General features: G+C 58.1%; 57 protein-coding genes and 1 tRNA gene (2 of these 58 only partly in view). 18 read left to right on the forward strand and 40 right to left on the reverse strand.

Annotation, left to right across the window (positions count from 1 at the left end):
* The 20 genes from BLL36_RS02405 to trmJ all read right to left on the reverse strand — a co-directional run.
* Window positions 1–845: the 5' portion of a pyridoxal phosphate-dependent aminotransferase gene (locus tag BLL36_RS02405; protein WP_076949868.1), read on the reverse strand. 304 nt of this gene lie to the left of the window's left edge; 845 of the gene's 1,149 nt are visible here — the first part of the coding sequence; it begins with the start codon at window positions 843–845; its stop codon lies beyond the left edge, outside the window.
* A 115-nt stretch (window positions 846–960) separates the two neighbouring features.
* Complete coding sequence (gene der / locus BLL36_RS02410; RefSeq protein WP_076949869.1) at window positions 961–2,430, reverse strand: ribosome biogenesis GTPase Der; 1,470 nt, start codon at window positions 2,428–2,430, stop codon at window positions 961–963.
* A 205-nt stretch (window positions 2,431–2,635) separates the two neighbouring features.
* Entirely contained in the window at window positions 2,636–3,787 is a 1,152-nt protein-coding gene (bamB, locus tag BLL36_RS02420) for an outer membrane protein assembly factor BamB (RefSeq protein WP_076949871.1), read from the reverse strand.
* Complete coding sequence (locus BLL36_RS02425) at window positions 3,780–4,421, reverse strand: YfgM family protein (protein ID WP_076949872.1); 642 nt, start codon at window positions 4,419–4,421, stop codon at window positions 3,780–3,782. The genes bamB and BLL36_RS02425 overlap by 8 nt, the downstream gene beginning before the upstream one ends.
* Window positions 4,422–4,462: 41 nt before the next feature.
* Window positions 4,463–5,752, reverse strand: coding sequence for a histidine--tRNA ligase (gene hisS, locus BLL36_RS02430; RefSeq protein ID WP_076949873.1), 1,290 nt, complete (start codon window positions 5,750–5,752; stop codon window positions 4,463–4,465).
* A gap of 21 nt (window positions 5,753–5,773) precedes the next feature.
* Window positions 5,774–6,883 (reverse strand): flavodoxin-dependent (E)-4-hydroxy-3-methylbut-2-enyl-diphosphate synthase, encoded by a 1,110-nt coding sequence (gene ispG, locus BLL36_RS02435; protein WP_076949874.1) that lies wholly within the window; start codon window positions 6,881–6,883, stop codon window positions 5,774–5,776.
* A 2-nt stretch (window positions 6,884–6,885) separates the two neighbouring features.
* Window positions 6,886–7,875 (reverse strand): RodZ domain-containing protein, encoded by a 990-nt coding sequence (locus BLL36_RS02440; protein ID WP_076949875.1) that lies wholly within the window; start codon window positions 7,873–7,875, stop codon window positions 6,886–6,888.
* Window positions 7,875–8,633, reverse strand: a complete 759-nt coding sequence (gene pilW, locus BLL36_RS02445; RefSeq protein ID WP_076949876.1) for a type IV pilus biogenesis/stability protein PilW — start codon at window positions 8,631–8,633, stop codon at window positions 7,875–7,877. Before pilW ends, BLL36_RS02440 begins: the two co-directional genes overlap by 1 nt.
* Window positions 8,634–8,645: 12 nt before the next feature.
* A complete protein-coding gene (rlmN, locus tag BLL36_RS02450; protein WP_057723960.1) occupies window positions 8,646–9,794 on the reverse strand; it encodes a 23S rRNA (adenine(2503)-C(2))-methyltransferase RlmN in 1,149 nt (382 codons plus the stop codon).
* A 29-nt stretch (window positions 9,795–9,823) separates the two neighbouring features.
* Window positions 9,824–10,249, reverse strand: a complete 426-nt coding sequence (gene ndk / locus BLL36_RS02455; RefSeq protein ID WP_003175956.1) for a nucleoside-diphosphate kinase — start codon at window positions 10,247–10,249, stop codon at window positions 9,824–9,826.
* A 90-nt stretch (window positions 10,250–10,339) separates the two neighbouring features.
* Window positions 10,340–10,540: a Fe-S cluster assembly protein IscX gene (iscX, locus tag BLL36_RS02460; RefSeq protein WP_003238461.1), complete on the reverse strand. Its 201-nt coding sequence runs from the start codon at window positions 10,538–10,540 to the stop codon at window positions 10,340–10,342.
* A 14-nt stretch (window positions 10,541–10,554) separates the two neighbouring features.
* The gene (gene fdx / locus BLL36_RS02465; RefSeq protein ID WP_057723961.1) at window positions 10,555–10,896 is read right to left on the reverse strand and encodes an ISC system 2Fe-2S type ferredoxin; all 342 of its coding nucleotides are present in this window, start codon (window positions 10,894–10,896) and stop codon (window positions 10,555–10,557) included.
* Between the two features lie 3 nt (window positions 10,897–10,899).
* Window positions 10,900–12,762 carry a Fe-S protein assembly chaperone HscA gene (gene hscA / locus BLL36_RS02470; RefSeq protein ID WP_076949877.1) on the reverse strand — a complete coding sequence of 621 codons (1,863 nt, stop codon included), beginning with the start codon at window positions 12,760–12,762 and terminating at the stop codon, window positions 10,900–10,902.
* 53 nt (window positions 12,763–12,815) lie between these two features.
* Window positions 12,816–13,337 (reverse strand): co-chaperone HscB, encoded by a 522-nt coding sequence (gene hscB / locus BLL36_RS02475; protein ID WP_076949878.1) that lies wholly within the window; start codon window positions 13,335–13,337, stop codon window positions 12,816–12,818.
* 8 nt (window positions 13,338–13,345) lie between these two features.
* Window positions 13,346–13,669 (reverse strand): iron-sulfur cluster assembly protein IscA, encoded by a 324-nt coding sequence (gene iscA / locus BLL36_RS02480; RefSeq protein ID WP_003209680.1) that lies wholly within the window; start codon window positions 13,667–13,669, stop codon window positions 13,346–13,348.
* A 28-nt stretch (window positions 13,670–13,697) separates the two neighbouring features.
* Window positions 13,698–14,084, reverse strand: coding sequence for a Fe-S cluster assembly scaffold IscU (gene iscU, locus BLL36_RS02485; protein WP_003175965.1), 387 nt, complete (start codon window positions 14,082–14,084; stop codon window positions 13,698–13,700).
* A 99-nt stretch (window positions 14,085–14,183) separates the two neighbouring features.
* A complete protein-coding gene (locus BLL36_RS02490; protein ID WP_065951249.1) occupies window positions 14,184–15,398 on the reverse strand; it encodes an IscS subfamily cysteine desulfurase in 1,215 nt (404 codons plus the stop codon).
* 50 nt (window positions 15,399–15,448) lie between these two features.
* Window positions 15,449–15,940: a Fe-S cluster assembly transcriptional regulator IscR gene (gene iscR / locus BLL36_RS02495; RefSeq protein WP_003194020.1), complete on the reverse strand. Its 492-nt coding sequence runs from the start codon at window positions 15,938–15,940 to the stop codon at window positions 15,449–15,451.
* Between the two features lie 298 nt (window positions 15,941–16,238).
* Window positions 16,239–17,021, reverse strand: coding sequence for a serine O-acetyltransferase (gene cysE / locus BLL36_RS02500; protein ID WP_076949879.1), 783 nt, complete (start codon window positions 17,019–17,021; stop codon window positions 16,239–16,241).
* 2 nt (window positions 17,022–17,023) lie between these two features.
* Window positions 17,024–17,794, reverse strand: coding sequence for a tRNA (cytosine(32)/uridine(32)-2'-O)-methyltransferase TrmJ (gene trmJ, locus BLL36_RS02505; protein WP_076949880.1), 771 nt, complete (start codon window positions 17,792–17,794; stop codon window positions 17,024–17,026).
* 145 nt (window positions 17,795–17,939) lie between these two features.
* Between trmJ and suhB the strand changes: the two genes are divergently transcribed.
* The gene (gene suhB, locus BLL36_RS02510; RefSeq protein ID WP_003175971.1) at window positions 17,940–18,755 is read left to right on the forward strand and encodes a type III secretion system regulator SuhB; all 816 of its coding nucleotides are present in this window, start codon (window positions 17,940–17,942) and stop codon (window positions 18,753–18,755) included.
* Window positions 18,756–18,978: 223 nt separating this feature from the next.
* On the opposite strand, the gene BLL36_RS02515 is transcribed toward suhB, so the two are convergent.
* The 6 genes from BLL36_RS02515 to queA all read right to left on the reverse strand — a co-directional run bounded on the left by BLL36_RS02515 (window position 18,979) and on the right by queA (window position 25,052).
* The gene (locus BLL36_RS02515; protein ID WP_005791197.1) at window positions 18,979–19,521 is read right to left on the reverse strand and encodes a glycine zipper 2TM domain-containing protein; all 543 of its coding nucleotides are present in this window, start codon (window positions 19,519–19,521) and stop codon (window positions 18,979–18,981) included.
* 123 nt (window positions 19,522–19,644) lie between these two features.
* Window positions 19,645–20,559, reverse strand: a complete 915-nt coding sequence (gene secF / locus BLL36_RS02520; protein ID WP_076949881.1) for a protein translocase subunit SecF — start codon at window positions 20,557–20,559, stop codon at window positions 19,645–19,647.
* Window positions 20,560–20,568: 9 nt separating this feature from the next.
* A complete protein-coding gene (secD, locus tag BLL36_RS02525; RefSeq protein WP_076949882.1) occupies window positions 20,569–22,437 on the reverse strand; it encodes a protein translocase subunit SecD in 1,869 nt (622 codons plus the stop codon).
* 62 nt (window positions 22,438–22,499) lie between these two features.
* A complete protein-coding gene (gene yajC / locus BLL36_RS02530; protein WP_003175975.1) occupies window positions 22,500–22,838 on the reverse strand; it encodes a preprotein translocase subunit YajC in 339 nt (112 codons plus the stop codon).
* A gap of 43 nt (window positions 22,839–22,881) precedes the next feature.
* A complete protein-coding gene (tgt, locus tag BLL36_RS02535; protein WP_162279259.1) occupies window positions 22,882–23,997 on the reverse strand; it encodes a tRNA guanosine(34) transglycosylase Tgt in 1,116 nt (371 codons plus the stop codon).
* Between the two features lie 5 nt (window positions 23,998–24,002).
* Window positions 24,003–25,052 carry a tRNA preQ1(34) S-adenosylmethionine ribosyltransferase-isomerase QueA gene (gene queA / locus BLL36_RS02540; protein WP_076949884.1) on the reverse strand — a complete coding sequence of 350 codons (1,050 nt, stop codon included), beginning with the start codon at window positions 25,050–25,052 and terminating at the stop codon, window positions 24,003–24,005.
* 108 nt (window positions 25,053–25,160) lie between these two features.
* On the opposite strand from queA, the gene BLL36_RS02545 reads away from it, so the two are divergent.
* Window positions 25,161–25,245, forward strand: a tRNA-Leu gene (locus BLL36_RS02545).
* Between the two features lie 165 nt (window positions 25,246–25,410).
* On the opposite strand, the gene BLL36_RS02550 is transcribed toward BLL36_RS02545, so the two are convergent.
* Complete coding sequence (locus BLL36_RS02550) at window positions 25,411–25,719, reverse strand: DUF3077 domain-containing protein (RefSeq protein WP_076949885.1); 309 nt, start codon at window positions 25,717–25,719, stop codon at window positions 25,411–25,413.
* A gap of 595 nt (window positions 25,720–26,314) precedes the next feature.
* Between BLL36_RS02550 and BLL36_RS30275 the strand changes: the two genes are divergently transcribed.
* The 3 genes from BLL36_RS30275 (at window position 26,315) to BLL36_RS30945 (ending at window position 28,889) form a co-directional block, all read left to right on the forward strand.
* On the forward strand, window positions 26,315–27,070 hold the full coding sequence (locus BLL36_RS30275) for a hypothetical protein (RefSeq protein ID WP_130925949.1): 756 nt from the start codon (window positions 26,315–26,317) through the stop codon (window positions 27,068–27,070).
* A gap of 265 nt (window positions 27,071–27,335) precedes the next feature.
* On the forward strand, window positions 27,336–28,121 hold the full coding sequence (locus BLL36_RS30280; protein ID WP_130925950.1) for a hypothetical protein: 786 nt from the start codon (window positions 27,336–27,338) through the stop codon (window positions 28,119–28,121).
* 231 nt (window positions 28,122–28,352) lie between these two features.
* Window positions 28,353–28,889, forward strand: a complete 537-nt coding sequence (locus BLL36_RS30945; protein WP_076949887.1) for a hypothetical protein — start codon at window positions 28,353–28,355, stop codon at window positions 28,887–28,889.
* A 307-nt stretch (window positions 28,890–29,196) separates the two neighbouring features.
* On the opposite strand, the gene BLL36_RS02565 is transcribed toward BLL36_RS30945, so the two are convergent.
* Complete coding sequence (locus tag BLL36_RS02565; RefSeq protein WP_076949888.1) at window positions 29,197–29,673, reverse strand: hypothetical protein; 477 nt, start codon at window positions 29,671–29,673, stop codon at window positions 29,197–29,199.
* A 386-nt stretch (window positions 29,674–30,059) separates the two neighbouring features.
* Here BLL36_RS02565 and BLL36_RS02570 point away from each other — a divergent pair, with 386 nt between their 5' ends.
* Window positions 30,060–31,406, forward strand: coding sequence for a hypothetical protein (locus BLL36_RS02570; protein ID WP_076949889.1), 1,347 nt, complete (start codon window positions 30,060–30,062; stop codon window positions 31,404–31,406).
* 645 nt (window positions 31,407–32,051) lie between these two features.
* Entirely contained in the window at window positions 32,052–34,409 is a 2,358-nt protein-coding gene (locus tag BLL36_RS02575; protein ID WP_076949890.1) for an FdhF/YdeP family oxidoreductase, read from the forward strand.
* A 100-nt stretch (window positions 34,410–34,509) separates the two neighbouring features.
* Here BLL36_RS02575 and BLL36_RS02580 read toward each other — a convergent pair whose 3' ends face one another.
* Entirely contained in the window at window positions 34,510–35,313 is an 804-nt protein-coding gene (locus BLL36_RS02580; RefSeq protein ID WP_076949891.1) for an NAD(P)H-dependent oxidoreductase, read from the reverse strand.
* A complete protein-coding gene (locus BLL36_RS02585) occupies window positions 35,310–36,236 on the reverse strand; it encodes a DMT family transporter (RefSeq protein ID WP_197678488.1) in 927 nt (308 codons plus the stop codon). The genes BLL36_RS02580 and BLL36_RS02585 overlap by 4 nt, the downstream gene beginning before the upstream one ends.
* A gap of 36 nt (window positions 36,237–36,272) precedes the next feature.
* Between BLL36_RS02585 and BLL36_RS02590 the strand changes: the two genes are divergently transcribed.
* From BLL36_RS02590 to BLL36_RS02600, 3 genes are all read left to right on the forward strand, one after another.
* Window positions 36,273–37,307 (forward strand): LysR substrate-binding domain-containing protein, encoded by a 1,035-nt coding sequence (locus tag BLL36_RS02590; RefSeq protein WP_231998926.1) that lies wholly within the window; start codon window positions 36,273–36,275, stop codon window positions 37,305–37,307.
* 90 nt (window positions 37,308–37,397) lie between these two features.
* Window positions 37,398–37,721, forward strand: coding sequence for a hypothetical protein (locus BLL36_RS02595; RefSeq protein ID WP_076949893.1), 324 nt, complete (start codon window positions 37,398–37,400; stop codon window positions 37,719–37,721).
* Window positions 37,722–37,819: 98 nt separating this feature from the next.
* Window positions 37,820–38,194, forward strand: a complete 375-nt coding sequence (locus tag BLL36_RS02600) for a cupin domain-containing protein (RefSeq protein ID WP_076949894.1) — start codon at window positions 37,820–37,822, stop codon at window positions 38,192–38,194.
* A 113-nt stretch (window positions 38,195–38,307) separates the two neighbouring features.
* Here BLL36_RS02600 and BLL36_RS02605 read toward each other — a convergent pair whose 3' ends face one another.
* Genes BLL36_RS02605 through BLL36_RS02620 form a run of 4 tightly spaced genes read right to left on the reverse strand, consistent with a single transcriptional unit; the run spans window position 38,308 to window position 44,979 of the window.
* Window positions 38,308–39,510, reverse strand: coding sequence for a Wadjet anti-phage system protein JetD domain-containing protein (locus BLL36_RS02605; RefSeq protein ID WP_231998927.1), 1,203 nt, complete (start codon window positions 39,508–39,510; stop codon window positions 38,308–38,310).
* Complete coding sequence (locus BLL36_RS02610) at window positions 39,507–42,866, reverse strand: ATP-binding protein (RefSeq protein WP_076949896.1); 3,360 nt, start codon at window positions 42,864–42,866, stop codon at window positions 39,507–39,509. The genes BLL36_RS02605 and BLL36_RS02610 overlap by 4 nt, the downstream gene beginning before the upstream one ends.
* The gene (locus BLL36_RS02615; protein ID WP_076949897.1) at window positions 42,863–43,528 is read right to left on the reverse strand and encodes a DUF4194 domain-containing protein; all 666 of its coding nucleotides are present in this window, start codon (window positions 43,526–43,528) and stop codon (window positions 42,863–42,865) included. The genes BLL36_RS02610 and BLL36_RS02615 overlap by 4 nt, the downstream gene beginning before the upstream one ends.
* Entirely contained in the window at window positions 43,525–44,979 is a 1,455-nt protein-coding gene (locus BLL36_RS02620) for a DUF3375 domain-containing protein (protein WP_076949898.1), read from the reverse strand. Before BLL36_RS02620 ends, BLL36_RS02615 begins: the two co-directional genes overlap by 4 nt.
* Window positions 44,980–45,233: 254 nt before the next feature.
* On the opposite strand from BLL36_RS02620, the gene BLL36_RS02625 reads away from it, so the two are divergent.
* Window positions 45,234–45,563, forward strand: a complete 330-nt coding sequence (locus BLL36_RS02625; protein ID WP_076949899.1) for a hypothetical protein — start codon at window positions 45,234–45,236, stop codon at window positions 45,561–45,563.
* Between the two features lie 7 nt (window positions 45,564–45,570).
* On the opposite strand, the gene BLL36_RS02630 is transcribed toward BLL36_RS02625, so the two are convergent.
* Window positions 45,571–46,206, reverse strand: coding sequence for a LysE family translocator (locus BLL36_RS02630; RefSeq protein ID WP_076949900.1), 636 nt, complete (start codon window positions 46,204–46,206; stop codon window positions 45,571–45,573).
* A gap of 157 nt (window positions 46,207–46,363) precedes the next feature.
* Between BLL36_RS02630 and BLL36_RS02635 the strand changes: the two genes are divergently transcribed.
* Window positions 46,364–46,735 (forward strand): PH domain-containing protein, encoded by a 372-nt coding sequence (locus BLL36_RS02635; protein ID WP_076949901.1) that lies wholly within the window; start codon window positions 46,364–46,366, stop codon window positions 46,733–46,735.
* Window positions 46,736–46,972: 237 nt separating this feature from the next.
* Here the strand turns inward: BLL36_RS02635 and BLL36_RS02640 are convergent, their stop codons facing one another.
* On the reverse strand, window positions 46,973–47,443 hold the full coding sequence (locus BLL36_RS02640; RefSeq protein WP_076949902.1) for a helix-turn-helix domain-containing protein: 471 nt from the start codon (window positions 47,441–47,443) through the stop codon (window positions 46,973–46,975).
* A 186-nt stretch (window positions 47,444–47,629) separates the two neighbouring features.
* On the opposite strand from BLL36_RS02640, the gene BLL36_RS02645 reads away from it, so the two are divergent.
* Window positions 47,630–48,793 carry an S-type pyocin domain-containing protein gene (locus tag BLL36_RS02645; RefSeq protein ID WP_076949903.1) on the forward strand — a complete coding sequence of 388 codons (1,164 nt, stop codon included), beginning with the start codon at window positions 47,630–47,632 and terminating at the stop codon, window positions 48,791–48,793.
* Window positions 48,794–48,808: 15 nt separating this feature from the next.
* A complete protein-coding gene (locus BLL36_RS02650) occupies window positions 48,809–49,096 on the forward strand; it encodes a colicin E3-like toxin immunity protein (protein ID WP_076949904.1) in 288 nt (95 codons plus the stop codon).
* 67 nt (window positions 49,097–49,163) lie between these two features.
* Here the strand turns inward: BLL36_RS02650 and BLL36_RS02655 are convergent, their stop codons facing one another.
* Window positions 49,164–49,727 carry a hypothetical protein gene (locus tag BLL36_RS02655; RefSeq protein ID WP_076949905.1) on the reverse strand — a complete coding sequence of 188 codons (564 nt, stop codon included), beginning with the start codon at window positions 49,725–49,727 and terminating at the stop codon, window positions 49,164–49,166.
* A gap of 56 nt (window positions 49,728–49,783) precedes the next feature.
* Window positions 49,784–50,158, reverse strand: a complete 375-nt coding sequence (locus BLL36_RS02660) for a c-type cytochrome (protein ID WP_076949906.1) — start codon at window positions 50,156–50,158, stop codon at window positions 49,784–49,786.
* A 227-nt stretch (window positions 50,159–50,385) separates the two neighbouring features.
* Between BLL36_RS02660 and BLL36_RS02665 the strand changes: the two genes are divergently transcribed.
* The 3 genes from BLL36_RS02665 (at window position 50,386) to BLL36_RS02675 (ending at window position 53,808) form a co-directional block, all read left to right on the forward strand.
* The gene (locus BLL36_RS02665) at window positions 50,386–50,766 is read left to right on the forward strand and encodes a response regulator (protein WP_076949907.1); all 381 of its coding nucleotides are present in this window, start codon (window positions 50,386–50,388) and stop codon (window positions 50,764–50,766) included.
* 187 nt (window positions 50,767–50,953) lie between these two features.
* Entirely contained in the window at window positions 50,954–51,568 is a 615-nt protein-coding gene (locus tag BLL36_RS02670; RefSeq protein WP_076949908.1) for a biliverdin-producing heme oxygenase, read from the forward strand.
* Window positions 51,565–53,808 carry an ATP-binding protein gene (locus BLL36_RS02675; protein ID WP_076949909.1) on the forward strand — a complete coding sequence of 748 codons (2,244 nt, stop codon included), beginning with the start codon at window positions 51,565–51,567 and terminating at the stop codon, window positions 53,806–53,808. The genes BLL36_RS02670 and BLL36_RS02675 overlap by 4 nt, the downstream gene beginning before the upstream one ends.
* Window positions 53,809–53,826: 18 nt before the next feature.
* Here the strand turns inward: BLL36_RS02675 and BLL36_RS02680 are convergent, their stop codons facing one another.
* Both BLL36_RS02680 and BLL36_RS02685 read right to left on the reverse strand, forming a co-directional pair.
* Window positions 53,827–55,146, reverse strand: a complete 1,320-nt coding sequence (locus BLL36_RS02680) for a sensor histidine kinase (protein ID WP_076949910.1) — start codon at window positions 55,144–55,146, stop codon at window positions 53,827–53,829.
* Window positions 55,143–55,853: a response regulator gene (locus tag BLL36_RS02685; protein WP_076949911.1), complete on the reverse strand. Its 711-nt coding sequence runs from the start codon at window positions 55,851–55,853 to the stop codon at window positions 55,143–55,145. Before BLL36_RS02685 ends, BLL36_RS02680 begins: the two co-directional genes overlap by 4 nt.
* Before the next feature lie 163 nt (window positions 55,854–56,016).
* On the opposite strand from BLL36_RS02685, the gene BLL36_RS02690 reads away from it, so the two are divergent.
* Window positions 56,017–56,425, forward strand: partial view of an MlaA family lipoprotein gene (locus tag BLL36_RS02690; RefSeq protein WP_076949912.1) — the 5' portion only. It continues 380 nt past the right edge of the window; 409 of the gene's 789 nt are visible here — the first part of the coding sequence; the start codon lies at window positions 56,017–56,019; its stop codon lies beyond the right edge, outside the window.

Raw genomic sequence — 56,425 nt, forward strand, 5'->3', positions numbered from 1 at the left:
ACATGCTGCGGGTGCTCGGCCATGAAGTCGGCCAGCGCGTACTGCAACGGCGTCACGCCACAGAAACTGACGTATTGATGCACTTTGCGCAGCTCGGCCGTGAGGGCCGGCGGCGCAACTACATAGCCAGTCTTCCAACCGGTGACGTGATAAGTCTTGCCGAACGAACTGACCACGAACGCACGCGGGTACAGCTCCTCATGGGCCAGTACGCTGACGTGGGACACGTCGTCAAACACCAGGTGTTCATACACTTCATCGCTTAGCAGATAAATATCGCGCCCGCGAATCAGCTCGGCCAGTTGGTCCAATTCCTCACGGCTGACCAGCGCGCCGCTGGGATTGTGCGGGCTATTGAGCACAATCATGCGCGTGCGCGGCGACAGCGCGGCCTTGATGCGCTCGAAATCCAGGCTGAAATCCTGCAAGTCCAGTTGCACATGCACGCAGCGCCCACCAGCCAGCTCTACCGAGGGCGCGTAGCTGTCGTAGCAAGGGTCGAAAATGATCACTTCGTCACCGTTGCGGACCACAGCCTGGATCGCGCAGAAAATGCCCTGGGTAGCGCCGGGCGTGATGGTGACTTCAAGGTCGGCATCGACGCTGACACCGTAGCTGCGGGCAATTTTCGCCGCCACCTGCTGGCGCAGCGCGGGCAAACCGCTCATCGGTGCGTATTGGTTATGGCCGCTGGCAACGTGTCGACCCACGGCGTCGAGCAAATCTTGAGGGCCATTGAAGTCGGGGAAACCCTGGGACAGGTTGATTGCGCCGGTTTCGGCCGCCAACTGCGACATGCTGGTGAAAATGGTCGTGCCGACGTTCGGCAGCTTGCTGGTGATCATGAAAGGCCCCTGCAGATGAGGCCCAAGTTTTAAGCTGCCTGCTGCATCGGGTCAAGGCGCAAACCATCGCGCACAAAAAAGGGCTCGCAATGAGCCCTTTTTTGGCAAGTCGATATCAGCGCTTGTCGCGGCGCTTTTTGTCGGCTTTCTTGTGATGCGTCATCATCCGGCGCTTTTTGTTGACCTGGCGGTCGGTAAGGCTGTTCTTGTTGCCTTCGTACGGGTTCTCGCCGCCCTTGAACTCGATGCGGATCGGCGTGCCGACCAGCTTCAAGACACGGCGGTAGGTGTTTTCCAGGTAGCGCACATAGGACTTGGGCACCTTCTCGATCTGGTTACCATGGATCACGATAATCGGCGGGTTGGCACCACCCAGGTGGGCGTAACGCAATTTGATCCGGCGGTTGTTGACCATCGGCGGCGCGTGCTCGCCCACCGCGTCTTCCAGGATCTGGGTGAGGCGGTTGGTCGGCCAGCGCGTGACCGCGGACTTGAACGAGTTCTGTACCGAGGCGTAAAGGTTGCCCACGCCGGTGCCGTGCAGCGCCGAGATGAAGTGGATATCGGCGAACTCGACGAAGAACAGGCGACGCTGCAGCTCGATCTTGACGAAATCGCGCTCGCTGGGCGTCATGCCGTCCCACTTGTTGATCGCGATTACCAGGGCGCGACCGGCTTCCAGGGCGAAGCCCAGCAGGTTCAGGTCGTGGTCCACCACGCCTTCGCGGGCGTCCATCACGAAGATCACCACGTTGGCGTCTTTGATCGCTTGCAGGGTTTTGACCACGGAGAATTTTTCAACTTCTTCGTGGATCTTGCCGCGCTTGCGCACACCAGCGGTGTCGATCAGCGTGTACTTCTCGTCGTTGCGCTCGAACGGGATGTAGATGCTGTCGCGGGTGGTGCCGGGTTCGTCATAGACGATTACCCGGTCTTCACCGAGCATACGGTTGACCAGGGTCGACTTGCCGACGTTAGGACGGCCGATGATGGCGATCTTGATACCGTCTTTTTCGCTCGGGCCAGGAATGCGCTTGGCTTCCTCACCTTCGGCGACGATCTCTTCCTCACCCTCTTCTTCCTCATCATCATCCTTGGGAAAGGTGCTGAGGGCAATTTCCAGCATCTGCGTGATGCCGCGACCGTGGGCGCCGGCAACCGGGATCGCGTCGCCCAGGCCCATCGGGCTGAATTCGGCGCGGGCCGCCTCAGGATCGATGTTGTCGATCTTGTTCGCGACCAGGTAGGAACGCTTGTTGCGCTTGCGCAAATGCTCGCCAATCATCTGGTCGGCGGCGGTGTAGCCCGCACGGGCGTCCACCAGGAACAACACGACATCGGCTTCTTCAATGGCCAGCAGCGACTGCTCGGCCATTTTTTCGTCCATGCCATGTTCGTCACCGGAAATACCACCGGTGTCGACAATAATGTAGGAGCGCCCCTGCCACTTTGCCTCACCGTATTGGCGATCACGGGTCAGACCGGACAAGTCGCCGACGATGGCGTCGCGAGTCCTGGTCAGGCGGTTGAACAAGGTGGACTTGCCGACGTTAGGTCGGCCCACCAGGGCGATTACGGGAACCATGCGGCTCTCCACTTCGTTATTTCAGAAAATACAAAAGCCGCTGCAGGGCAGCGGCTGGTGCTCGACTGTAGGAGCGAGCTTGCTCGCGAAGAACGCAAAGGCTCCGCGTTTATTCAGACAGCACGCGTTATCGTTAACGATTTTCGCGAGCAAGCTCGCTCCTACAGGTGAAGCTGCCAGAGGGCTAAGCCCCCAAGCATAGTTCTTACTTGATGGTCAGGGCTTCCAGCTTGCCGCTGTTGCCATATACATACAGCATGTTACCCACCACCAGCGGACGCGCACGCAGGCCGTCGCTGTCGATACGCTCGCGACCGACAAAGCGACCGTCTACCTGGCTCAGCAGGTGCAGGTAGCCTTCGAAGTCACCCACGGCCACGTAGCTGGAGAACACTTCCGGTGCCGACAGCTGGCGGCGAGCCAGGGAATCGTTGCTCCACAAGGCAGTGGTGGAACGCTCGTCGACACTTTCGACAGTGCCGGACGCCAGGCTTACGTAGACGCTGCCAAACCCTTGGGCGACACCGGCGTAGCTGGAAGCATCACGCTGCCAGTTAACGCGACCGCTCTGCAGGTCCAGTGCCGCCACACGGCCCTGGTAGGTAGCGACGTAGAGGGTTTCACCGGACAGCAGCAAACCGCCGTCGATGTCCACGACGCGATCCAGCTCGGAACGGCCTTGCGGGATGGCCACGCGGGTTTCCCAGGCCGGCACGCCGTTGCGGGTATCAAGGGCGACCACTTTACCGGTCGACAGGCCTGCAACGGCCAAATTGTTGGTCACAATCGGACCACTGGTACCGCGCAATGTCAGCACCGCCGGGGTGCTGTCGTACAACCAGCGCTGTTCGCCAGTGCTGGCGTCCAGGCCGATCACGCGGTCATCCTGGGTTTGTACCACGACGATATCGCCGTTGGTGGCAGGCGGTGCGAGTACTTCACTGGTCACGCGAGCGCGCCATTTCTCTTCACCGGTGCTGGAATCCAGGGCTACGACTTCGCCTTTGAGCGTGCCGAGCATCACCATGCCGTAACCCACGCCTACGGCGCCGGACACAGGCAATTCGAGATCCTTGGACCACTTCACGTCGCCGTTCATGCGGTCCATGGAGGTCACGACGCCGGTGACATCGGCGGCCACAATGTTGTCGCCGTCGATTGCCGGCACCAACATGTTGTACGTCTCGCCCTGACCGTCACCGATGGAGCGGCTCCACTGCTTTTGCAGGACCACTTCTTCCTTGAAGCTGGTCAGCTCCGCAGGCGGCAGTTCTTTTTTACTGTTGCTGCTGCAACCCGCGGCCAGAACGGCCAGAGCCAGCAATGCTGCATGTTTCCAACGGATCACGTCACGCATCCCCTTTGGCCAGGTCGTCCAGCTTGATTTGTAAGCCACCGACCGCCGCTTCATCAGACAGCGCCGCCTTGGCTTTTTGGTACGCAGCATTGGCTTCGTCGGTACGACCCAATTGGACCAACAGGTCACCCTTGAGCTCTTCGCGAGTGGCTACGAATGCCTTGTCAGCATCGCCGTCGAGCAGTTTGAGTGCTTCGTCAGCCTTGTTTTGTGCCGCCAATACTTGGGCCAGGCGCTGACGTGCGATTTCACCCAGGGTCGGGTTGGTCGGCTTGTCGGCGATGGCCTTCAGCTCTGCGGCGGCGTCGTCCAGCTTGCCGGTATCGACCGCGACTTTCGCGACGAACAGGCTACCGTATTGGGCGTAGGTGCTACCGCCGAATTCGTTCTTCAGCTTGCCGGCCAGGTCTGCAACCTGCGCGGGGTCCGGTTTGCCATCCGGCGTCAGCGTGGTTTCCAGCAATTGCTGATAAACGATCGAGGCGCCTTGGGACTGGTTGGCCTGATACTTGGTCCAGGCTTGCCAGCCGAACACCACCACTAAAGCCAGCAGACCGCCAGTAACCAAGGGCTTGCCGTTACGCTGCCACCAGTCCTTGAACTCGGCCAGTTGATCATCATCAGAACTCGACACCCCAGTACTCCTTAATCGCTAAATTCGGCTGTTCGACAGCTTCAACCCTGCACGACGCAGGTGGCCAAGTGCGCAGCGAGCGCATCAAAGGCAATGTTCTGTTGCTCGCCCTGGCCACGCAGGGGTTTGAAACCTATCACTTGCTGGGCCAGCTCGTCATCGCCGAGGATCAGCGCATACAGCGCGCCGCTCTTGTCGGCCTTCTTGAACTGGCTCTTGAAGCTGCCGGCGCCGGCGTTGACCTGCAGGCGCAGGTTCGGCAGTTGGTCACGCACTTTTTCGCTCAAGGCCAGGGCTGCCAGTTCGGCCGCCTCGCCAAAGGCGCAAAGGTACACGTCCACCTGACGGGAAATTTCTTCAGGGACCTGCTCCAGGGTCTCAAGCAGCAGGATCAACCGCTCGATACCCATGGCGAAACCTACGCCGGTCGTCGGCTTGCCGCCCATCTGCTCCACCAGGCCGTCGTAGCGCCCACCGGCACACACGGTGCCCTGGGCGCCGAGCTTGTCGGTGACCCACTCGAACACGGTCTTGCTGTAGTAGTCGAGGCCGCGCACCAGCTTTGGATTGATGACGTAGGGAATACCGGCCGCATCCAGGCGAGCCTTGAGGCCCTCGAAGTGCGTGCGGGATTCGTCGTCCAGGTAGTCGGCCATTTTCGGCGCGTCGACCAGTACCGCCTGAGTGTCGGCATTCTTGGTATCAAGCACGCGCAGCGGATTGGTCTTCAGGCGGCGCTGACTGTCTTCGTCCAGCTTGTCCAGGTGGGCAGACAGGTACTCGACCAGCGCGACCCGGTAGCGGCCACGGGACTCACTGGTGCCCAGGCTGTTGAGCTCGAGCTTGACCGCGTCGCGGATGCCCAACTGGCCCCACAGGCGCCAGGTCAGCACGATCAGCTCGGCGTCGATGTCCGGACCGTCCAGGTTGAAGACTTCGCAACCGATCTGGTGGAATTGGCGATAACGGCCTTTCTGCGGACGCTCGTGGCGGAACATCGGGCCGATGTACCACAGTTTCTGGGTTTGGCCGCCACCTGTGATGCCATGCTCCAGTACAGCGCGAACGCATGCGGCGGTGCCTTCCGGACGCAGGGTCAGGGAGTCGCCGTTGCGGTCTTCAAAGGTGTACATCTCTTTTTCGACGATGTCGGTCACTTCACCGATGGAGCGCTTGAACAGCTCGGTGAACTCGACGATCGGCATGCGGATCTGCTTGTAACCGTAGTTATCCAGCAGGCGCGCGACCGTGCTTTCGAAGTAGCGCCACAGTGGCGTCTGCTCCGGCAGAATGTCGTTCATGCCGCGAATGGCTTGCAGAGACTTGCTCACATCAAATCCTTAAATTCGTTCTTAGCCGCGCGCGATCAGCGCTGCGTCAGCCGCAACCTTTTCGGCCGCTTTCTGGCGGATCAGTTTTTCGAGCTGATCCACCAGATTGTCATTCGTTAACTTCTGCGCCGGCTTGCCGTCGATGTAGATCAGGTTCGGCGTACCGCCTGTCAGGCCCACATGGGCCTCCTTGGCTTCACCCGGCCCGTTCACCACGCAACCGATCACTGCAACGTCCAGCGGCACCAGCAGGTCTTCGAGGCGCAATTCCAGGTCGTTCATGGTTTTCACCACGTCGAAGTTCTGCCGCGAGCAGCTCGGGCAGGCAATGAAATTGATACCGCGGGAACGCAAACGCAGGGATTTGAGAATGTCGTAGCCGACTTTCACTTCCTCAACCGGGTCTGCCGCCAGGGAGATGCGGATAGTATCGCCAATCCCTTCGGCGAGCAGCATACCGAGACCCACCGCAGATTTCACTGTGCCTGAGCGTAAACCGCCGGCTTCAGTGATACCCAGGTGCAACGGCTGCACGATTTCCTTGGCCAGCAGGCGGTAGGCTTCTACCGCCATGAACACATCGGAGGCCTTTACGCTGACCTTGAAGTCCTGGAAATTCAGGCGTTCCAGGTGCTCGACGTGGCGCAGCGCCGATTCAACCAACGCCGCGGGAGTAGGCTCGCCGTATTTCTTTTGCAGGTCTTTTTCCAGGGAACCGGCGTTGACGCCGATGCGGATTGGAATGCCATGATCACGGGCCGCGTCCACCACCGCGCGCACACGGTCTTCGCGGCCGATGTTGCCTGGGTTGATGCGCAGGCAGTCCACACCCAGCTCGGCCACGCGCAACGCGATCTTGTAGTCGAAGTGAATGTCGGCAACCAACGGCACCTTGACCAGTTGTTTGATGCGACCGAAGGCTTCGGCCGCGTCCATGTCCGGCACCGACACGCGCACGATGTCCACGCCTGCCGCTTCCAGACGGTTGATCTGGGCAACGGTGGCGGCGACGTCGTTGGTGTCGCTGTTGGTCATGCTCTGCACCGCGATGGGGGCATCGCCACCCACCGGCACCGAGCCGACCCAGATCTTGCGCGATACGCGACGTTTGATTGGAGATTCGCCGTGCATGACTATTGTCCCAACTTGATTCGAGCGGTCTCGCCGCTGGTGAACGGCGCCACGTCCACAGGCTGGCCGTTATAGGCCACTTGCGCGCCACGGGCAAAGCCCAGACGCAGCGTCAAAGGAGGCTTGCCGCCCTGCTCAAGCGTATCTCCCTTACGCTTCAGACCGCTGAACAGCACTTTGCCGTTGCCGTCGGTGAGTTGCATCCAGCAATCAGCGACGAAGGTGATCTGTACGCGGCCGTCACCGGCGATCAACGCTGGGGTGGTCGGCGGCGAAATCGCGGGGGCGGCTGGCGTGGCTGCCGCTGGCGCCTGCGCTGGAGCGGCCGGTACGTGGGCCTGGGCGGCTGGAGTGTGGGCCGGCGCAGCTGGCGCGGCGGGAGCCGGAACTGCAGCGGCCGAGGCGGGTGCGGTCTCCGGTGCCGGCTGCTCGCTGGCGACCGGCGCTTCAGGCGCGGCCTGGCTTTCGGCGACCGCCTGGTCTTCCGGCTCGTCCAGCGGATGAATCTGGGTGGTGCCGTCGGCGCTTTCGACCTCGACGTGCTCCATGGCGTTGCTGGTCATGTCCTTGGTGCGCTGGGACGCCTGGTCCTGCCACCAGACGAAACCGCCACCGATCACGGCGATCAGCAGCAACAGGCTGACGATTCGCAAAATGGTGTGGGAAACCCGCGTTGGCTCTTCAATGCGACCCAGGCCATGCACATTGCTGCCTTGGGAGTCGGTGCCGGTGAACTGGTCGAACTGCTGGACCAGGATGGCCTGATCGATACCCAGCAATTTGGCGTAGGCGCGGATATAGCCGCGGGCGAAGGTGTGCCCAGGCAGCTTATCGAACGCGCCGGCTTCCAGGTTGCCCAGGGAAGTGGTGGTCAAATTGAGCTTGAGGGCCACTTCCGCCAGCGACCAACCATTGCTTTCGCGGGCCTGACGCAAGGTGTCGCCTGGGTTTACGCGATTAGCTGCTACAACTTCCGGGTGCGCCGCTTTCATCATTGCTCCGACAGGTATTGCTGATATTCCGGCGTACCGGGATAGAGTCGTTCGAGTTGCTGGCCAAAACGTGCGGCCGTGTCGCGTTCTTCATGAACCGTCGCCAGGCGCACACCGAGCAATAGACTACGTGCATTTTGCCCACTGAGCAGGCTAAAACGCTCGTAATAGTCACGTGCCGGCACATAATGCCTGTCTTCGTAGGACAACTCAGCCATTTCGAGCAATGCCCGAGGCTGGCGACCGTTCAAATGCAGGGCTTTTTCCAGCTGCTGGCGGGCACTGTCGCGCTGGCCCAGATGGATCGAGGTCACCCCAAGGTTCTCGAACACCCGCGAACGCTCAGGGTAGAGGGTATCGGCGCTGGCCTGCTGGAAATATAGGGCGGCCTGGTCATAGCGTTTGTGCGCGAACAGGAAGCTGCCGTAGTTGTTCAGCAGCCGCGGGTCGCCAGGGCTTGCGGCCAGGGCCTTGAGAAAATACTGCTCGGCCAGTTCAGGCTCGGCCTGGGCCTGGAACACCAGGGCCAGTGCGCCATTGGCGTCGGCATCGTCGCCGTCCAGCTCAAGGGCTTTCTTCAACGGCACCTTGGCCTGCTCGCTCATGCCTTGCTGCAGGTAACCCAAACCGAGTTGCACATAGGCAACGCGCGCCTCTTCACGGCCTTTACCGGTGTGCAACGGGCTGTCATGGCCCGATGAAACACAACCGGCCGCGAGACCGGTAACAAGCAAAAGCAGCGCAAGGCGCAAGGGCATAGAGGTCCTCTCTCAGATTCGATTTACAGCAATCAGCGGCAAATCGTCGGCGGCGTTCAGTTCGCGCCCGGCGATATAACGCTCGCTGCGGCGGGTGCGGTCCATCACCTGCCCTACCAATTGGCCACAGGCGGCGTCGATGTCTTCACCACGGGTGGTGCGCACGGTGACGTTGTAGCCGGCCTGGTGCAGTTGATCCTGGAAACGGCGAATGGCGTTGTTGCTCGGCCGCTCGTAGCCAGAATGCGGAAACGGGTTGAACGGAATCAGGTTGATCTTGCACGGGGTGTTCTTGAGCAACTCGATCATCTCGACCGCATGCTCGACCTTGTCGTTGACGTCCTTGAGCATGGTGTACTCAATGGTCAAGACACGCTTCTCGCCCAAGGTCGCCATATAACGCTGGCAAGACTCGAGCAGCATCTTAAGCGGATACTTCTTGTTGATCGGCACCAATTGGTTACGCAATGCGTCATTCGGTGCGTGCAGCGACAAGGCCAGCGAGACGTCGATGTGCTTGGCCAGCTCATCGATCATCGGTACCACGCCGGAGGTCGACAGGGTGACACGGCGCTTGGAAATGCCGTAGCCCAGGTCGTCCATCATCAGGTGCATGGCCGCAATGACGTTGTCGAAGTTCAGCAGCGGCTCACCCATGCCCATCATCACCACGTTGGTGATGGCACGGTCGACGGTCGCCGGGACGCTGCCAAAGGATTTGTTGGCAATCCACACCTGGCCGATCACTTCGGCGGCGGTGAGGTTGCTATTGAAGCCTTGCTTGCCGGTGGAGCAGAAACTGCAGTCCAGGGCACAGCCTGCCTGGGACGAAACGCACAAAGTGCCGCGCTTGCCCTGGGGAATGTAGACGGTCTCGACGCAGCTGCCGGACGCCACGCGCACCACCCATTTGCGGGTGCCGTCGGTGGAGATGTCCTCGCTGACCACTTCGGGACCACGAACCTCGGCAATGGCCTTGAGCTTGTCGCGCAGGGCCTTGCTGACGTTCGTCATGGCGTCGAAATCGTCGACGCCAAAGTGGTGAATCCATTTCATTACCTGACCGGCACGGAAACGCTTCTCCCCGATTGAGTCGAAGAATTTCTCCATTTCCGGCTGAGTCAGCCCCAGCAGGTTGGTTTTTACAGTCGATGTCGTCATGGATTCACCCTCACTCTTTAAGCCGATGCTTAGCGAGCGGTTACTTCAGTAGCAGCGAAAAAGTACGAGATTTCGCGGGCAGCAGCGGCTTCGGAGTCCGAACCGTGTACAGCGTTGGCATCGATGGACTCGGCGAAGTCAGCACGGATGGTGCCGGCAGCGGCTTCTTTAGGGTTGGTAGCGCCCATCAGCTCGCGGTTCAGCGCGATCGCGTTTTCGCCTTCCAGTACCTGAACAACAACCGGACCGGAGATCATGAAGGCAACCAGGTCGCCGAAGAAACCACGAGCGCTGTGCTCAGCGTAAAAGCCTTCAGCTTCAGCCTTGGACAGTTGCTTGAGTTTCGAAGCTACAACCTTCAGGCCGGCTTTTTCGAAACGGGTGGTGATCTCGCCGATGACGTTTTTTGCAACAGCGTCAGGCTTGATGATGGAGAAAGTACGTTGAACAGCCATGGTGTAACTCCAGAAACGGTAATTTACGAAAAATTAAACCCGCGAATTATACGCGGGTTATCGGGTAATGCCTAACTGCGTAAAGGCGGCTCAGTCTGCTTCTTCGATCCACAGGCCCTGAATCGCCTCCAGAACCTTCTCGCCACCCCGGTCAGGAATGTCGTCGAAGTCCGGCAGCTCCATGACGAGGTTGCGCAGCTTGACGAAGTTCACCGTAAGAGGATTGACCTCAGGATGAGCCTCTGCAAGTTGTATAGCGATTTCTTGTACATCAACCCATTTCAGGCTCATGACAGTTCCTTGAATCAATGCGGCGCTTCGGCTGCATGGTTGAGCGAATATTTCGGAATTTCGACGGTGATGTCTTCCGTCCCGACCTTTGCCTGACAGCTTAGACGCGAAGTCGCTTCCAGGCCCCAGGCGCGGTCGAGGAAGTCTTCTTCCAGCTCATCAGCCTCTTCCAGGCTGTTGAAGCCCTCGCGAATAATGCAGTGGCACGTGGTGCAAGCGCACACACCGCCGCAGGCGCTTTCAATTTCGATGTGGTTGTCGTGGGCCACTTCCAGGATGGACTTGCCGGTCTCAGCCTCCACGACCATACCGTCCGGGCAATGCTCGGCGTGTGGCAGAAAAATGATCTGCGGCATCAGTTAATCCTCAAGTTCATTCAGGTTGCGTCCCGCCAGGGCGGCTTTTACCGACTGGTCCATACGACGGGCGGCAAAGGCATCGGTCACTTGCGACAGACGCTTGGTCTGCTGCTCGATGGCGTAACCATCGGTGCCTTTCATCAATTCGGCCAGTTCCTGCATCTGCAGGTCGATGACCATGCGCTCTTCGGCATCGAGCAAACGCTCGCCGTCAGCCTCAAGGGCGCCCTGCACCGCTTCGAGCAGGCGCTGGGCATCCACTTGCTGCTCGCGCAGCACGCGGGCGACCTTGTCGTCGCCGGCGTATTGGAACGAGTCCTTGAGCATCTTGGCAATTTCGCCGTCGGTGAGGCCGTAGGACGGCTTAACCTGGATGCTGGCTTCAACGCCGGAGGCCAGCTCGCGCGCAGCGACGCTGAGCAAACCATCGGCATCGACCTGGAAGGTCACGCGGATCTTCGCCGCACCAGCCACCATCGCCGGGATACCGCGCAGTTCAAAGCGCGCCAGGGAGCGGCAGTCGCTGATCAGCTCGCGCTCGCCTTGCAGAACATGAATCATCATGGCCGTCTGGCCATCTTTGTAGGTTGTGAAGTCCTGGGCGCGGGCGACGGGGATGGTGGTGTTGCGCGGAATCACCTTCTCCATCAGGCCGCCCATGGTTTCCAGCCCCAGGGACAGCGGAATCACATCCAGCAGCAACAGTTCGCCGCCATCGCGCTTGTTGCCGGCCAGGGTATCGGCCTGGATCGCAGCGCCGATGGCGACGACCTGGTCCGGGTCGATTTCGGTCAGCGGCTGGCGGCCAAAGGCTTCGGCGACGGCGTCACGCACGCGCGGAACGCGGGTGGAACCGCCGACCATGACCACGGCGCCGACGTCTTCCAGCTCGATACCGGAATCACGCACGGCGCGGCGGCAGGCCTTGAGGCTGCGGGCGACCATGGGTTCGATCAACGCGTCAAAGGCTTCGCGCGTCAGTTGGGCCGACCAGCTACCGTAGGAAACTTCTACACTGGCGACGTCCGTCAGCGCTTCCTTGGCGGCGCATGCAGTTTGCAGCAGGTTGCGCTGCGCGCCCGGGTCCAGGTCGGCGGACAAGCCGGCGCTGCTGATGATCCAGCTCGCGATGGCATGGTCAAAGTCATCACCGCCCAGGGCGCTGTCGCCGCCGGTGGCCAACACTTCGAAGACGCCGCCGGTCAGGCGCAGGATCGAAATGTCAAAGGTGCCGCCGCCCAGGTCATAAATGGCGACCAAGCCTTCGGCATGCTGGTCCAGACCGTAAGCCACCGCAGCCGCGGTCGGCTCGTTGAGCAGGCGCAGCACGTTCAGGCCGGCGAGTTTTGCCGCATCCTTGGTGGCTTGGCGCTGCGCGTCATCGAAATACGCCGGAACGGTGATCACCGCCCCCACCAGTTCGCCGCCCAGGGTGGTTTCCGCGCGCTGGCGCAGCACCTTGAGGATATCGGCCGACACTTCCACCGGGCTTTTCGGGCCCTGGACGGTGTCGATGAACGGCATATGGGATTCGCCACCGACAAAGCGGTAAGGCAGCTGGTCGCCCAGTTGCTTGACGTCGGACAGACCACGACCCATCAAGCGCTTGACCGACAGCACGGTGTTGAGGGGATCGGTCGACGCCGCCAGCTTGGCCGACTCACCGACTTCGGTGCGGTCAGCGTGATAGCGCACGGCGGACGGCAGGATCACCTGGCCGTTGGCGTCGGGCAGCGGCTCGGACAGGCCGCTGCGCACGGCGGCAACCAGGGAATTGGTGGTGCCCAAGTCAATCCCGACCGCCAGGCGACGCTGGTGCGGTTGAGGGCTTTGGCCGGGTTCGGCGATTTGCAGTAGAGCCATGGTAATCAGGTCTTATCTGTCTATCAGGCGTGCATCACGGGCAGCACACTGGGTTAATCGTCGAGGCGCTCTTCTAGCTGGCGCACTTCGTAGGTGAGCTTGTCGAGAAACTGCATTCGCCGCATCAGGCGTTCGGCCTGTTCGCGTTGCGCTGCATCATCCCAACAGGCTGCGAAGCTTTCGTTGAGCTCATCCTGGGCCGCTTTCAGACGACGCTTGAAGACCGCGACGCCGGCCACATCGGCCTGGTCCTGCAAGTCTTCGAGTTCTTCGCGCCATTGCATCTGCTGCATCAGGAAGTCCGGGTCATGCACGGTGACTTCCATCGGCAACTCGCCGCCCTTCATCGCCAGCAAATAACGCGCGCGTTTCGGGGGGCTTTTGAGCGTCTGATAGGCTTCGTTGAGGCTGGCCGATTGCTCCAGCGCCAAGCGTTGCTCACGCTCGGAAGCGTCAGCGAAGCGGTCCGGATGCACACCACGCGCCAATTCTCGATAGCGCGTGGCAAGCTGCTCGAGGTCCAGGCGAAAGCTCGGCTGCAGCTCGAATAAAGCGAAATGACAAGGAGTGCCCACGAGAAGCCTCAGATGTTGAAGCTTTCGCCGCAGCCACATTCACCGCGTACGTTGGGGTTGTTGAACTTGAAGCCTTCGTTCAACCCTTCCTTGACGAAATCGAGTTCGGTGCCGTCCAGGTAGGTCAGGCTTTTCGGGTCGATGATCACTTTTTCGCCGTGACTTTCGAACACCTGATCCTCTTCAACCACCTCGTCGACAAACTCCAGCACGTAGGCAAGGCCGGAACAGCCCGTGGTGCGAACACCCAGACGAATCCCCTCACCTTTACCGCGCCCATTCAGGGAGCGGCGAATGTGCTGCGCTGCCGCTTCTGTCATGCTGATAGCCATCGTTGACTCCTTACTCGTCGCCAAATACTTAGATCAAGCCTTTCTTCTGCTTGTAGTCGCGAACGGCCGCCTTGATGGCGTCTTCCGCGAGTACCGAGCAGTGGATTTTCACTGGCGGCAAGGCCAGTTCTTCGGCCAGCTGGGTGTTGCTGATGGTGACAGCCTCATCCAGGGTCTTGCCTTTCATCCATTCGGTCGCCAGGGAGCTGGAGGCGATGGCCGAACCGCAGCCGTAGGTTTTGAACTTGGCGTCTTCGATAACGCCAGCGTCGTTGACCTTGATCTGCAGGCGCATCACATCGCCGCACGCCGGAGCGCCGACCATGCCGGTGCCGACATCAGGATCTTCCGCGTTCATCTTGCCGACGTTGCGCGGGTTTTCGTAGTGGTCGATGACCTTTTCGCTGTAAGCCATGGTATTGAATCCTCACTCATCAGGGCCGCTCTGGAACCCTGTAGAAACGCCTGCGTTTTCCGCCACGTTCCTACAGAGCTGGGGTGGCGGCTTCTATAGTTAGTGTGCCGCCCACTCGATCTTGGAAATATCAACGCCGTCTTTGTACATATCCCACAGGGGCGACAGGACGCGCAGCTTGTTGACGGCTTCGCAGACCTTCTGCGCGGCGTAGTCGACTTGCTCTTCGGTGGTGAAGCGGCCGAATGTAAAGCGGATCGAGCTGTGTGCCAGTTCGTCGTTGCGGCCCAGGGCGCGCAATACGTACGAAGGTTCAAGGGAGGCCGAGGTGCAGGCCGAACCGGACGAAACCGCCAGGTCCTTGAGCGCCATGATCAGCGACTCGCCTTCGACGTAGTTGAAGCTCAAATTCAGGTTGTGCGGTACACGGGCGGTCATGCTGCCGTTGATGTACAGCTCTTCAAGATTTTCGACTTGCTTGTAGAAGCGGTCGCTCAAAGCCTTGATGCGCACGTTTTCGGCAGCCATGTCTTCCTTGGCTACACGGAAGGCTTCGCCCATGCCGACGATCTGGTGGGTTGCCAGGGTGCCCGAACGCATGCCGCGCTCGTGACCGCCGCCGTGCATGGTGGCTTCGATACGTACGCGCGGCTTGCGGCTTACGTAGAGGGCGCCGATGCCTTTAGGGCCGTAGGTCTTGTGGGCGGAGAACGACATCAGGTCGACTTTCAGCTTGGACAGGTCGATCTCGACCTTGCCAGTGGACTGAGCGGCGTCGACGTGCAGCAGAATGCCCTTGGAGCGGGTCAGTTCGCCAATCGCTTCGATGTCGTTGATGGTGCCGATTTCGTTGTTCACGTGGATCACGGAAACCAGGATGGTGTCTTCACGCAGCGCGGCTTCGATCATGGCCGGCGTGACGATACCGTCGGTGGTCGGCTCGAGGTAGGTGACCTCAAACCCTTCACGCTCCAGTTGGCGCATGGTGTCGAGGACAGCCTTGTGCTCAATCTTGGTGGTGATCAGGTGTTTGCCTTTGGTCGCATAGAAGTGCGCCGCACCCTTGATCGCCAGGTTGTCGGACTCGGTGGCACCGGAGGTCCAGACGATTTCCCGCGGGTCGGCGCCCACCAGGTCGGCGACCTGGCGACGTGCGTTCTCGACCGCTTCCTCGGCTTTCCAGCCGAATACGTGGGAACGGGAGGCCGGGTTGCCGAAGTTTCCGTCAACCAGCAGGCATTCGCTCATTTTTTGCGCGACACGCGGATCAACCGGGGTGGTCGCAGAGTAATCAAGGTAAATCGGCAATTTCATGGACTTTCTCCTAAATCAGGCTGGCTGGCGCGCCGTTAGCTCTGCGGCTGTCACTCGACGGCGGACGCTTCGATCTTGTCCAGACGCGGCGCCTTGGTGTTGCAACGGCGCTGGTCCTGACGCTGGGCTACTTCTTGCACCTCACGGCGAGTCACAAGATCAGCCAAGCTGATACCACTCAAAAACTCATGGATCTGCAGGCTCAAGTCACACCACAAGTGGTGCGTGAGGCAGGTGTCGCCGGCGTGGCAGTCACCCAGGCCCTGGCACTTGGTGGCATCGACGGATTCGTTGACCGCGTCGATCACCTGGGCTACCTGGATGCCCTGCATATCGCGGGACAGTTGATAGCCGCCACCTGGGCCTCTCACGCTGGAAACCAGATTGCTGCGGCGCAATTTGGCGAACAGCTGCTCGAGGTAAGACAGGGAAATGCCTTGGCGCTCGGAGATATCGGCCAGGGACACCGGCCCAGTTTGCGCGTGCAAGGCCAGATCGAGCATGGCAGTCACCGCGTATCGGCCTTTTGTAGTCAGTCTCATGGACAAGTACCAAGGTGTTTCAGAATGGAGGCAAGTATGCGATTCCCGAGTATTTAAGTCAACTATAAGACCTAGTACTTTAGTCAGGATTACCCGTAAAAAGGGCGCGCGAATCATAGCAGGGTGGGGTGGGGACGAACAGCGGGAAGAGGGCCACGCGAGGGCAGCAAGATCAACGAGGTCAAATGTGGGAGCTGGCTTGCCTGCGATAGCGGTAGATCAGCAACATCTATGGTGGCTGGCATACCGTCATCGCAGGCAAGCCAGCTCCCACAGGAAATCACATCAAACTTCAGAACTAGCTGGCCTTGGTGGCAGCTTCGTCCTTGATCTCGGCGAAGTCTTCTTCACGCAACTCAGGCAGCTCTTTCGCACAGTACGGACTACCCAAATCCTTCAGCGCGCCGCACATGCCGTCCAGCTTGCCGTCCACCGCCTGCAGGTGGTCGAGCAACTGGCCAATAGCGCGTGCGACTGGGTCGGGCATGTCTTCGCTGACGCCATAGGCATCGAAACCGATCTTCTCGGCCATGGCTTTGCGCTTGGCTTCCTGCTCGTCGCCGACTTCCGGCTTGACGATGATCCGCCCCGGGATCCCCACCACCGTCGCGCCCGGCGGCACTGCCTTGGTCACCACGGCGTTGGAGCCGACCTTGGCGCCGGCGCCGACCGTGAACGGGCCCAGCACCTTGGCGCCCGCCCCCACCACCACGCCATCGCCCAAGGTTGGGTGACGCTTGCCTTTGTTCCAACTGGTGCCACCCAGGGTCACGCCCTGGTACAAGGTCACGTCATCGCCGATCTCGGCGGTCTCGCCGATCACGATGCCCATGCCATGGTCGATGAAGAAACGACGCCCCACCTTGGCACCCGGGTGAATCTCGATACCGGTCAACCAGCGACCGAAGTTCGACACCACGCGCGCCAACCACTTCCAGCCCATGCCCCACAACGCGCCGGATAGCCGGTGAATCCAGATCGCATGCATGCCCGGGTAGCAGGTCAGCACTTCAAAGGCGTTGCGCGCCGCCGGATCACGGTGGAAAACACTTTGGATATCTTCTCGCAAACGCTCGAACATTTTTAATCCTTCCGCTTAAGCAGCTCGCCACGGGCCGCTTTCTGGGTCTCCGTGAGGATGCCACGCAATATATTCATTTCTGCCCGGCTGACCGAGCTGCGTCCGTAAAGGCGGCGCAGGCGCGCCATCAAGTGCCGTGGTTTTTCAGGATCGAGGAATTCGATGGCCACCAGGGTTTGTTCCAGGTGCTCATAGAACCGCTCCAGCTCGTCCATCGTGGCCAGCTCACCACTTTTGGTCGACGCGACTTCATCCTTCTCCATCTTGCTCGGCTGGCCTTCGGCGGCCAGCCAGGCCATGCGCACTTCGTAGGTCAGCACCTGCACCGCTGCCCCGAGGTTCAGCGAGCTGAACTCAGGGTCTGATGGAATGTGCACGTGATAATGACATCGCTGCAGCTCGTCGTTGGTCAGACCGGAATCCTCACGACCGAACACCAGGGCGATTTCAGCACCACCGGCGGCCTCTTCCACCACTTTAGTGCCGCACTCGCGCGGATCCAGCAACGGCCATGGAATGCGGCGATCACGGGCGCTGGTGCCCAGCACCAGGTTACAGCCGACCAAGGCGTCTTCCAGGGTGGCGACGACCCGGGCTTTTTCCAGGAGGTCATTGGCGCCGGACGCGCGGGCGTCGGCCTCATGGTGCGGGAACAGGCGCGGCTCGACCAGCACCAGGCGCGTCAGCCCCATGTTTTTCATGGCACGCGCCACCCCGCCGATATTACCGGGGTGGCTGGTATTGACCAGGACGACACGAATGTTTTGCAGCAAGGGAGGCGCTCTCGGACACGGGAAAGGGGAGCAAATCTTACAGAACAGCCCAAGGTTATGCCATGAAAGCTAACGTCGTCCTTCACCTGAAGAAAGTTTCTGCTAAACTGCTCGGCTTTCTTTAACAACCTTAGGTGACCTATCCATGCAGCCCATGCTGAATATCGCGCTGCGCGCCGCCCGCAGCGCCAGTGAATTGATCTTCCGCTCCATCGAGCGCCTGGATACCATCAAGGTCGACGAAAAAGACGCCAAGGATTATGTATCCGAGGTGGATCGCGCCGCCGAACAGAAAATCATCGACGCTCTGCGCAAGGCCTACCCTACCCACGGCATCCTCGGCGAAGAAACCGGCCTGCACAAAGGCAGCGGCGAAGGCGAAGACTACCTGTGGATCATCGACCCACTGGACGGCACCACCAACTTCCTGCGTGGCATCCCGCACTTTGCCGTGAGCATCGCGTGCAAATACCGTGGCCGCCTGGAACACGCCGTCGTGCTCGACCCGGTTCGCCAGGAAGAATTCACCGCCAGCCGTGGCCGTGGCGCCCAGCTCAATGGCCGTCGTTTGCGCGTGAGCGGCCGCACCAGCCTGGACGGCGCCCTGCTGGGCACCGGCTTCCCGTTCCGTGACGACCAGATGGATAACCTGGAAAACTACCTGGGCATGTTCCGCGCCCTGGTTGGCCAGACCGCCGGCATCCGTCGCGCCGGCGCTGCGAGCCTGGACCTGGCTTATGTGGCTGCGGGTCGTTTTGATGCATTCTGGGAGTCGGGCCTGTCCGAGTGGGACATGGCTGCGGGCGCCCTGCTGATCCAGGAAGCGGGCGGCCTGGTGAGCGACTTTACCGGCGGTCATGACTTCCTTGAGAAAGGCCATGTGGTTGCCGGCAATACCAAATGCTTCAAGGCAGTATTGACGGCGATCCAGCCGCACCTGCCGGCTTCGCTGAAGCGTTAAGCGAGCGGGCACAAAAAAGTACCCCTAGGGGGTGCTTTTTTTATGCCTGGGATTTGAGCCAGGCCCATGCATCAGCAGCAACACTTAACAAATGTGGGAGGGGGCTTGCCCCCGATTGCAGTGGGTCAGCACCTTATAAGTTGACTGACCCACCACTATCGGGGGCAAGCCCCCTCCCACATTTTGAATTGCACAGTTTTTTGAATCTGTGCCTGGCCTTGGACTACTGCTGGTTCTGACCCAGGATCAGACGCCCTTCCTTGTCGACTGGAATCTGGCCGCCTGGATCACGCTCCATACGCACGGTACCTTCCTTGCCATCCAGGTTGTAACGAACGTCGTAGCCCACAACCTTGTCGCTGATGTCATTCACGGTGTTACAGCGAGTCTGGGTAGTGGTGTAGGTATCGCGGTTCTGCATACCTTCCTGAACCTTGTTACCCGCATAACCGCCACCGACCGCACCGGCGACCGTTGCCAGCTTCTTGCCGTTACCGCCACCGATCTGGTTGCCTAGCAGGCCGCCGGCCAGGGCGCCTACGACGGTACCGGCGATTTGATGCTGATCCTGCACCGGACGCTGCCGGGTCACGGTGACATCCTTGCAGACCTCACGCGGGGTTTTGATCTGGGTTTTTACCGGCTGCACCGCCAGCACTTGCGCATACTCAGGGCCGCTTTTTACCAGGCTGTAGGTGGCAACAGCGCCCCCGGCAGTCACACCGACAGCACCCAATACCGCACCAACCAGCAACGACTTGTTCACGTTGAACCTCCTGACCATCACAAGCGGACCGAAAGATCCGCGCTATACCCAGCCTTGGAGCAAAAAAAAAGGCACGAGTTCAATCTCGTGCCTTTTTTGTAACAGCAAATCAACGCCTGTCCATCAAGGACGGTCGTCGACCTCCTTGCCGGTCGCGGCGGGAGGGATCAAGTCTTCGCTGCTGAGGTTCAGCCAGATCAACACCACGTTGGCGATGTAGATCGACGAGTAGGTACCCGCCAACACGCCAATGAACAGCGCCAGGGAGAAGCCCCACAGGTTGTCGCCACCGAAGATCATCAGTGCCGCGATCGCCAGCAAGGTGGAGATCGACGTCGCCATGGTGCGCAGCAGGGTCTGGGTGGTGGAGATGTTGATGTTCTCGATCAACGTCGCCTTGCGCAGTACGCGGAAGTTCTCGCGAACCCGGTCGAATACCACGATGGTGTCGTTGAGCGAGTAACCAATGATCGCCAGCACGGCGGCCAGAACGGTCAGGTCGAAGGTGATCTGGAAGTACGCCAGGATACCCACGGTGACGATCACGTCGTGAATCAGCGACACAATGGCGCCGACCCCGAACTTCCACTGAAAGCGGAAGGCCAGGTAGATCATGATGCCGACCAGCGCCATCAGCATGCCGAGGCCGCCCTGGTCGCGCAGTTCTTCACCCACTTGCGGGCCGACGAACTCGACGCGCTTGACCGACGCAGGGTTGTCGCCGCCGACCTTCTGCAAGGCCTCGGCGACCTGATGACCCAGTTGCGGGTCTTCGCCAGGCATGCGCACCAGCAGGTCGGTGGTCGCGCCGAAGTTCTGCACCACGGCCTCGTGGTAGCCGGCCTTGACCAGCTCGTTGCGCACCAGGGTAACGTCGGCCGGCTTCTCGTAGGTCAGCTCGATGAGCGTACCGCCGGTGAAGTCCAGACCGTAGTTCAAACCCTTATGGAACCAGCTGAACAGCGCCAGAACGGTAAGGAGCACAGTGGCGCCGAACGCAATGTTGCGAACGCCCATGAAGTTGATTGTACGTAACATGGCAGCCCCTTAAATCCACAACTTCTTGAAGTCACGTCCGCCAAAGATCAGGTTGACCATTGCGCGGGTCACCATGATGGCCGTGAACATCGAGGTAAAGATACCGAGGGACATGGTCACCGCAAAACCTTTGACGGGGCCGGTGCCCATGGCAAAGAGAATCCCGCCGACCAGCAACGTGGTCAGGTTGGAGTCGAGGATCGCGGTAAATGCCCGGCCGAAGCCTTCGTTGATTGCACGTTGTACGGTCATGCCATTGGCGATCTCTTCACGAATCCGCGAGAAGATCAGCACGTTGGCGTCCACCGCCATACCCATGGTGAGGACGATACCGGCGATACCCGGCAGGGTCAGCGTAGCACCCAGCAACGACATCAACGCCAGCAGCATCACCATGTTGCCCGCCAGGGCCACGGTGGCGATGACGCCGAAGAAGCGGTAGATGGCAATGATGAACAGCGACACGAACAACATGCCCCACAGCGCCGCATCGACACCCTTGGTGATGTTGTCGGCACCCAGGCTCGGGCCGATGGTACGTTCTTCAGCGAAGTACATCGGCGCCGCCAGGCCACCGGCACGCAGCAACAGGGCCAGTTCCGAAGATTCGCCCTGGCCGTTCAGACCAGTGATGCGGAACTGCGCACCCAGCGGCGACTGAATGGTCGCCAAGCTGATGATCTTCTTCTCTTCCTTGAAGGTCTGTACCGGCACATCTTTCTCGACGCCGTTGACCATCTGCTTGGTGTAGGTGGTAACAGGGCGCTGCTCGATGAAGATCACCGCCATGCTGCGACCGACGTTGCTGCGCGTGGCGCGGCTCATCAGTTCGCCGCCGTGGCCATCCAGGCGGATGTTCACTTCAGGGGTACCGTGCTCGCCGAAACCGGCCTTGGCATCGGTCACCTGGTCACCGGTGATGATCAAGCCACGCTCGATCAAGGCAGGAGGACGGTTGCCTTCACGGAATTCAAACTCTTCGGACGTCGCGCGAGTCGCACCCGGCTCAGCCGCGAGGCGGAATTCCAGGTTGGCGGTTTTACCCAGGATACGCTTGGCTTCAGCGGTGTCCTGCACGCCCGGCAGTTCAACCACGATGCGGTTGGCGCCCTGACGCTGCACGATCGGCTCGGCCACACCCAGTTCGTTGACGCGGTTACGCACCGTGGTCAAGTTCTGCTTGATGGAGTATTCACGGATTTCCGCGATCTTGGCCGGGCTCATCGCCAGACGCAGTACAGCCTGACCGTTGAGGTCGGCCGGTACGATGTCGAAATCGTTGAAGTTCTTGCGGATCAGCGCACGGGCCTGTTCGCGGGACGCTTCATCAGAGAAGCCCAGCTGGATGGCACCGTTGAGCTGCGGCAGGCTGCGATAACGCAGCTTCTCTTTGCGCAGCAGGCTCTTCACATCGCCTTCATAGACTTTCAGGCGTGCGTCGAGGGCCTTGTCCATGTCGACTTCCAGCAGGAAGTGCACACCACCGGACAAGTCCAGACCCAGCTTCATCGGGTGCGCGCCAATGCTGCGCAACCAGGCGGGAGTGGTTTGTGCCAGGTTCAGCGCGACAACGTAGTCGTCACCCATGACCTTGCGTACAAAGTCTTTGGCCGGCAATTGGTCTTCTTGCTTGGTCAGGCGCAGCAAGCCGCCCTTCGCATCAGCCGCCAATGTTGCCGCTTTAACCTGGATACCCGCGTCAGTGAGCGCTTTGCTCGCGCGTTCCAGATCAGCCTGATTGACCTGCAGCGAAGTGCTGGCGCCCGTGATCTGGATCGCCGGGTCATCAGGATAGAGATTGGGAGCGGAATAAATAAAACCGATCGCCAGCACCGCCAGGATCAGTACGTATTTCCACAGAGGGTATTTGTTCAGCATCACGCCGCCCGCTTATAACGCGGGGCGCCTTGCGCGCCCCGTCGATTGGTAAAGGTTGTTACTTAGATCGCTTTGAGCGTGCCTTTTGGCAGCGTGGCGGCGATGGCGCCCTTCTGGAACTTCATTTCTACGGTATCGGAGACTTCCAGAACCACGAAAGCATCGGAAACCTTGGTGATCTTGCCGGCGATGCCGCCGGTGGTCACAACTTCGTCACCTTTTTGCAGGCTGCCCAGCAGGTTCTTCTGCTCTTTGGCGCGCTTGGCCTGTGGACGCCAGATCATCAGGTAGAAGATGACCAGGAAGCCGACCAGGAAAATCCACTCGAAACCACCGCCCATCGGGCCGGCAGCAGCAGGCGCAGCGGCGTCAGCCATGGCGTTAGAGATAAAAAAGCTCATTTAGCACTCCAGTTGCAAATAGTGAATCTTAGGGTCGGGAAACTCAGTCCAAGGGCGGCACAGGGAGCCCGCGCTTGGCATAGAAGGCATCGACGAAGGCGGCCAATGTACCCTGTTGAATAGCCTCGCGCAAACCAGCCATCAGGACTTGGTAATGACGCAAATTGTGGATGGTATTCAACATGCTACCCAGCATTTCCCCGCACTTGTCCAGATGGTGCAGATAAGCACGGGAGAAGTTCTGGCAGGTGTAGCAATCACAGGTAGGATCGAGCGGCGAATCATCATGGCGATGGAACGCGTTACGGATCTTCAGCACGCCTGTATCAATGAACAGATGCCCATTGCGGGCATTACGGGTTGGCATCACGCAATCGAACATGTCCACACCGCGGCGCACACCCTCTACGAGATCTTCCGGTTTGCCAACGCCCATAAGGTAACGAGGTTTGTCTGCGGGCATCAGGCCCGGCAGGTAATCCAGCACCTTGATCATCTCGTGCTTGGGCTCACCCACCGACAGACCGCCGATGGCCAGGCCATCAAAGCCGATCTTGTCGAGGCCTTCCAGCGAGCGCTTGCGCAGGCTTTCATGCATGCCGCCCTGGACGATGCCGAACAGCGCCGCCGTGTTGTCGCCATGGGCATTCTTCGAGCGCTGGGCCCAACGCAGCGACAGCTCCATGGAGATGCGCGCCACGTCTTCGTCAGCCGGGTACGGCGTGCACTCGTCAAAAATCATCACGATGTCGGAGCCCAGGTCGCGCTGCACCTGCATCGACTCTTCCGGGCCCATGAACACCTTGGAGCCGTCCACCGGCGAGGCGAAGGTCACGCCCTCCTCCTTGATCTTGCGCATGGCGCCCAGGCTGAACACCTGGAAACCACCGGAGTCGGTGAGGATCGGGCCTTGCCACTTCATGAAGTCATGCAGGTCGCCATGCTTCTTGATCACTTCCGTGCCTGGGCGCAGCCACAGGTGGAAGGTGTTGCCGAGGATGATCTCGGCGCCGGTGGCGACGATGTCACGCGGCAGCATGCCCTTGACGGTGCCGTAGGTGCCGACCGGCATGAACGCCGGGGTCTCCACGGTGCCGCGCGGGAAGGTCACGCGACCACGACGGGCCTTGCCGTCGGTGGCCAATAATTCAAACGACATACGACTCATAGTTGTTCCTCTAGGCCGCGCGGCGCCGGGTTGCGGGTGATAAACATCGCATCACCGTAGCTGAAAAAGCGGTACTCGTTGGCGATGGCCGCTTGATAAGCCGCCATGGTTTCCGGGTAACCGGCAAAGGCCGACACCAGCATCAACAGCGTGGATTCCGGCAAATGGAAATTGGTGACCAGGCAATCGACCACATGAAACGGCCGGCCCGGGAAAATAAAGATATCGGTGTCGCCACTGAACGGCTTGAGCACGCCATCGCGCGCCGCACTCTCGAGCGAGCGCACGCTGGTGGTGCCCACCGCCACCACCCGCCCGCCGCGCGCCTTGCATGCGTTAACCGCGTCGACCACGTCCTGGCTGACTTCCAGCCATTCGCTGTGCATATGGTGGTCTTCGATGTTCTCCACACGCACCGGCTGAAACGTCCCGGCCCCCACGTGCAGGGTCACATAGGCGCTTTCGACGCCCTTGGCGGCAATCGCATCCAGCAGCGGCTGGTCGAAATGCAACCCGGCCGTCGGCGCCGCCACAGCACCGAGGCGCTGGGAGTACACCGTCTGATAGCGTTCGCGGTCCGCGTCTTCGTCGGGGCGGTCTATATAAGGAGGCAACGGCATATGGCCGACGCGCTCCAGCAGCGGCAACACCTCTTCGGCAAACCTGAGCTCGAACAACGCATCATGGCGCGCGACCATCTCGGCCTCGCCACCGCCATCAATGAGGATGCTCGACCCCGGTTTCGGCGACTTGCTGGAGCGCACATGGGCCAGCACACGATGGCTGTCCAGCACCCTTTCCACCAGAATTTCCAGCTTACCGCCGGAGGCTTTCTGGCCAAAAAGCCGCGCCGGAATCACCCGGGTATTGTTGAACACCATCAAATCGCCTGGGCGCAAATGCTCAAGCAAATCAGTGAATTGACGGTGTGCGAGGGCACCGCTCGGCCCGTCCAGGGTCAGCAGTCGACTGGCGCGACGCTCGGCCAACGGGTGGCGAGCGATCAGCGAATCAGGGAGCTCAAAAGTAAAGTCAGCAACGCGCATGATGGGGTTCGTCTAGCAGGGCCGGGAAGTCTAGCGGAAATAGTCAAAATTGACCATGAAACGTGATTGACCAACGGTAATCTCATCTCTATACTTCGCCGCCATTGAGCCCTGATGGCGGAATTGGTAGACGCGGCGGATTCAAAATCCGTTTTCGAAAGAAGTGGGAGTTCGATTCTCCCTCGGGGCACCATCTTAAAAAAAGACCTTGAAATTCAAGGTCTTTTTTTTCGTCTGTAGAAAAGTGGGCGGCCGGCTGACTCACGCACACCGCCCATTACCAGCCTGAAACACAGTCCAAATGTGGGAGCTGGCTTGCCTGCGATTGCGCCAGCCCCAACACCCTCAAACCACCTGCCTACACCCCAACCGAATCCCCCTCCTCCGTCACCCCATTCGGCAACATCCCATTCGCCAAATCATCCACCACTGCCTTCGCCATCTCTCCCAAATAATGTGCGGCCCAGGCAAAACGATCCGCGCCTGTGTCCATCGCTGCATCCAATGCGAGCATTTTCGAACAATGCAGAAGCTCGGAGGCATGCTCAAGAGCATCGCGGATGGGTACGCCGGAATTAACGCGGAACAGGCGGTGGAGATTGGGCTGTTTGCCGCAGGTGGAAAAGGTGATGACGCCGAGGGTTTTGTTGAGGGGTGGGTTGATCATTGGGTACCTCCCAGGTGGGTGGAGGTGTGGGTTGTGGGATTGCGAGAGTACGACTGATCAGAAACGCTCATTGATAAGCTCCTAAGTAAGTGAGCCTATTGTTTTCGGATTATCAGGTCCGGTCGCTGGATTGGAAGCGACGGTGGAAGGTAGCGCAGGAGGGATTGGGGCTGGAAGGTTGGATCTGTGGCGAAAGGTTTCTGACAGGCAGACCGAGATTAGACGAGCGTCGGCGGAAACAACATGGTGGTCAGCCCCTCCTATAACGCTTACCGGGTAAGGGTACTCCGGCAGGCCGCTTTCGGCCAAAAGCTGCCTGTCGCGATGGGCTGCGATTGGCTACAAGCTGCCGGTAATCATGAGGTGCGAAAGCAGTAATATTCGGTCAGTGAAGTGAGATGCGTGGAGGCTAGATGTGTAGTAGCCTAACGCCACTCAGTTGGTTCACCCGACTCAGGTTCCTGGCGGCCTCATGTTGAATCGTGCGGTCGATCAAAAAAGGGGCTATGCAATGTCGATTGGGTTAGTGAAGTATAAAAATTAATAGCCTATAGTTTGACTAAATTTAAAGTGCGTTACTCAAAGGACGGAGATCATGGAAAAAACATGCTATTACTGCAAGGCCCCATCTAAAACATTGGAGCACGTACCTCCAAAATGCTTATTTCCGAAAGGTACAAAAAAGAATTACAGAGTTAACTTGATGAAGGTTCCCTCTTGTGATCTGCATAACTCCAATAAGTCTGGCGATGATCAGTATATGATGGTCTATTTTGCAGCTCGCGCGAAAGGGCTTGATTACGAAAAGCTCCGTCCGCATATCGATAAAACCATCAGAACTATAATTCGAAAGCCGCATTTTCTACGCGAGTATACTGATCAGATAACCATCACTACTGAAGTTGATAGTCAGGCTAGAACATCAGGTATTGACTGGTATGACCCTAAAAACCACGTCGAGCTAAAAAGTAACTATGAGCGAATCGGTAATTTTCTAGCAGCTGTTGCTCGAGGTGCTCTTTTTTATGATAAGGGCGTTCAGTGGAGTGGCGCTGTATTTGTTATGCCACATTTTCTAGGAACCTTAGAAACAGATGGCGGGGTTAGTTTAACGAAAGTTAATGAGCTGCTTATAAATCCTGATTTTTCAACTGGTGATAATCAAGAGATTTTCTTTTACAGAACTGAGAGCCATGAGGGTGGTAAAATAGCGCATGTTGTAGATATGTGCTTCTACAATGAGATGAAGGCAACATGTCTATTCATGCCAAGAGAGATGCGTTCACAGATCGAAGAGCAGTTCGGCACAGTTAATTTTGTACGCTGGGTTGACTGTGAACCTCGAGCTTAACGGCACACTTCAAGCACAGATAAGGGCGTCCGTCAGATAAAGTCAATGCACACGTTAGGTTCAACCTCGAATCACTAAACCCGGTCACTCGGGTTTCAGCGACCGAGCACCCTGAGAGATACTCAACCAAGTGCACAAGCCGATAGATTCTGACGCAAGTTTAGGCAATGGTGCAGGGTGCCGTGCTCGCTGCTTCACGCCTTGGGACTGGAATCATCAATCCCGTTTTTCCTGATCAGTCAGGTGAGTCGTCAGGCAAGGTTGGATGCAATGGTGGTCTGATTCAAGTTTTACACTAGCAGCAGAATTTATAATGAAACTAGAAAATATTAATTCAAACGTGGTTGATTTTAATTTCGGCACTACCGTTTTGGATTTGCAAAAGCGTGCAATGCGCGCGCGCAAGTCCAGAACTGTGATTGCAGCAGGCATGCTGGCTATTGTAACAGTTGCAGTTGTAGCAATATTTTCGTTAAATACTCGTCCGGCGATGGCATGGCAGACTATCGCAGAAAGTATATCCGCCAAGCGACCCCAAGATCCTAGCCTATTTATGCAAACTACCACGGGTCTCCTGGATAAAGCCTATCCAGACGGGTTGGTCTATTTGGGTAAGCGTCTAGATGGTTCAGAAGAGAAGACGCCGATGGTGTCTCCTGAAGAGAGGGCTGTTTATTTAAATGAAGTAAATACTTTAGTAGGATTCTACGAGCGCGCGGAGGCAGCTTACAAAAACAAAGCCCCCGAGAATACGAACGTCGGCAACGACTTAATTACATCTGTATCATCAATCGCCTTCACATTTGGAGCAATCGCTTTTTTTGTTTTAGGGATTCAAATTGGAATGTCTTTCCTTAGGTATTACGCACGGTTGGCGGAGCTTTACGACTCCCAAGCAAGTGCACTAATGATGTCGAATGGCGATCCCGACAAAGCTGTAAAGTTTTTCGAAATATTTTCACCCATGGACGTTTCTTTTGGAAAAGCTCCCGCTAGCTTATACGAACGGGCCATTGAGGTTATTGCTAACACTAAGGATAAAGCGCAATAAATAATATTAAGAGGTTTTGAAGGCTTGATCATAGATGGCTTCCGAAGATCTAGGACTCTCGGGACAGGTCTTGTCGTTTTCTCCCTTTTGTCGTTGTCGAGACTCTTTCATTCGGCACAGCTCACTCAAGAGGGTTCTCGTTGGCAAGAAGAAGGTTATGTGAAAAAAATGGCATAAAATATCACGACATTTCTGCCATCTACTTACAGCAAAAACCTACAGGAGATATTCGTGTCAATCAAAAACGATAAGAAGCGTTTTCTGCGATACGAGCTTGGCTTGCTCAGTCTTAACGCTGCGCTATCCACCAGAAATGGTGAAGCTCCAGTGTACGCAAAAGGAGTCGGGTGCCATCAGCGAACCAAAGAAAAAAAAGTTTTTCGAGGATTTCTTGAAAAGCTGGAGCACATATACGCGAAGGGGAATGTGACAGAAAAACAGCACATTGAGTTTATTCAAAAAACCGCAGACGACATATCAGAAGCACTTGGAAATAAATTACATAATGGAAGATTCAGGATCGGCGTCGCTCAAAAACTCATCAATTTGCACCTGAAATACCTATGGGCAACCGGTCATATTGGAGAGCCTCCACATTGTCCAATCGACGGGATTGTTCGGGATAAAGCAAAGATCTCCTATGACTGGACAACGAGTGACTCAATCAAAGCCTATGCGCAAGCTGTCCAAGATTTGAAGAAAGTGGCTAGCACGCGAACTCTGTCCGTTTGGGAACTTGAAGAGTTTCGTCGGAGAGATGAACAGTAGTTTTTAACCATTCTTTGAAGTGGATAGGCCATCTCGGGCCCGTCGCTTAACTTAGGTGTGAGTGACCGCTTTTGGCCGATTGTGTTGAAAAAGTCGGCTTGCCCAAAACGCTCGAATACTGATGGGTGAAAAGACCTTTTTTGCACGCTGCTACGTGAAATCCGAGTCCTGAACCTACTGCCAAAAATTCAGCTTTCAATCTCAGACGCGTACTTTTCTGCCGTGGAATTCGAAGTCGACTTTTTCAACAGAATCGGCCGCTAGCGGTCTGTCGCTAAGAACAGAACGTGATCGGTCCCGGCCCACACTAGGCAGGAGAGATGCGCCCAGCGGCCTCGGCTCGTTCCGTCAATTCAATATACTTACGTTCAGCTACCCCTTCAGTCCTCTCAAAGACTTCCAGATTTGGATCAAGCATCCTTAAATATTCACGGCATTTGCTCTCAGTGAATTTCGCCCCGTTCTCATAGACGTCCTTAGCAAAGGCCGAGGCATCTGCCTCACATTGCTCCAGAAACTCCTGATGGCTTCCTAGAAAATTAATGAGCATGGCTTGCAACTCTGGCTCAAGCCGATTGTTAACTTCTGCTTTGTGAATCAGCGATTTGTTGTTCTGGATCGATCTAGCCCAAGACGACCGAGTTTTTTCCGCTTTTGTAAGTACCTCTTGGCGCAAACTGAAAAGGTCCTTTGCCCGAGACCGGTAGAATCCGATCACGTTGAACAAGAAACTGAAGGCCGAAACCGCGAGAGCGATCCATGCCACGAGTGACGTTGTACCCATGCTTCACCTCTAGACGACTGACGCCGCACTGATTCTAGCCAGATTACAACGGACTAATCATTTTGAACTCTAAGAATTCGTTTCGGGGAGCCTATTTGGCGAGAATGGGCGAACGCCTTCGACCCAAAGCGGACACTTTGGCTCAATGTTGGCTCAGGCATCCGGCCCTTCTTGCTGTGTACCCCTGGCGATCACTAGCCATTTCTCTCTATCAGGCCAGTGTGTTGAATGAAGGAGTGGCAGAGGTACGGGCTGTACCGTAACGAATTTGTGAGCCTTCGCAGTCATCTGGCAGTATCGATCATCCCCCAAAATCGCGCATACTCGTATACGCCTTGAGCCCACTCCATGCGTCACTTTGAATATAGGAAAGCAGGTCATACGGAATGAAATTCCTCGACGATATAATGCAGTCAATCTCTGGAAACACGAAAACAAAGGTTGAAGATCCATTTATTGGTGCATTCATAGGGGCATGGATAGTCTGCAACTGGAGTCATTTGGCAATCCTAATATGGGGCGACGGAACCGCCACAGAACGAATTAATGCTCTTGGTAAGTACTTTAAAGAGACCGACATAATTGGATTAAATACAATACTTATAATCCCTTTATGTATGGCGCTGCTATTCTTGTTTGCTTTCCCTTGGGCATCACTCGCGCTGAAGTCGATACAAAAATTTGCAAATGAACGTTTGCACCAGCAAGCCATATCAATCGAAGTCGGCAAGGTTAAGCAACAGGAAATATTGAATAAACAAAAGCTGCTAGCAGATCCTGACAAGAAATTTTTAGAGCAAAACGTCCAATTAGACATTGACCGCCGAAAAGAAACAATCGAACAATTGAGGCTCAGGAGTGTAAGGCTAAAAGAAAAAGCCGAAGCGGCAATAGCGGTATCGGAAGCGGCTACAGCCTCAGCGGCGGAAGCCAAAAGCCGAGCGAATCAAGCTGAGCTAGAAGAAGAGAAAAAACAGAAAAATGCTGCACTTGAACGACAACGGTTCAATGTGGCAAGTGCTCAGCTAAAATCAGCACAGGCATCAAATCGTTTCCCATCATCTTACAGCTTCATGCTGGCAATCGAAGAAAGCCTGAAAGCAGATGGTGTTCAATTATCTCTAGCTGGACTAGGTGAGATCGTAGCGATGATTTTTGGCTACGAAGACTTTCACTCCTTAGTCCACGACGAAAATTTTAACAATGAAAAGCTATCACAAGTGTCATACATCTACTACGACCCTAAAAAATTTGCGTCAAGCCTCGAAACGATTGTGCAAGACGAAGGAACCGACAACGAGAACCTAGGGCCCGACCTTCTATTTGATCATGTGATATCAGTCTTCGAAGATCTAGAATATAAATTACTCACCGAGGATCAAGTAGAAGAGGTTTGTAGAGATATCTGCGAAAGTCTTAAGTATGATTTGCTTAATGGTGATGAGTTCTCAGGGCCCATTGCAGAATCTGACACTATCTTTGACGAAATTGAAATCGGCGAATTGGACTCTATTGCATTTGATGATGGCTTGAATGTTACTTTTACTGGTTCAGCAAGCGGCTCTCATAGACGGGATGATGATGTTCCCGGTCGCGATATTGGATTCAATATCGAAATTAAAAATACTGTGCTGCTCGGCACCAGAGCTTTAGGAAAATTTGAGCTTGGTGAAGTGTCAGCAAGCTTGATTGACTACGATTATGAGGGCGAAGACGAAGGTGATGCACCTTAGATAACACGCAATTCACTCAAGGCAGCTAGGGGCATTCCGTGAGAATCCCCTGCGACTTTGCCTTCGGTAAGTGACCGCTTTTGGCCGGAAGCTGCCGCTCACGAACGACTACTTTCGTCCAAAACCGGACGTTGTTGGACTCCCTCCGCTCCGGTAGAGAGACTCTGCCCATGCATATGGTGCCTAGTGCTGAGTAATGGTAAATACGCAGCCATACACTGCGAAATCTGCATGATGCTTGGACTTCAGCAGACCTATTTCTGCCGTGCGGCATAACCGACTTGCAATAGACAAGCTCCGTACAGGCAAGCAGCTTTATAGCTGCGCAGCTTTCTTCCATTTCGGCGTCCCGCGCTGCGATCCATGCGATAACCAGTTGATCCATACCGAGATATAGGGTCGCGTAACTGCAACGCGTACAGGAAAAAAAGAGGAAAAAAGGGGACGAAAAAAGGGGACGGATTTATTTCTGGGAAATGTTTCAAGTGAAATTGAGTTTCGTCTGAACAGCTCGCCCCCTAACTGAACCGCCCACCCATCCACTGGTCAGCAACGCTCGTCGATCAAGCCGAATTCTCCCTCCCCGTATGCATCACAACCATACGCACCAAGCCTTCACAGGCTTCAACAGGGAGACCCCACCCAATGTCTGAACCCAAAAATCCGCAGCTCCAAGGCTCCCAATCCGACGGCTCCGCCGCCGGCGGCTGGCCTGCCCTAAACGCCGTCAACAAACACCTGCTCCACCAGCACGTCCTGCTCAAGGGCAACCGCACCTTATTGTCCATGAACAAACCGGACGGTTTCGACTGCCCCAGCTGCGCCTGGCCAGACCCAAAGAAGCCGCACACCTTTGAATACTGTGAGAACGGTGCCAAGGCACTGGCGTGGGAGTCGACCAAAAAACGCGTCACGCCCGAGTTCTTCGCTGAACATACGGTCAGTGAGCTGGCAACCTGGACCGATCACGACCTGGAAGATCAGGGCCGTATCACCGAGCCGATGCGCTATGACGCGGGCAGCGACAAGTACCTGCCCGTCAGTTGGGACGAGGCGTTCGCCGAGATCGGGCAAGAGCTGCGTCAATTGAGCGACCCGTGGAAGCTGGAGTTGTACACCTCGGGGCGTACCTCGAACGAGGCGGCGTTTCTGTATCAGTTGTTTGGCCGCCTGTATGGCATGGCTAACTTTCCTGACTGTTCGAACATGTGCCACGAGACCACCAGCGTGGCCCTTCCCGAGTCAATCGGCGTTGGCAAGGGCACCACGACGCTGGAAGACTTCGAGAGCGCCGACGCCATTTTCATCTTCGGTCAGAACCCCGGGACCAACAGCCCGCGCATGATGTCGGAGCTGCATGCCGCCGCACGCCGTGGCGCGAGCATCATCTCGTTCAATCCGTTGCGCGAAAAGGCTCTGGTAAGGTTTGCATCACCCCAGGACCCGCGCGATATGCTCAGTCGCAGCGGGGTCAAGATCAGCTCCCAGTACCATCAGGTCAGAATCGGCGGCGACATGATTGCCGTGCAGGGCATCTGTAAGGCGGTCATTGAAGCGGATGATGCAGCTCAGCGTGAAGGGCTGCCCCGTGTGCTGGATGTCGCCTTCATCGACGAGCACACCCACGGCCTTGAGCCGTTCGCCGATTATTGCCGACAGCTGCCGTGGGCAATCATCGAGCGTCATTCGGGCCTCACGCGTCAGGCGCTGGAGGATGTGGCGGCGGTGTACATGCGTTCGGAGCGGGTGATCTGTTGCTGGGGCATGGGCATTACTCAACACAAGCGCGGTGGCGACGCGATGCAGCAGATCATTAATCTGCTGCTGCTGCGCGGCAACATCGGCAAGCTGGGCGCGGGTGCCTGCCCGATTCGCGGCCACTCCAATGTGCAGGGTGACCGCACCATGGGCATCTACGAAAAAGCCGGCGAGCCGTTCCTGGCCAGTATGAGCAAGGTGTTCGGTTTCGAGGCGTCCCGCAAAGGTGGGCATGATGTGGCCGAAGCCTGTGAGGCGCTGCTGCGCGGTGAGGTCGAGGCGTTTATTTCCATGGGCGGCAATTTCTTCCGGGCCATCCCGGATATCGATGTGGTCTGCCCGACCGTCAGCCGCTTGAAAATGACCGTGCTGGTCAATACCAAACTCAACCGCAGTGCAACGGTCCATGGCCAGAAAGCGTTTTTGCTGCCGTGCATCGCCCGCTCGGAGCTGGACATGCAGAACGGTGTGGCGCAAACCGTGACGGTCGAGGACTCGATGTCGATGGTGCACGGCTCCACCGGCATGCTTGAGCCTGCGTCGAAACACCTGATCTCCGAAGTGGCGATCATCGTCGGTATGGCCAAGGCGACGCTTGCGCCCAACCCCAAGGTGGATTGGGACAGCTATGTGAACGATTACGCGCGCATTCGCGACAAGATCGAAGCAGTGCTGCCCGAGCAGTTTTATGACTTCAACCAGCGCATCAAGGAGCCCGGCGGTTTCCGCCTGCCCAATGGCGCCAGCGAGCGCAAGTGGAACACCGAGTCAGGCAAGGCCAACTTCCTGTTTCCTGCAGGGGTTTTTGACGAGGACGACACGCCACCGGGCGCTGACCACCTGCAGTTGATGACGATCCGCAGCCATGACCAGTTCAACACCACGGTGTATTCCAACGATGACCGTTACCGGGGTATCTACGGCGACCGCATGGTGGTGATGCTCAACCCGCAGGACATTGAGCGTCTGGGGCTCAAGGCCGGGGATTATGTCGAGTTCCAGACGGCGCTGGACGTGACAACACCGCGTCGTGCGCCCGGTTTCAAGGTCATCCCCTTCGACGTACCGCAAGGCTGTTGCGCTGCGTACTACCCGGAAACCAACGGCTTGCTGCCACTGGCGAATCGGGATAGCCGCAGTAACACACCGGCGGCGAAATCCATCCCGGTGAACCTGGTGCGGATGAATCCAGAGGAGACGCAAGTGGCTTTGCAGCGACGCGGGTTGATTGCGGCGGCTATTTAGGGCTCGTGGTACAGCGTTGTGATCGTTCCCACGCGAGGGAACGATCACAAACCCTCAGCTATCGCATCGGATATTTTTCCGGTGCCGGCCAGCATGAGAGCTAGATTTTGGACTTAGGCTGCCCTGAGAAACGGGATGCAGCCTGTTCAAAACTTTGTCCTGCACGTGGATTCCACTGCACACCCGAGCGGGCTTCAATCCCGGGTTTGAGCTGCTGGTTGTCGTCATAGTCTTCACGGGGATGAAAAAACAGCGGCTGCACCGTTTCCAAGCTTCGCAGGTAGTCGGCATATGAATTCAGATATTGCTGACGTTCGTCATCGCTGAGCTGCGCCGGCATCCATGCAGCAAACGGCGGAAGAACGGTGAAACCGGTATAAGCCAAAATGCCGTTATGGATAGGCCAGAGGACGTGATGCAAGTCGCCATCAATGCCAGCAGGTGTATAAAGGCTGCTCGCGGTGCCCGTGGTCAGGCAAAGCATGGCCCTCTTGCCCTTGAGTAGGCCTGATCCATACTTGTGCCCCGATGAGTACGCGAACCCGCGACTTAACACCCGGTCTACCCAGCCTTTCAGAATGGCCGGCATCGAAAACCACCACACGGGAAACTGAAAAATCACCAGGTCAGCCCACATGACTTTCGATTGCTCGGCTTTGATGTCGTCGGTGTGAGCGTTGTTTGCAAACGCATGTTCTTGCTCGCGGGGAAGATTGAGATAGTCAGGATCGGCGCGATTATCGGGGAAGTCACCAACGCCCAGCTCAGCCTTCCAATTCATCGCGTAGAGATCGCTCACCTGAACCTGGTGGCCGAGTTCGCGCAGCGTTTCAACAGCTACGTCCTTTAGGGCACCGTTGAAAGAGCGTGGTTCCGGGTGCGCCAATACGATTAACGTCTTCATAACTGCAGCCTCTCTTTGCGGTTTTTCGATATTGGATAACGTCTATCGCCCCGATTCTGTCCGACCGCTTTGCTGAGACTCACCACGAGCAGGCCGACAATAGTCAGGCTTGCGCCCAGCAGAAACCCGATGCTCGTCTGCTCTTTGAGCCACAGGTAACCCATCAATACGCCAAACAGCGGACTCATGAAGGCCAGCACTCCCAGGCGAGCCGCGAGGTAGCGACGAAGCATCCAGAACCAGATCAAGTAGCTGGCCACTGACACGATTAATGTCTGGAAAACCAGGCTGGCCACTGCACCGGTTGAAAAGCTCATTGCGCTTTGGCCCGCTAGCAGGCTCAAAGGCAGCAGAAGGAGAAAGGCCCCTGCCAGTTGGTAAAACAGGGTCTGGGTGGCGGGTGCTTCACTCAGGCGACTGATACGCACCGCTACCGTCGTAAATCCCCAGGTAGCGCCCGCGCACAAGCCCAGCAGGTCGCCCAGGAGACTGTTTGCGTGGGTGGTTTGAATGGCTGCTCCATCGCGTGGCATGAGGAAGGTGATGGCAATCCCTGCGAACGCTAGCGACATACCCAGCCACTGAATCGCGCCAAGACGCTCCTCCGGCAAGCGCAGGTGCAGACCAATGGCGGCAAACAAGGGCGCCGTATACAGGAAAACCGCCATATGCGAAGCACTTGTCCAGCGTAACCCTTGCGCGATGAACAGAAATTCACCCGCGAACAGAACGGCCACGACCAATCCGGAGCGGCACCAGACGCCGGGTAACCACACTTCCCGCATGATCGATTTTCCGATCAGCCAGACCAAGGCTGCAGCGACTCCGGAGCGAACGGCAACCTGCATGAGCGGTGCTATGTCGCCGGCAACCGCCTTCATTGCCACCTGCTGAGCGCCCCAGATGAGACACAGCAGCACCATTACCGCCGTGGCAGCCCCATCGACTGACTTCCTCACTTGTCGGCACCTTTTATCATTAACTTGGACAACAATTTATTCCTCACTCGGCAGGCCAAACAGCCGATGGCGAAATTCGATTGTGGGAAAGTACGCAAGCCGCTACAAATCATATGTTTTCGATCTATAGAAGAGAAAAACTACGCCATGAGAGCTGATACGCCCCTCAGGGCCATCGCATGCTTTGACGCGGTCATGCGCACCGGCAGCGTCAGCCTTGCTGCAAGCCAGTTGTTCGTAACGCCGGGAGCGGTAGGGCAACAGATTCGCAAGCTGGAAGGTTGGCTAGGAACGCCACTGTTCATACGCAATGTGCGCAGGCTGCAACCCACGGCGCAGGCGCTGAGCTACTGGGAGCAGGTCAAGCCGGCGCTTCGCCAGCTGGAGACCGCCAACCTGGCCGTGCGGGTTCTTAGAGACAGGCAGGTACGGCTAAGCTTGCCGCCGGCATTCGCTAACTCCTGGTTCGCAAAGCGGATGCCATTGTTCATGGAGCGGCATCCAGAGGTGCAGCTGCACCTGAGCGCATCCACCGATAAAGTGGATTTCCATGACGCTAGCTGCGACCTGGCGGTGCGGCATTTCGATGGACATAGCAGTGACGTGAATGCAGAACTGCTCTTGCCAGACGAGGTCAGGGTCTATTCCAGCCCGGCGTACCGCGAACGGCTCCAGTTGCATAGCCTTGATTGTTTGCCGGGAGCCACCTTGATCTATACGACGTCTCACGCTCACTGGGCTCAATGGCTATCATCGGTCGGTATGTCCGCCGATAGCTTTTCCAGCAGCCTCAAGTTCGATCAGTCTGAGCTGGCAATCGACGCGGCGCGTCGCGATCAAGGTTTAGTGCTCACCAGCCCTTGGCTGGTTGAGGAAGATGTAGAAAGAGGCCTTCTCGTACCTGTCTTTGACGCTGTACTAAAGACGGGCAAGGGCTATTATTTGGTGCAGGCCAAAGATGTGGTGCTGGGTGAGGCAGCACAGCTGTTGCGCCGGTGGCTTTGCGACGTAGCGCAGCGAATTCAAAAAAATTGATAATTTGAAGCTCACGAAAATTAATTCCGTCCCCTTTTCGCGTTTGCGAATGCGTCCAACAGTCTTTCGACGAAGTCGAATAGGAAAATCATGGCATTCACTGCTACCTGCGTTGCGTCCCTGGTTTTTTGGACTGTTGTTTCAGCCGTCACAGGAGCCAAGGAGCCTTGGGATCTGGCGAGTTATTGGACCCTCATCTATCCCGCCGCGCTTGCGTTGTCAGTGATTCTTGGAGCCGTGCTAAAAAGCGCCCAATGGTCCGCGGGCGCTGTCGTAATGCTTGCTCAGATCCCCGTGGTTCTGGTTATTTCTGGTGCTTCCCCGTTGCTGGGTGTCGGTATCCTGTATGCGGCCGTTCTCTCAATTCCGGCGATAGCGCTGTCATGGCTCGCCGGCAAATTGCGGCGGGCTTGAATTCAGAACAGCGTGATGACGCCTATTGCATGATCGTTCAAGCCCTGCGCCCCTCTTCTGGCTAACCTGACTTTCCTCACCTTACCCGAGTATCCGTCATGGCTCAGCCTCCCGCCGCGCCCATAAACCTCACCCAAAAAGCCTCCCTCATCGACAAGCAATGGAGCCCACGCGTGGTCGCCGAAATGAACGACTACCAATTCAAAGTGGTACGCATCGAAGGCGAATTCATCTGGCACTCCCACCCCGAAACCGACGAGGCATTCCTGGTACTGGAAGGCACGCTACGTATCGACCTCCCCGACGGCCCCGTGTATGTAGCGCCAGGCGAACTGTATGTGGTCCCTCGCGGCATTGAACACCGCACGGCCGCCGAAGGCGAAGCCAAGCTGATGATGATCGAGCCACGGGGCATTTTGAACACTGGCCATGCAGGTGGGGACCGAACCGCCGCGAATGATCAATGGATCTAAGGCCTTACCGCCTCGCCCACGGCGAAGTGCAGATCCTTCGTATCCTCTTTGATTCCTCGTCATGGCTGCTTGTAGTGCCCGCACCGAATCCCGGTACAGGCACATGAGCGACATCAACAAAGCCGCGTACTCGGTGACTGGCTTATCGATTCCAGCGCACTCTCCAACCAACCAAACCTGACATGCTCCTGTTCCAACCTGACCCCAACCCCCAGTCGGTTGTCGCGCAGGTCATCGAACAACTTGCGCTCTTCTGGCGTAAGAAAAGGCAAGTCGTGAGTCACCTGCCGGTTTTCCTGGCCCCACAATTCCTTGTGGGTTTCCAGGGTTTGGCGATCCATCAATAACGACTCGACATGCCCAAACTTGCGGCGCAGTTGGTCAAGGATGGCAAAGCCGTGGGTATCAATATCGCCCCAGTAATACATGGTGCAGCGTGACAACCACTCGGCACGTCCCAGGGTTTCCCAGCCATAGCCTTTACCAAAGATCACGATGGCCCCAGGCACAGTCGGAAAGGCGAGGAAGTTGGTTTCGTTTTCGGTCACGAACACTCGCGTTACGGCAATGTCCAGCCGGGAAAAGCTCGCGGCGTCGAGGGTAATGTCCGGCAAGTCAGCGCCGGGCAGCAGGGCCAGGGCAGGGTCGAGCACACGAAAGCGAAGTACGGCGGGTTTTTCAAGGAAGCCGTAGCGGGCACAAAACTGCGCGGTGCCTTTGTGCTGTGCGGCGATGGCCTGTTCCGGCAGCACTCGGTCGAACAGTTCGCTCAAGACGGCTCGGTGGCCTTCGATGAACTTGGTATGGATACCCGGAATGTCGACCTGTCGCAGGTAGATTCCCGGCTGTGGGTGTTGCGTCATCCACGCCACCACCTCCAAAAGGGCGGGCCAGTGCGGCGCGAGCTCTATGGCCTGCAAAGGCCGAACGCCCAGCCAGCCGACCAGTGAGGGTTGGCGCTGAAGGGTCAGCTCAAGCATGCCGCGTAAGGCTTGCAACTCAGCCTGTTTGCCAATCAGCTTGATGGCTTCTTCGGCCGAGTCCAGCCACACCGACGCCGGTAACCGCTGCAAGCCGATAACCCGATGGTTGATGTCGCGCCACTGAATGCGAATGCCGTCGACAGCACTGAGCTGTGCGACCCACTTGCGCACGTCTTCGAAGTGTTCACTCAACTGCGTCGTGTCCGGCGTTTTCAGCGTAAGCCGGCGTGGCTCCCAGGGCTGCCCTGGAACCAGCGCGCGCAGTAAGTCCCCACGGAGCCAAAGACGCAGCACCTGCTGCTTGAGGTCCTGCACCGTGGTCCAGTTCATCATGAGAAATCGCCTCGGTGCTCGCGGTACTCCTCAATCGACAAGTTGCGTAATCGGGAGGCCTTGCCGCCCTCGTTTTGCACAAAGCCCACGCTGGAAACAAACGGCTCGATGATGTGGATTTTCTGTAAGGGCGTGACGATCAGCAATTGCAGGTTGAGCTGTTCAAATAACCTCAAGCCATACTCGGCCGATTCGTCGGAGCCGCGGCCGAAGGCTTCATCGATCACCACAAAACGGAACGAGCGCGAACGCACGGCGCCCCATTCCAGACCGAATTGATAGGCCAGGCTGGCCGCCAGAATCGTGTAGGCCAGCTTTTCTTTTTGCCCACCCGACTTGCCGCCCGAGTCTGAATAATGCTCGTGCTCGCGATCATCCTCGCGCCAACGTTCACTGGCGGCGAACAGGAACCAATTGCGCACGTCGGTCACTTTGGCGGTCCAGCGTCGATCCTGTTCAGTCAGCCCTTCGCGTCCGCGAAAGCGATCGATGATGGTTTTGACTTGCAGGAACTTGCTCTCCGAATACTGGGCGTCTTCGGAGCCGGTCAAGGCGCCTTCGGTGCAGGCGCGCAATTGCATCTGGAAGTCGCGAATGTCGGCATCCGGGCTCAGTTGCGCCTCCAGCACGATATAGCGGCCGGGGTTGTAGTCGATCTGCCCCAGGGATTGATTGATCAGGTCAATCCGCTCCTTGATGGTCTCCCGCTCCCGCGCCAGTTGCCCGTTGAAGTTGGCGATCTCATTAATGGTGTTGACGTTGAGCAGTTCCTTGAAGCGTTGCTCAAAACGTGGCAGGTCGTCGCGTATGAGCTGGTCCAACAGGTTGCGGTATTCGTCGACGGCATTAAGGTCGGCATCGAACTCGCTGGTTTCCAGCTTGTAGGCTTCCTTGAAGGCCGCCATGGCACGAATGATCTTGTCTCGCAGACGCTCCAGCGCTTTGGCTTCGGCGTCCATTTTGCCTTGCAGGGCTTCGCGCACTTCCCGTTCGGCGTTGTCGCAGGATTCAACGGTCAACAGGCGCTCGCCCAGCACCTGAGTACGCAGGGCCTCCAAGTGGAGCCGAATGGCGTCTGCAATCGGGACCATCAGGTTGACGGTTTCGTCGCGAAGCGCGGTGGCGACTTCGTGCTTGGCTTGCACGCTTCCCAACTCCTTGTCCAGCCTGGAGATTTCTTCTTCCGTCAGCCCCAGCGTGTCTTGCATGGTTTTCAGTTGTGCCGTCAATTGCAGCAAGGTGTCGCTGGCCGCTTCCAGCGTGGCCTTTTCATCCTGCAAGCGCGCCACGAGGGTGGCGCACTCCGCCCAGTCAATGTCCCGGTAGTCGGTGAATTCATTGAGCGCCGCCAACGCTTCAAGCTGCTGACGCAACTGACTGCGCTGTTTTTCGGCCGTGGCGATCTGTGCGCCGATATCGGCCAATTGCCCTTGCAGACGCTCTTTGATCGCCTCAAGCGCGATGATTTTTTCCGCGTTGCTCCAGCCCAGCACATAGCGGCTGCGGTCATCCAACCGATGTCTATCATCCTTTTCATGCCGCTCGCCGGCGCCCTTGATCTGCCCCGACAACGACAGCGCACGCACCTCTCGACGAAATTGTTCCGGGGTGTCGCAGCAGGCGTAATTGAAACGATGGCTCAGTTCGCGCAGCAGCCAGGCGTAAAACACCGAGTCGGGTTTAACACTGAGTTTGCTCACCAGCGACTGTGGATGCAGGTCCGGTGCATCGGACTGCCGCCCGGAACGTACGCGGAAATACACCAGGCGACCCGCCAGGTGGGTTTTATCCACCCAGGCGGCGACCTGGTTGTACTGTTCATCCGGCACCAGCAGCGCCAGGCCAAAATTGTGCAGCACGCGCTCGATGGCCCCCTCCCACGGGCGATGCTCTTCGCGCACTTGCAACAGCTCACCGACGAAGGGCATGACGTCTTCCGCCAAGCCCAACGCCAGGCACATGGCCGTGCGCAACCTGATCTGCGCGTCGGGGATATTGCTGCGCCGCGCCTTGAGACTGGTGATTTCACTCTCCAGTGCCTCGTGCTCAAGCCGGCCCTGGCGCAACGAAACGCCCCATTCGGTGATCTGGTTTTGCAGGTCGGCTTCCTGGGTGCCCGACTGTTCTCGACGGGTTTGCAACTGTTGCCCAAGACGGGTGAACGCCGCTTCATCCGCAATCGGTGACTCGCCCACGGCGACAAGCAATTGCCCGTGGCGCTGCGCTCGCTGTTGGCGGCGCTCGCGCTCGGTATCGTACTGGCGTATTTCTATCGCCAGTTGTTCGAGGCGATCACCGCCCTGTTCGGCCACCGCACGCTTGAGGGATTCCACGTCCAGGCGCTGACGATCACGCTGCTCAATCTGACGCTCCTTTTGCGCGCCAAGCCGATGTTGATCCTGGGCCAGCAGTTGCAGGCGTCGATCCAACAGCGTCAGTTTGAGTTCGGAAAACCACGGCTTGAGCGCATCCCGGCAATCACGCAAGCGCTCCTGCTCGGCACACAGGTCCTGGTACTTGTCGCAATCGGCCACCAGCGGCTCCAGCAACAGGCGCTGTTGCTTGGCCTTGAGCACGGCTTCATGGGCTCGGCTCAGATCATCGAAGTGGGCGATCAGCGCAGTGATGCGCGCGGCGACATCAAAGGGTTCAAGCATGTGGCTGCGCACAAAATCGGTCAGGTTACCCACCGATTTCATCGAGACCGTCTGATGAAATAGCTCCAGCGCCTGTTCGTTATCAATGCCCAGGCGACGCCGGAACCACGCACCGTACTTGGGAAAGCTGTCCTGAATATCAGCCCCGCTGTTACGCAGGCGCTTGCGCAATTGCGGGATGTCCGAGCCAAAGTCGGCAAAGTCTGCGGTGATGCACAGGTCGCGCTCGGCACCGACGTAAAAGCGCTCGGGCTGGCTTTGCCCGTCTTTCATCCAGAACACCTGGGCCAGGGTGACCGTCTGATCGTAACCGGCGTTATGAAACACCCCCAGAATCACCGAGTAGCTGTTGTGGTCACGCAGCGCGACGGGCTTGGCTGCACCGGTGACGTCACTGCGCTCGGATTTATAATGACCCAAGACATAGGAGCGCAGGCTTCGCTCCTTGTTCTCGGCGCCGGCGGCCTTGTTATAGGCAATCCGTTGAGTGGGCACCAGCAAGGTAGTCAGCGCATCCACAAGCGTCGACTTGCCTGAGCCGATGTCCCCTGTGAGCAGGCTGTTTCTGCCCTCGGGCAGAAGTGTCCACACGCGTTGATCGAAGGTGCCCCAGTTGAAGACTTCCAGGCGTTTGAGGCGAAAGCCCGACAGGCTGTCATCACCGATAAAGTCCAGCTCGGGCAGCAATAAGTCACTCATGACGGCACCTCCTCTTCGCTGTGCGGCGCGGCAGGGTTCTCGCCGCTCAGATGGGCACGGTACTCACTCAGGCGGGTGTCGAATTCAGACAGCCACTGAGCATCCACGAACGCCTTCAGAATGCGCCGCACCTCATAACTGAGTGGGCCACTGCTGCTCTTGAGACGCCGCAAAAACCCCAGGTCGACGACCTTGCCGATATGCGTGTCGATCTGGTCGACCAGCCGCGCTTCGTTGCTGCTATCGGGCAGGAACACACGAATCAGTTCGACGATCTCATCGCGGGTCAGCACCAGCCGTGTTTCAGCGCCACTGGCATCGAACTCCGCGAGTTTTTTACGCAGCAGGGCCAGCAGCAGGCTGACCGGAAATGACAACGGCCGTCGCGCAATCAGGCGCGGTATGCGAACCGTCGGTTCATCTTCTGCAGGTTCGGTTCGGCTTTTCAGAAAGGCGTAGCCTTCGGCCTCATCCAGCATCAGTTCCAAACCCAATATCGTCACGTAGTCGCGCACCCGCGTCTGTAAGTTGAGCAATACACTCCACAAGCGCTCGTCGGTTTCGTGATACATCACCCCTTTAAGCAGCACAATCAACAGCGTCGACAGATCCGCCGCGCCACTGTCCATGACCTCACCCGATGCGGGTTGCTCTTCGCTCATCCTTGCCTCACAAAAATAATGCGTGCCAACCGTGCCTGCTTCTGCACCGAACGACCATCACGGGCGGTCGCGACCCACTCAATCGGCTCGTCCTGGGTGTCGTCGACAACGGTGGTAAAGGTTTCACTGCCCAAATGCAGATACGCCACCAATTCGGCCAACCCTTGTTGCAAGGGCCGCAACCGAGTCAGTTCGTGTAGGGTAATTTGCGAGCGGACCTGCAAGGCTTGGTGGATATGAGCGGCCAACCGAACCAAATCGACTGTCTGGTCGTTATACAACGCGCTGATATCGATATGTTCGTCGCCGACTTGCACCGCCATACCGGCAAAGTCGGGCTTTACACTCAAGGTGTGCAGCGGGCGTTCCATGGGCAATTCAATACTGGCGGCCACGTCGGCCATGTCCATGAACGCCCCTGCCGGTGCTTGCTCACGCAGGCCCAGCGCCTTGGCTTCAACCCCGTGCAAAATATCCATGATGCGGCGGTTTTCCAGCCAGACCTGATCATCCAGAAACCGCCGCAATTGCTGGGACAGTTGAGCGACCATGCGCTGGGTGTGCTCGCCAGCCTCAAGCCAGTCGTAATGTACCCGCCGGGTACGGATATCCGGTTTGAGCTCCATCACCGGCGCCAGGGCCAGCACACGGTCAAGCATGCGCGTCAATTCCTCCTGACGGCTGCTCGACATCAGAAAACCCCAGAACGCCCTGAAACTACGGCCCTGGTCCGAATCGGAAATAGCGTCGCGCTCGCCCATGATCTGCTCAAGCAACGCGCCTTTGGCACCTTCCCACAAGGCAATCCGCTCACGCACACGGCGGTCGAGCAGACGAAAGTTATGCTCGACCTCGCGGAAGTCAGCCAGTAACTCTCGGGATAACTGAGTGAATTGCTGAAAACGATCCTTGAGCGCCGTATCGTCAAGCAGCGGCACATCACCGCGCAGAATTTGTGCGATCTCCGCGTCCAGCTCATCACGGCGCTTACGCAAATGGGCAACGCGCTTGGCCGGGTCGGCTTCACTGCCTTCACTCATTTGCTTGAGCAGCTCGAACAACGTCAGTAAGCGTGACTCGGTACCGACGAATCCTCGCTCGGCGAGGGTTGCCAACCAGGCAATGGCTTTCTCCGTGGACGGGGTCAGGTCGAATTGCGGTTCATCATCGTCTTGACGATAGAACTTGCGCAGCCAACCCTTTTCCGGGCTGGCCCATTCATTGAGGTACTGCAACGCAGACTTGGGGAAAACATCATCATCCAGTTGCCGACGCAAGACATAGAGCTCGTCTTCCAGGGACTCGGCCAGATCGGCAGCAGAAACAGTCCGAACATTGGTCGCGACAAAAACACGATGTAAAAAACTCGCAACCAGCGGCCCATGGTCCGAACGCAAAAGGCGCCAAGCCGGATGGTGCGTGCGCAAGCTTTCAAGGGTGGCGTAATCCATCACTCACCGATTTGCAGGGTTGATCAGCGGGTAACAGTGGCGGGAATTATGAACTTTTTCCACCCTTTAGTAGCGTAACTAGCCGAATGGATAGGTATGGCTAAGCTGGCGGGAGAGATGCGTACTGTGGGTTCACGTTCAAAGTTGTAAGGCGAAGGGTACGCAAGCCAAACGGCTCACAACATCGGGGGTCTTTTGTTTCCCGCGCAGAACAGTGATCATCGCCCTCCCCCAAAGCCCCAGGAACCAAAAGCATGGAATTGACGCTGGAAGCGGTTACGCTCTTTGCACTGAAATTGGCGCACGAGACGGACGGCGGCAGCCCGGTTTTGCGGGATGATCTGGTGATGCAAGCGTATGACCGCGAGGTCTTTGGGTTGTTGGTGCGCCAGGGGGATTTGGCGGGGATCCGGTTGAAGCTCGATGAGTGCCTGACGCTGGCACTCGAATCACTGGGCGGCGCAACGACCGTGATGGGACGCGAGCTGCAACGGCTCGCGCTGCACGTGCGCCAGGCGCCGACACTGGAAGCCCTCAATGCCCCGCTCGATGCACTCAAGGATTACCTGAAGGCCATCCTGTAACCCGCGGTTACCGCCGCCCTTCCACCGCCATCCGCACCGCCAACCCCATCAGCACCGAGCCCATCAGCCAGCGCTGCACCACCTGCCACCCCGGCCGGGTGACGAAAAACACGGCGATGGACCCCGCCAGGGCGGCGATCACCGCATTCACGCTCACGCTGATAAGAATCTGCGTGAAGCCCAGCACCAGGGATTGCATCAGCACACTGCCCTGGCCGCTCGGGTCGATGAACTGGGGCAGCAACGACAAATACATCACCGCTACCTTGGGGTTCAGCAGGTTGGTCACCAGGCCCATGGTGAACAGTTTACGCGGGCTGTCCTGGGGCAGGCGCTGCACCTGGAACGGCGAACGGCCACCCGGCTTGACCGCCTGCCAGGCCAGATAGGCCAGGTACAGCGCCCCGCCAAACCGCAGCGCGTCATAGGCGAAGGGCACCGCCATCACCAACGCGGTAATCCCCAAGGCCGCGCACAGCATGTAAACCAGAAAGCCCAACGCCACGCCGCCCAGGGAAATAAACCCGGCCGCGCGCCCCTGGCAGATCGACCGTGAAATGAGGTAAATCATGTTCGGGCCGGGCGTCAGCACCATGCCGAGGGATATCAGCGCATAGGCAATCCAGCTGGACAGTTCAGGCATGGTCGGGCTCCGTCAGGGTTGTTCTGTCGACGCGAAACATCTGGTCAACGTTGTAGAGTAGGAGGCCATGGTAGGGCGTTCAAAATGTGCGCGTCAGATACAGATCCGTGATCAAAACGTCATACACCGACCGCACCACTCACCCAAGGGCAGGCACATGATCGACTTCAACAACAAGGGTTTCTTCAAACTCAAACAAAACAACGAGTACGCCGAACGCGTGGCGTCATTACTGCTGGACGATGAGGAAGTGGTCGACGCGTACAAGGCCATGCGCGATGGCGTGGTGTTCACCACCAAGCGCATCATCGCGGTGAACGTGCAGGGGATTACCGGCAGCAAGAAGGACTTCACGTCGCTGCCGTACAAGAACATCGTGGCGTATTCGGTGGAAACGTCGGGGACGTTCGATCTGGATTCGGAGTTGGAGATTTACTTTTCGTCGTTGGGGAAAGTGAAGTTTGAGTTCACGGGGAAGACTTCGATTGTCGAAATATCCCGGTTGATTTCCAAGCACTTGCTGACTTGATCAGCGGATAAAAAAGACCTTGGCGTCCCAAGGTCTTTTTACTGCTCACACGGTTTAAACGGATTTACCCCGATCAAAATGTGGGAGCTGGCTTGCCTGCGAAGACGCCAGCCGCCACACCATCAAACCACCCGCCTACACACCAACCGCCTCACCCTCTTCAGCCACCCCATTGGGCAACATCCCCCATTGAGCTTTTGTATGTACAGATTTCCGCTGCAGTGAAAGGCGAACACCTCATTCGTCATACCCCAATCCTAACGCCTGGGCCAGCCGCGCCAGCTCCTCCATTGCCTCCTGGCTTTCTTCATCACGGCGCTGTTTAAAAGCCATCAAATCCGAAAACCGAATACGCCGATGACGACCCGTCTTCGTAAAAGGAATGGCGCCTTCTTCCAGCATCTTGACCAGATGTGGGCGTGACACGTTAAGCAGGTCGGCAGCTTCCTGGGAGGTTAATTCAGCATGGACAGGTACAACTTTGACGGCATTGCCCAGCGCCAACTCACCCAATATATCGACCAGCAGGCGCAGCGCGGATGTGGGGAGCACTAGGGTGTGGGGCTTGTCTTCTTTGTCGAAAATGTCGATGCGCTGGGTTTCGAACTTGGTCGATAGCAACGAGGCCAGTTCGCGTTGGCCTTGCACGGCGGCTTCGACTTCCTTTTTCAGCGGAGGAATTGTTTTAGGGAGGTGGTGGGTGATCATGGTGCTGCCTCGTCGTCACGTAGTTCAATTGAGCCCAACCTAAACGAAACAAACGAAAATCGCAATATTCGAAACCGGTTGGTGAGCCTGTTTACTTTTCCCACACTTACAGTCGAACAATGCCAATTCCAGCTCCTTAATCGCCCCCCGTAGGCTCACTTCCTCGCACAAGGAAGTGAGCCGGTCATGTCAGAACGCTTTTACCCCCTTACCGAAGAAGAACAACGCAGGCAACGAATCCTGACGCCGCAACCGGCGCGGGCGCCCTATTCGCCGGCGATTGATTTATTCGAGCCCTCCCCTGCCCCAGCACCCACACCGGCCAAACCTCCTGGCTGCGTCTTCATCAAGCCCTGCCAACTGCCGGACGGCTTCACCCGCTACGCAGACCCCACCGGTTATGTCCCGCTGGAGCTGGTCAAGGAGTACGCCCATTTCAGCCTGTTGGGTGGGCGCGAGGTGGACGGACGAGGCGCGGTGGCGCTGCGCAAGATCGGCGGCAGCGCATTGCCCGCTGGCTTGGGGCAGTTGGCGTTGCGTTCGGCGGTGTGGGAGTCGGCGGCGACTGCCGTCGGTTCCGTCGCCAGTGGCCTGTTGACCGGTTTGGTGGCGCTGGCCTGGCCGTCTGAGCTGGGTGACAGCGCGCTCTACAGCGAAGAGCAGTTGCGCTCGATGGAGCGGGCGCGGTCGCAGATGCGTTTGCATATCGAGCAACGCGAGGACGGTACGCTCAAGGGGTATGGGTTTTACACCGGCGATCATCCGAGCTGGCAGATGATCGATGTGGTGCAGTTCCAACGCCGTGGCGAGCAGTTTGTGGCGGATTTGGGTGAAGGTGTCGAGCTGATCTGGACGCCTGCCGTTGATCCGCAGGACACGCTGGGTATTCCGGCATTGGAGGCTGCACCGCAAGCGCCGGTGATCTGGATTTACCCACCGACGGAGAAAGCCGCGCAGATTCTGGTGAACCCGGTTTATCCGCCGGAGTATAGGGATTTTATTCTGGTATTCCCGGTGGAGTCGGGGGTTCGGTCGTTGTATTTGGTGGTTGATAAGCCAAGGAAAGGGCTAAGAAACCCAGACCATGATTACTTCCCTGCCCCCGAAATCGAAGACATAACAGGCTTCCCTGGTCTTATTCCCCAAAAGCCTGTGACACGAAGAAAAAATGGAGCGGGCTTACGTGAACGATGGATAGACGCAAAAGGACGAAAAATTTTTGAATGGGATGCCAAGAAAGGCGAGCTGGAAGTCTATCGAAACAGTGATTTGGAACACCTCGGCGCGTTTGACCCTTACACCGCCGAGCGTCGAGGACCGGCGGATCCAAAACGCCGAATTTACAGATAAAGAGGAACGCGGAAAATGGTGATGAAAATCAGATTGCGGTGGTACGAAAAACACAGCAATGACTTGAAAGCAGATGAGTATTCAGCGGATATCGAGGACTCAGACAGTGTTTTTGAAGCGTTGGGTTTAGGCGGGGAAACCGCGATATATGCCGATGTATTCGACATGCTGCCTGACTGGACAACGATTATTCAGCCGCATTTCCAACACATGATTGAACCCGCACACCTCGACTACCAGATTTCCTTCCGTCACCAAGGCGCGTGGCCACCTCCTTCAAAGCAACCTAAGACGGGGATCTGATGCAATTTGTACTCACAGGCTTTACCGCACGAACGGTGGGCAACACCCACCGTTCAATCAACTGCGCTCAACCCTCCTTCGTCCCTTCAACCAACACCCGATTCGCCGGATTCGTAATATCAAACACCTGCTGCGAACACGCCAAGTTAGTGCCTTTGAACTGAAACTCCACCAGATACACCTTCGCCTTCTGCGGGCTGAAGCTACTCACCAACGGACCGCATCTGTAGTAAGCGCCATTGCCAATACTGCCCGCCGAGCCGGATACGGTGAGTTTCTTGCCAGGATCCGCCTGGATCTCCAACTGCGGAAAACGCTTCAAGGTCGCGCTGGCAACTGTCTGGTTTAGCTTGGCGATCCAGTTGAAAATGCGGCCTTCACCGGTGTCCACCACGGTGCCGAGGGTTTCCATGCGCTGGTCGGGGTCGCCCTCGCGCAGGATGGCGAATTCGACGGGGTTGGTGCCGCCGTAGGCTTTCATGATGACTTTGGCGTGTTCGGCGTCCACGGCCACGGTTTTCTGACGCAACTGCACACCGTCCTTGAACAGGCTGGGCGATGAGTCGCGCTGGTTGGATTGGCAGGCGCACAGCGCCAGGGTGATGAGGGAGAGCAGTGCGATTCGCTTCACAGGGAACGTCCTTATCGGTGTGAGGGGCAGATGCCTTGACCTACGATTAAACAGGGTTATTTTGGCTGAAATGTTTCAAGATACGCCAATATGTTTTCAATCTTCTCCTGATCACTGATGCCCCAGAAGATCATCCGCGTGCCGCTCACCACTTTTTTCGGCGCTTCGATATAGGCGGCCAGTTTGTCGCGGGTCCAGACCACACCGGAGTTTTTCATCGCGTCGGAATACTGGTAATCCGTGGTAGTCCCGGCCGGGCGGCCGATGATGCCGTTGAGCTGCGGCCCGAAGCCTCCACGTGCGTCTTCGCCGACACTGTGGCAGCCACCGCAGGTCTTGGCGAAGAGCTTGGCGCCCGCCTCGGCATCGCCGGCGGCAAAAGCCGCGTGGGTATTGAAGACCAGGGCGAGGCTGAACAAGGCGTACTTCATGGGGGACTCCACATCGGCTGTTGCGGGCAATTATGCCTGTTTGTCAGGAGCGCATGCCCATCCAGATCACCGCTTCGGTCCAAGCCGTGACCATGGAGCATCACGCGTAGACGCGCAACCTAGACGCCCTGAAGCGACCACCCATCGCCCCGCGCAGATTCTATCGAACCTATCCCGCCACGCCCCACTCCACCTTAGTGTATTCCCCTGATGGAGAAGTAAGGATCATGGCTCAGCCATCGATTTTAGTACTGGAAGATGACGAGATCATTCGCGCATTAATGGTGGACGTATTGGAGGATTTCGGTGCGGTAGTGACGTCTTTTCCTTCGGCGGATGAGGGGATGATTTACCTGGAACGCGAGGATGACCCTGTCGACCTGATTGTCAGCGATATTCAAATGCCGGGTTTGCTCAATGGTTATGACTTGAGCCGAGTGGTTGCACACCGCTGGCCATCGGTGCAGGTGTTGTTGACTTCCGGGAATACCAAAATGGCCGAGCAATTGGGTGGCTCCGTACGGTTCCTGCCCAAACCCTGGAGCACCGAGCATTTGATCGAGTGCGTGCAGACGGCGCTCTCTCAGCAGGACTTGTCCCTGCATTGATAGCGTCGCGACATCATTTGCAGCGAACTTCGCGACAGGCACAGTGGTCCACTGATGACGCAAGGAGCGACATTTCTGATCCGCTAGTCAGCCTTTTCGCTTTTCGCGTTTAGTTACCGACTGTAGAATCGTCGCCCAATTCGCGCGTCATTCATGGCCGAGAGGCCCCACAGTTCGAGCTCACTGAATGCATTCTCAGGCCCATGACGTCGATGCGCCCTCCCTGCTGGAAGCGCTGCGCATAGGCACGGCCTTGCTGCATACAGCACTGGAAAAGCGCCTGCCGTTCTTCTCCGAGCGCCTTGATGCGCAGTGGTATCGGCGCTTGCTCCAGGCGTACTACGGTTTTTATCAGCCCATGGAAGCGGCACTGTATGACAGCGCCTTGATTCCCGAAGGGTTCGATACAGCAATGCGCGTGAAAACACCGACGCTGCTGACTGACCTCTACGCCCTGGGCCTGGATGATCACGCCATCAACACCCTGCCCCGTTGCACGCAACTCCCAACGTTCGATACCCACGCCGCCTGCCTCGGTGCCCTGTATGTACTTGAAGGCGCGACCCTGGGCGGCCAAGTGCTTCTCCGGGAAATGACTCAGCGCCTGGATGTGAATGCCGACAACGGTGGTGCATTTCTCAATATCTACGGGGTAGAGACCGGGCGGCGCTGGAAGGGCTTTCTTGATTACCTGGGCAACCAGGCGCTGGACGCGCCGGCAAAACAACACGCCGTGGACGCCGCCCGCTCGACGTTCAGCTGCTTTGAGCAATGGCTCGACAGCCAGGAGGTACTGCTATGAAACCCGAAGATTTTGAAGAGCTGCTTGCCAACTGTGCCAACGAGCCCATCCGCTTCCCCGGGGCGATCCAGCCCCACGGTGCGCTGCTGACCCTGTCGGAGCCCGGCCTGGAGATCATCCAGGTCAGCGCCAACGTCGGCACCTTGTTCGGCCATGCGCCCGAAGCGTTGCTGGGCCAGCCGCTGCACAGCTTGATCGGCGCCGAACACGCCCAGGCCGTCAGGGTCATGGCCCAAACCAATACCTTCGTCGACATGCCCCCGTTGCACGTCACCCTGAACGGCGCGGACTTCGAAGGCTTGCTGCACCGCCACCAGAACGTGCTGGTGCTTGAGTTCGAGCCGCGGCTCCAGGATTTCCGCCCACGCGCGGTGAACGGTCGCACCAGTAACCTGGGCAAGATGCTGCAACGTTTGCAGGCGGCGAAAACCCTGCAGGCGCTGTACGAAATCAGCGTGAATGAAATCCAGGCCATGACCGGCTACGACCGCGTGCTGATCTACCGTTTCGAAGACGAAGGCCATGGCCAGGTAATCGCCGAAGCGTCGGCGCCGTCCATGGAGCTTTTCAACGGCCTGTTCTTCCCCGCGTCCGACATCCCGGAGCAGGCTCGCGAGCTGTATCGCACTAACTGGCTGCGCATTATCCCGAACGCGGCCTACGAACCGGTGCCGCTGCTGCCCAAGTTGCGCCCCGACACCGGCCAGCCGCTGGACCTGAGCTTCGCCACCCTGCGCAGTGTGTCGCCGATTCACTGCCAGTACATGCAGAACATGGGCGTGCTGTCATCCATGAGCATCTCATTGATGAGTGGCGATAAACTCTGGGGCCTGATCAGCTGCGGTAACCGAGAACCCCTGCTGGTGCCCAATGACCTGCGTATCGCCTGCCAGACCATCGGCCAGGTGTTGTCGCTGCAGATCAGCGCCATGGAAGCGCTGGACCTCAGCCGTCAGCGTGACGAAAAACTCGACGCCCTTGCGCGATTGGATCAAGCCATGAAGGCGTCTGAAGTCGGCGTGTTCGACGGCCTGGCCCAACAACCGCAATGGCTGATGGACCTGACCCTGTCCGGCGGCGTGGCGATCATCGAAGACAAACAATTGCACCGTTACGGCAACTGCCCGGAGCCGGCGCAGATCCGCGCGTTGCACAAGTGGCTGCAGCAGAGCGCCGAGCCGGTGTTCTCCAGCCATAACCTGGTATCGGTGTACCCACCGGCCGCCGCGTTCCAGCAGGTGGCGAGCGGCGTGCTGGCCATGAGTCTGCCCAAGCCGGTGGACAACGGTGTGCTGTGGTTCCGCCCGGAAGTGAAAGAGAACATCCAGTGGAGCGGCGATCCGAAAAAGCCGCTGGCTCTGGAAAACTCCGACGCCGGCCTGCGCCTTCGCCCACGTACCTCGTTTGAAATCTGGAAGGTCGAAATGGCCGGCATCTCCACCAAGTGGAGCCACGGCGACCTGTTCGCCGCCAACGACTTGCGCCGCTCGGCCCTGGAAAACGACCTGGCCCGCCAGGTGCTGCGCGAACAACAAGCCGTGCGCGCCCGTGAAGAGCTGGTGGCGGTGGTGTCCCATGACCTGCGCAACCCGATGACCGTGATCTCCATGCTCTGCGGCATGCTGCAAAAAGCCTTCAGCTCCGATGGCCCGCATACGTCACGGCGGATTTCCTCGGCTATCGACACCATGCAGCAGGCGGCCGGACGCATGAATGTGCTGCTGGAAGACCTGCTCGACACGTCGAAAATCGACGCCGGGCGGTATGTGGTCAAGCCGGTGGCGCTGGATGTCAGCCAGATGTTCGAAGAGGCCTACTCCTTGCTCGCCCCGCTGGCGTCGGAGAAAGGCATTGACCTGTCGTTCAACGCCGAGCCGGGCCTGCAGATCAACGCCGACCCGGAGCGCCTGTTCCAGGTGCTGTCGAACCTGATCGGCAATGCCATCAAGTTCACCCCGCGCCAGGGCAATATCGGCATCAGCGCCATGAACAATGGCGAGGAAATCGTGTTCTCGGTGCGCGATACCGGCGAAGGCATTGCGCCGGAACAACTGCCTCATGTGTTTGATCGTTACTGGACCCAGACCGAAAACAACCCCACCGGTAACGGCCTGGGGCTGTACATCACCCAAGGCATCATTCACGCCCATGGCGGCAAGATCGTTGCCGAGAGTGAAGTGGGCCGGGGCAGTGAGTTCCGGTTTACGGTACCCAGGGTGGCTGAAGGCTCGCGTACCTGATGCGGTCGCCGGTAAAACTTAGACCGGCAGTAACACCACCGCTTCCAACCCGCCGCCCTGGCGCTCGGCCAGGGTCAGGCTGCCGCCATGTTCCAGCACAATCGCTCGTGCGGTAGAGAGCCCAAGCCCGACGCCGCCGGTGCTTTTATTGCGTGAGCCCTCCAGGCGATAAAACGGCAGGAATACATCTTCACGGTGCTTCGCCGGTATGCCCGGGCCACGGTCCAGCACGCGAATCACCACTTCGCCCTGTCTGTGCTGCAACTCAATCTGCGGTTCCTTGCCATAGTGGATGGCGTTGTCCATCAGGTTGGTCATCACCCGTTTGAGGCCCAGGGGCCGGCCGCAGTACACCAGGCGGGGCGGGCCGTTGAAGGTGACATCGATGGCCTGGTCGCGATAATCGTCGATCAGGGTTTGCAGCAATTCCGCCAGGTCCAGTTGGGTAGCCTGTTCCAGGCGCGCGTCGTCGCGGAAAAATTCCAGGGCGGTGTTGATCATGGCCTGCATTTCATCAACGTCGCGAAACAGTCGCTGCTGCTGGTCGGTGTCTTCGATGAATTCGCCGCGCAGGCGCAGGCGGGTCAGCGGCGCGCGCAAGTCGTGGGAGATAGCGGCGAGCATTTGCGTGCGGTCCTGAATGAAGTGCCGCAACTGCGCCTGCATGCTGTTGAAGGCAAGAATGGCCTGGCGGATTTCGTGAGGTCCCACCGGCTCGATGGGCGGCGCGCGAAAGTCGCTGCCAAAGCGCCGCGCACCTTGGGCGAAGTGTTGCAGCGGGCGAGCCAGGCGGCGGGTCGCTACCAAGGTGACCAATGCGGTGGAGATCAGCACCAGCAGCACCACGATCAGGCTGCGCGGTCCATCATCCAGCCCCCAACTGCGAGCACCGGTGCTGAACATCAGCCAGGAGCGATCGGCCAGTTGCATCAACAGCACGTACTGGCCGTTGCCAGCGGGCCAGTCGGCAGGTTCATAGGCTTCCATAGGGCGCGTCGGGCCTTCAAGCAGGTGCTTGAATACCTGCTCCCCCGTGTTGAAATCCGGGTCAGCGAGCACCGGCAGATCAAACGCTGCCCGCTGCGCCGCCCAAGTCACCCTGAAAGACCCATCCCCCATCACTTGGGCAAGATGCGCTCGTTGCGCGGGTTCGGCCGCCTCGACCACGCGCACCACCACGGCGACTTTCTCCAGCAGACCGGTTTCGGTCAGCGGTGGCCTGGCCCAGACCCCGGCCAATTGCACGAACAAGGCGTTGAACGCCAGCGCAGTGATCATCGCGACCAGCACGGTGAGCGCGATCCAGCGCGCCACCGTGTCGTGCGGTCTGCGGCTCATGAGCGGGTCACGCTGGCGGTGAACTGGTAGCCGCCGTTGCGCACGGTGCGGATCATCGCCGGGCGCTTGGTATCGAATTCCAGCTTGCGGCGCAGGCGGCTCACTTGCACGTCGATGCTGCGGTCGAAGGCATCATGGCTATGGCCGCGCGCAAGGTTCAGCAACTGTTCGCGGGTGAGCACGCGTTGGGGATGCTCGACGAACACCAGCAGCAGGTCGAACTCACCGGACGACAGCGGGATCATCACCTGGTCGGGCGAGCGCAACTCGCGGCGGGTGAGGTCCAGTTGCCAACCGGCAAAGCGGATCAGCGGACGCGCGGCCTCGCCCATCGGCGGACGGTTCTCACCCGCCCGGCGCAATACCGCACGCACCCTGGCGAGCAGTTCGCGGGCATCGAAGGGTTTGCTCAGGTAATCATCGGCGCCCATTTCCAGGCCGACCACACGGTCGCTGAGTTCGCCCATGGCAGTGAGCATGATCACCGGCGTGGCGTATTGCTGGCGCAAGCGCTGGCACAGCAGCAGGCCGTTGTCGCCGGGAAGCATCAGGTCGAGGATGATCAAGTCGGCGGGCTGCTGCTCCATGGCCGACCACAGCTCGGTGCCACTGGCGACGGTCTGCACCGAATAGCCGTGTTGCAGGAAAAATTTCTTCAGCAGGGCGAGGACTTCAAGGTCATCGTCGACGATTAACAGGTGGCTCACCGGCAGGCTTCACTGGGCTGGGACAAGGCGCCATCTAAAACTATTCGACGCGGCCCGTCATATATTTCAACCGTGCAATAAAGCGTCAACAGCGCAATAAACCGGACATCTTTGCGCAAGGCGCCCATGCCAGCATCGGCCTCCTTTTTGCGGAGACTGTGCCATGCACTCGTTGACCTCCCCCCGGCATCTGGCCCGCCAGGCCGTGCTGTTACTGACGATGTCTTACCTGACCGGCTGTGCCAGCCCGGCCCCGGTAACCCCCACCACCCGCTGCGCGCAGGTGGACCACCCGGTGTATGACCCGGCCGAACCGGTCAACCGCGGGGTGTTTGCGTTCAACCGTGCGGTGGACGATTACGCCCTCGCGCCTGTAGCGCGTGGTTACCGCTACCTGCCGGATTTTTTCCAGCAGGGTGTGCATAACTTCGCGAGCAACTTCAGTGAGCCGAAGGTCTTTATCAACGACCTGCTGCAAGGCAACCCGCGGCGTTCGGTCAACACCCTGGGGCGCTTCGCCGTGAACACGACCGTGGGCGTGGTGGGGCTGTTCGATGTGTCGGACCGCCTGG

Source organism: Pseudomonas cedrina subsp. cedrina (genome assembly GCF_001983175.1).
Taxonomy (GTDB): Bacteria; Pseudomonadota; Gammaproteobacteria; order Pseudomonadales; family Pseudomonadaceae; genus Aquipseudomonas; species Aquipseudomonas cedrina.

Excerpts from the sequence above, each read along its gene's own strand:
- BLL36_RS02620 (WP_076949898.1), bottom strand. The coding sequence starts at position 44,979 with ATGGATTACGCCACCCTTGAAAGCTTGCGCACGCACCATCCGGCTTGG.
- BLL36_RS02580 (WP_076949891.1), bottom strand. The coding sequence starts at position 35,313 with ATGAAGACGTTAATCGTATTGGCGCACCCGGAACCACGCTCTTTCAAC.
- suhB (WP_003175971.1), top strand. The coding sequence starts at position 17,940 with ATGCAGCCCATGCTGAATATCGCGCTGCGCGCCGCCCGCAGCGCCAGT.
- BLL36_RS02565 (WP_076949888.1), bottom strand. The coding sequence starts at position 29,673 with ATGGGTACAACGTCACTCGTGGCATGGATCGCTCTCGCGGTTTCGGCC.
- bamB (WP_076949871.1), bottom strand. The coding sequence starts at position 3,787 with ATGCGTGACGTGATCCGTTGGAAACATGCAGCATTGCTGGCTCTGGCC.
- BLL36_RS02675 (WP_076949909.1), top strand. The coding sequence starts at position 51,565 with ATGAAACCCGAAGATTTTGAAGAGCTGCTTGCCAACTGTGCCAACGAG.
- BLL36_RS02640 (WP_076949902.1), bottom strand. The coding sequence starts at position 47,443 with ATGATCACCCACCACCTCCCTAAAACAATTCCTCCGCTGAAAAAGGAA.
- tgt (WP_162279259.1), bottom strand. The coding sequence starts at position 23,997 with ATGTCGTTTGAATTATTGGCCACCGACGGCAAGGCCCGTCGTGGTCGC.
- queA (WP_076949884.1), bottom strand. The coding sequence starts at position 25,052 with ATGCGCGTTGCTGACTTTACTTTTGAGCTCCCTGATTCGCTGATCGCT.
- BLL36_RS02670 (WP_076949908.1), top strand. The coding sequence starts at position 50,954 with ATGCATTCTCAGGCCCATGACGTCGATGCGCCCTCCCTGCTGGAAGCG.
- BLL36_RS02610 (WP_076949896.1), bottom strand. The coding sequence starts at position 42,866 with ATGAGTGACTTATTGCTGCCCGAGCTGGACTTTATCGGTGATGACAGC.
- BLL36_RS02625 (WP_076949899.1), top strand. The coding sequence starts at position 45,234 with ATGGAATTGACGCTGGAAGCGGTTACGCTCTTTGCACTGAAATTGGCG.
- BLL36_RS02595 (WP_076949893.1), top strand. The coding sequence starts at position 37,398 with ATGGCATTCACTGCTACCTGCGTTGCGTCCCTGGTTTTTTGGACTGTT.
- BLL36_RS02630 (WP_076949900.1), bottom strand. The coding sequence starts at position 46,206 with ATGCCTGAACTGTCCAGCTGGATTGCCTATGCGCTGATATCCCTCGGC.
- BLL36_RS02575 (WP_076949890.1), top strand. The coding sequence starts at position 32,052 with ATGTCTGAACCCAAAAATCCGCAGCTCCAAGGCTCCCAATCCGACGGC.
- iscX (WP_003238461.1), bottom strand. The coding sequence starts at position 10,540 with ATGAGCCTGAAATGGGTTGATGTACAAGAAATCGCTATACAACTTGCA.
- BLL36_RS02650 (WP_076949904.1), top strand. The coding sequence starts at position 48,809 with ATGGTGATGAAAATCAGATTGCGGTGGTACGAAAAACACAGCAATGAC.
- pilW (WP_076949876.1), bottom strand. The coding sequence starts at position 8,633 with ATGCCCTTGCGCCTTGCGCTGCTTTTGCTTGTTACCGGTCTCGCGGCC.
- iscA (WP_003209680.1), bottom strand. The coding sequence starts at position 13,669 with ATGGCTATCAGCATGACAGAAGCGGCAGCGCAGCACATTCGCCGCTCC.
- yajC (WP_003175975.1), bottom strand. The coding sequence starts at position 22,838 with ATGAGCTTTTTTATCTCTAACGCCATGGCTGACGCCGCTGCGCCTGCT.
- BLL36_RS02550 (WP_076949885.1), bottom strand. The coding sequence starts at position 25,719 with ATGATCAACCCACCCCTCAACAAAACCCTCGGCGTCATCACCTTTTCC.
- BLL36_RS02570 (WP_076949889.1), top strand. The coding sequence starts at position 30,060 with ATGAAATTCCTCGACGATATAATGCAGTCAATCTCTGGAAACACGAAA.
- BLL36_RS30275 (WP_130925949.1), top strand. The coding sequence starts at position 26,315 with ATGGAAAAAACATGCTATTACTGCAAGGCCCCATCTAAAACATTGGAG.
- hscA (WP_076949877.1), bottom strand. The coding sequence starts at position 12,762 with ATGGCTCTACTGCAAATCGCCGAACCCGGCCAAAGCCCTCAACCGCAC.
- BLL36_RS30280 (WP_130925950.1), top strand. The coding sequence starts at position 27,336 with ATGCAATGGTGGTCTGATTCAAGTTTTACACTAGCAGCAGAATTTATA.
- BLL36_RS02665 (WP_076949907.1), top strand. The coding sequence starts at position 50,386 with ATGGCTCAGCCATCGATTTTAGTACTGGAAGATGACGAGATCATTCGC.
- BLL36_RS02600 (WP_076949894.1), top strand. The coding sequence starts at position 37,820 with ATGGCTCAGCCTCCCGCCGCGCCCATAAACCTCACCCAAAAAGCCTCC.
- BLL36_RS02660 (WP_076949906.1), bottom strand. The coding sequence starts at position 50,158 with ATGAAGTACGCCTTGTTCAGCCTCGCCCTGGTCTTCAATACCCACGCG.
- secF (WP_076949881.1), bottom strand. The coding sequence starts at position 20,559 with ATGTTACGTACAATCAACTTCATGGGCGTTCGCAACATTGCGTTCGGC.
- BLL36_RS02680 (WP_076949910.1), bottom strand. The coding sequence starts at position 55,146 with ATGAGCCGCAGACCGCACGACACGGTGGCGCGCTGGATCGCGCTCACC.
- ndk (WP_003175956.1), bottom strand. The coding sequence starts at position 10,249 with ATGGCTGTTCAACGTACTTTCTCCATCATCAAGCCTGACGCTGTTGCA.
- ispG (WP_076949874.1), bottom strand. The coding sequence starts at position 6,883 with ATGCACGGCGAATCTCCAATCAAACGTCGCGTATCGCGCAAGATCTGG.
- BLL36_RS02585 (WP_197678488.1), bottom strand. The coding sequence starts at position 36,236 with ATGGTGCTGCTGTGTCTCATCTGGGGCGCTCAGCAGGTGGCAATGAAG.
- der (WP_076949869.1), bottom strand. The coding sequence starts at position 2,430 with ATGGTTCCCGTAATCGCCCTGGTGGGCCGACCTAACGTCGGCAAGTCC.
- BLL36_RS02605 (WP_231998927.1), bottom strand. The coding sequence starts at position 39,510 with ATGATGAACTGGACCACGGTGCAGGACCTCAAGCAGCAGGTGCTGCGT.
- rlmN (WP_057723960.1), bottom strand. The coding sequence starts at position 9,794 with ATGACGACATCGACTGTAAAAACCAACCTGCTGGGGCTGACTCAGCCG.
- BLL36_RS02645 (WP_076949903.1), top strand. The coding sequence starts at position 47,630 with ATGTCAGAACGCTTTTACCCCCTTACCGAAGAAGAACAACGCAGGCAA.
- cysE (WP_076949879.1), bottom strand. The coding sequence starts at position 17,021 with ATGTTCGAGCGTTTGCGAGAAGATATCCAAAGTGTTTTCCACCGTGAT.
- BLL36_RS02615 (WP_076949897.1), bottom strand. The coding sequence starts at position 43,528 with ATGAGCGAAGAGCAACCCGCATCGGGTGAGGTCATGGACAGTGGCGCG.
- secD (WP_076949882.1), bottom strand. The coding sequence starts at position 22,437 with ATGCTGAACAAATACCCTCTGTGGAAATACGTACTGATCCTGGCGGTG.
- iscU (WP_003175965.1), bottom strand. The coding sequence starts at position 14,084 with ATGGCTTACAGCGAAAAGGTCATCGACCACTACGAAAACCCGCGCAAC.
- BLL36_RS02490 (WP_065951249.1), bottom strand. The coding sequence starts at position 15,398 with ATGAAATTGCCGATTTACCTTGATTACTCTGCGACCACCCCGGTTGAT.
- iscR (WP_003194020.1), bottom strand. The coding sequence starts at position 15,940 with ATGAGACTGACTACAAAAGGCCGATACGCGGTGACTGCCATGCTCGAT.
- BLL36_RS02440 (WP_076949875.1), bottom strand. The coding sequence starts at position 7,875 with ATGAAAGCGGCGCACCCGGAAGTTGTAGCAGCTAATCGCGTAAACCCA.
- fdx (WP_057723961.1), bottom strand. The coding sequence starts at position 10,896 with ATGCCGCAGATCATTTTTCTGCCACACGCCGAGCATTGCCCGGACGGT.
- BLL36_RS02635 (WP_076949901.1), top strand. The coding sequence starts at position 46,364 with ATGATCGACTTCAACAACAAGGGTTTCTTCAAACTCAAACAAAACAAC.